At 59.1% G+C, this 57671-nt stretch carries 51 protein-coding genes (1 of these 51 running past the window's edge); 24 read left to right on the top strand and 27 right to left on the bottom strand.

Features of this window, described 5'->3' with window-relative positions; translation table 11 throughout:
• Nucleotides 1–49 precede the first annotated feature (49 nt).
• From RRB22_00005 to RRB22_00015, 3 genes are all read right to left on the bottom strand, one after another.
• Nucleotides 50–1162 (bottom strand): hypothetical protein, encoded by a 1113-nt coding sequence (locus RRB22_00005; protein MDT8382774.1) that lies wholly within the window; start codon nucleotides 1160–1162, stop codon nucleotides 50–52.
• A gap of 467 nt (nucleotides 1163–1629) precedes the next feature.
• Nucleotides 1630–2700, bottom strand: coding sequence for an alkene reductase (locus tag RRB22_00010; protein MDT8382775.1), 1071 nt, complete (start codon nucleotides 2698–2700; stop codon nucleotides 1630–1632).
• Nucleotides 2701–3043: 343 nt separating this feature from the next.
• Entirely contained in the window at nucleotides 3044–3610 is a 567-nt protein-coding gene (locus RRB22_00015) for a carboxymuconolactone decarboxylase family protein (protein ID MDT8382776.1), read from the bottom strand.
• A gap of 121 nt (nucleotides 3611–3731) precedes the next feature.
• Here RRB22_00015 and RRB22_00020 point away from each other — a divergent pair, with 121 nt between their 5' ends.
• The 5 genes from RRB22_00020 to RRB22_00040 all read left to right on the top strand — a co-directional run bounded on the left by RRB22_00020 (nucleotide 3732) and on the right by RRB22_00040 (nucleotide 7575).
• Nucleotides 3732–4352, top strand: a complete 621-nt coding sequence (locus tag RRB22_00020; GenBank protein ID MDT8382777.1) for a TetR family transcriptional regulator C-terminal domain-containing protein — start codon at nucleotides 3732–3734, stop codon at nucleotides 4350–4352.
• A gap of 200 nt (nucleotides 4353–4552) precedes the next feature.
• Nucleotides 4553–5800: an MFS transporter gene (locus RRB22_00025; protein ID MDT8382778.1), complete on the top strand. Its 1248-nt coding sequence runs from the start codon at nucleotides 4553–4555 to the stop codon at nucleotides 5798–5800.
• A 138-nt stretch (nucleotides 5801–5938) separates the two neighbouring features.
• The gene (locus RRB22_00030; protein ID MDT8382779.1) at nucleotides 5939–6241 is read left to right on the top strand and encodes a hypothetical protein; all 303 of its coding nucleotides are present in this window, start codon (nucleotides 5939–5941) and stop codon (nucleotides 6239–6241) included.
• A gap of 62 nt (nucleotides 6242–6303) precedes the next feature.
• A complete protein-coding gene (locus tag RRB22_00035) occupies nucleotides 6304–6759 on the top strand; it encodes a GNAT family N-acetyltransferase (protein MDT8382780.1) in 456 nt (151 codons plus the stop codon).
• A 66-nt stretch (nucleotides 6760–6825) separates the two neighbouring features.
• Nucleotides 6826–7575 (top strand): hypothetical protein, encoded by a 750-nt coding sequence (locus RRB22_00040; GenBank protein MDT8382781.1) that lies wholly within the window; start codon nucleotides 6826–6828, stop codon nucleotides 7573–7575.
• A gap of 280 nt (nucleotides 7576–7855) precedes the next feature.
• Here the strand turns inward: RRB22_00040 and RRB22_00045 are convergent, their stop codons facing one another.
• On the bottom strand, nucleotides 7856–9685 hold the full coding sequence (locus RRB22_00045; GenBank protein ID MDT8382782.1) for an SLC13 family permease: 1830 nt from the start codon (nucleotides 9683–9685) through the stop codon (nucleotides 7856–7858).
• A 141-nt stretch (nucleotides 9686–9826) separates the two neighbouring features.
• Here RRB22_00045 and RRB22_00050 point away from each other — a divergent pair, with 141 nt between their 5' ends.
• From RRB22_00050 to RRB22_00075, 6 genes are all read left to right on the top strand, one after another.
• Nucleotides 9827–10105, top strand: a complete 279-nt coding sequence (locus tag RRB22_00050; protein ID MDT8382783.1) for a hypothetical protein — start codon at nucleotides 9827–9829, stop codon at nucleotides 10103–10105.
• 105 nt (nucleotides 10106–10210) lie between these two features.
• On the top strand, nucleotides 10211–10663 hold the full coding sequence (locus RRB22_00055; GenBank protein ID MDT8382784.1) for a pyridoxamine 5'-phosphate oxidase family protein: 453 nt from the start codon (nucleotides 10211–10213) through the stop codon (nucleotides 10661–10663).
• Between the two features lie 33 nt (nucleotides 10664–10696).
• Nucleotides 10697–11920, top strand: a complete 1224-nt coding sequence (locus RRB22_00060) for an MFS transporter (GenBank protein MDT8382785.1) — start codon at nucleotides 10697–10699, stop codon at nucleotides 11918–11920.
• A 204-nt stretch (nucleotides 11921–12124) separates the two neighbouring features.
• A complete protein-coding gene (locus RRB22_00065; GenBank protein MDT8382786.1) occupies nucleotides 12125–12541 on the top strand; it encodes a VOC family protein in 417 nt (138 codons plus the stop codon).
• Between the two features lie 408 nt (nucleotides 12542–12949).
• A complete protein-coding gene (locus tag RRB22_00070; GenBank protein ID MDT8382787.1) occupies nucleotides 12950–13720 on the top strand; it encodes a hypothetical protein in 771 nt (256 codons plus the stop codon).
• 321 nt (nucleotides 13721–14041) lie between these two features.
• Nucleotides 14042–14524, top strand: a complete 483-nt coding sequence (locus RRB22_00075) for a DsrE family protein (GenBank protein MDT8382788.1) — start codon at nucleotides 14042–14044, stop codon at nucleotides 14522–14524.
• 107 nt (nucleotides 14525–14631) lie between these two features.
• Here RRB22_00075 and RRB22_00080 read toward each other — a convergent pair whose 3' ends face one another.
• From RRB22_00080 to RRB22_00095, 4 genes are all read right to left on the bottom strand, one after another.
• Nucleotides 14632–15183, bottom strand: a complete 552-nt coding sequence (locus RRB22_00080; protein ID MDT8382789.1) for a DUF1566 domain-containing protein — start codon at nucleotides 15181–15183, stop codon at nucleotides 14632–14634.
• Nucleotides 15184–15231: 48 nt separating this feature from the next.
• Entirely contained in the window at nucleotides 15232–15711 is a 480-nt protein-coding gene (locus RRB22_00085) for a cytochrome C (GenBank protein MDT8382790.1), read from the bottom strand.
• Between the two features lie 17 nt (nucleotides 15712–15728).
• Nucleotides 15729–16745 (bottom strand): metallophosphoesterase, encoded by a 1017-nt coding sequence (locus RRB22_00090; GenBank protein MDT8382791.1) that lies wholly within the window; start codon nucleotides 16743–16745, stop codon nucleotides 15729–15731.
• A gap of 281 nt (nucleotides 16746–17026) precedes the next feature.
• A complete protein-coding gene (locus RRB22_00095) occupies nucleotides 17027–17647 on the bottom strand; it encodes a hypothetical protein (protein ID MDT8382792.1) in 621 nt (206 codons plus the stop codon).
• A 142-nt stretch (nucleotides 17648–17789) separates the two neighbouring features.
• Here RRB22_00095 and RRB22_00100 point away from each other — a divergent pair, with 142 nt between their 5' ends.
• From RRB22_00100 to RRB22_00120, 5 genes are all read left to right on the top strand, one after another.
• A complete protein-coding gene (locus RRB22_00100) occupies nucleotides 17790–18635 on the top strand; it encodes a symmetrical bis(5'-nucleosyl)-tetraphosphatase (GenBank protein MDT8382793.1) in 846 nt (281 codons plus the stop codon).
• Nucleotides 18632–19042, top strand: a complete 411-nt coding sequence (locus RRB22_00105) for a hypothetical protein (protein ID MDT8382794.1) — start codon at nucleotides 18632–18634, stop codon at nucleotides 19040–19042. The genes RRB22_00100 and RRB22_00105 overlap by 4 nt, the downstream gene beginning before the upstream one ends.
• A 124-nt stretch (nucleotides 19043–19166) precedes the next feature.
• On the top strand, nucleotides 19167–19631 hold the full coding sequence (locus tag RRB22_00110) for a DUF3859 domain-containing protein (protein MDT8382795.1): 465 nt from the start codon (nucleotides 19167–19169) through the stop codon (nucleotides 19629–19631).
• 114 nt (nucleotides 19632–19745) lie between these two features.
• Complete coding sequence (locus RRB22_00115; GenBank protein MDT8382796.1) at nucleotides 19746–20126, top strand: DUF4389 domain-containing protein; 381 nt, start codon at nucleotides 19746–19748, stop codon at nucleotides 20124–20126.
• Nucleotides 20127–20325: 199 nt separating this feature from the next.
• Nucleotides 20326–22575 carry a YgiQ family radical SAM protein gene (locus RRB22_00120; GenBank protein ID MDT8382797.1) on the top strand — a complete coding sequence of 750 codons (2250 nt, stop codon included), beginning with the start codon at nucleotides 20326–20328 and terminating at the stop codon, nucleotides 22573–22575.
• A 34-nt stretch (nucleotides 22576–22609) separates the two neighbouring features.
• Here the strand turns inward: RRB22_00120 and RRB22_00125 are convergent, their stop codons facing one another.
• A complete protein-coding gene (locus RRB22_00125) occupies nucleotides 22610–22885 on the bottom strand; it encodes a hypothetical protein (protein MDT8382798.1) in 276 nt (91 codons plus the stop codon).
• A 119-nt stretch (nucleotides 22886–23004) separates the two neighbouring features.
• Here RRB22_00125 and RRB22_00130 point away from each other — a divergent pair, with 119 nt between their 5' ends.
• Nucleotides 23005–23283: a hypothetical protein gene (locus tag RRB22_00130; GenBank protein ID MDT8382799.1), complete on the top strand. Its 279-nt coding sequence runs from the start codon at nucleotides 23005–23007 to the stop codon at nucleotides 23281–23283.
• 31 nt (nucleotides 23284–23314) lie between these two features.
• On the opposite strand, the gene yaaA is transcribed toward RRB22_00130, so the two are convergent.
• Complete coding sequence (gene yaaA, locus RRB22_00135) at nucleotides 23315–24088, bottom strand: peroxide stress protein YaaA (GenBank protein ID MDT8382800.1); 774 nt, start codon at nucleotides 24086–24088, stop codon at nucleotides 23315–23317.
• Nucleotides 24089–24425: 337 nt separating this feature from the next.
• Between yaaA and RRB22_00140 the strand changes: the two genes are divergently transcribed.
• Complete coding sequence (locus RRB22_00140; protein MDT8382801.1) at nucleotides 24426–24590, top strand: putative motility protein; 165 nt, start codon at nucleotides 24426–24428, stop codon at nucleotides 24588–24590.
• Nucleotides 24591–24890: 300 nt separating this feature from the next.
• On the opposite strand, the gene hemE is transcribed toward RRB22_00140, so the two are convergent.
• The 13 genes from hemE to RRB22_00205 form a co-directional block, all read right to left on the bottom strand.
• Nucleotides 24891–25958 (bottom strand): uroporphyrinogen decarboxylase, encoded by a 1068-nt coding sequence (gene hemE, locus RRB22_00145; GenBank protein ID MDT8382802.1) that lies wholly within the window; start codon nucleotides 25956–25958, stop codon nucleotides 24891–24893.
• 148 nt (nucleotides 25959–26106) lie between these two features.
• Nucleotides 26107–27513 (bottom strand): FAD-dependent oxidoreductase, encoded by a 1407-nt coding sequence (locus RRB22_00150; GenBank protein MDT8382803.1) that lies wholly within the window; start codon nucleotides 27511–27513, stop codon nucleotides 26107–26109.
• Nucleotides 27514–27560: 47 nt separating this feature from the next.
• Nucleotides 27561–32033: a glutamate synthase large subunit gene (gltB, locus tag RRB22_00155; protein MDT8382804.1), complete on the bottom strand. Its 4473-nt coding sequence runs from the start codon at nucleotides 32031–32033 to the stop codon at nucleotides 27561–27563.
• 258 nt (nucleotides 32034–32291) lie between these two features.
• Complete coding sequence (locus tag RRB22_00160; GenBank protein ID MDT8382805.1) at nucleotides 32292–33953, bottom strand: AAA family ATPase; 1662 nt, start codon at nucleotides 33951–33953, stop codon at nucleotides 32292–32294.
• A gap of 14 nt (nucleotides 33954–33967) precedes the next feature.
• The gene (locus tag RRB22_00165) at nucleotides 33968–34222 is read right to left on the bottom strand and encodes a WGR domain-containing protein (GenBank protein ID MDT8382806.1); all 255 of its coding nucleotides are present in this window, start codon (nucleotides 34220–34222) and stop codon (nucleotides 33968–33970) included.
• Nucleotides 34223–34249: 27 nt separating this feature from the next.
• On the bottom strand, nucleotides 34250–35437 hold the full coding sequence (locus RRB22_00170) for a deoxyguanosinetriphosphate triphosphohydrolase (protein MDT8382807.1): 1188 nt from the start codon (nucleotides 35435–35437) through the stop codon (nucleotides 34250–34252).
• Nucleotides 35434–36534: a 3-dehydroquinate synthase gene (gene aroB / locus RRB22_00175; GenBank protein MDT8382808.1), complete on the bottom strand. Its 1101-nt coding sequence runs from the start codon at nucleotides 36532–36534 to the stop codon at nucleotides 35434–35436. The genes RRB22_00170 and aroB overlap by 4 nt, the downstream gene beginning before the upstream one ends.
• A 62-nt stretch (nucleotides 36535–36596) precedes the next feature.
• The gene (gene aroK, locus RRB22_00180; GenBank protein ID MDT8382809.1) at nucleotides 36597–37115 is read right to left on the bottom strand and encodes a shikimate kinase AroK; all 519 of its coding nucleotides are present in this window, start codon (nucleotides 37113–37115) and stop codon (nucleotides 36597–36599) included.
• Nucleotides 37116–37352: 237 nt separating this feature from the next.
• Nucleotides 37353–39944 carry a type IV pilus secretin PilQ gene (gene pilQ, locus RRB22_00185; GenBank protein MDT8382810.1) on the bottom strand — a complete coding sequence of 864 codons (2592 nt, stop codon included), beginning with the start codon at nucleotides 39942–39944 and terminating at the stop codon, nucleotides 37353–37355.
• A gap of 76 nt (nucleotides 39945–40020) precedes the next feature.
• Nucleotides 40021–40605: a pilus assembly protein PilP gene (locus RRB22_00190; protein MDT8382811.1), complete on the bottom strand. Its 585-nt coding sequence runs from the start codon at nucleotides 40603–40605 to the stop codon at nucleotides 40021–40023.
• The gene (locus RRB22_00195; protein ID MDT8382812.1) at nucleotides 40605–41252 is read right to left on the bottom strand and encodes a type 4a pilus biogenesis protein PilO; all 648 of its coding nucleotides are present in this window, start codon (nucleotides 41250–41252) and stop codon (nucleotides 40605–40607) included. The genes RRB22_00190 and RRB22_00195 overlap by 1 nt, the downstream gene beginning before the upstream one ends.
• Nucleotides 41249–41812, bottom strand: coding sequence for a PilN domain-containing protein (locus RRB22_00200; protein MDT8382813.1), 564 nt, complete (start codon nucleotides 41810–41812; stop codon nucleotides 41249–41251). Before RRB22_00200 ends, RRB22_00195 begins: the two co-directional genes overlap by 4 nt.
• The gene (locus RRB22_00205; protein ID MDT8382814.1) at nucleotides 41812–42876 is read right to left on the bottom strand and encodes a pilus assembly protein PilM; all 1065 of its coding nucleotides are present in this window, start codon (nucleotides 42874–42876) and stop codon (nucleotides 41812–41814) included. The genes RRB22_00200 and RRB22_00205 overlap by 1 nt, the downstream gene beginning before the upstream one ends.
• Before the next feature lie 222 nt (nucleotides 42877–43098).
• On the opposite strand from RRB22_00205, the gene RRB22_00210 reads away from it, so the two are divergent.
• Nucleotides 43099–45543 (top strand): penicillin-binding protein 1A, encoded by a 2445-nt coding sequence (locus RRB22_00210; GenBank protein MDT8382815.1) that lies wholly within the window; start codon nucleotides 43099–43101, stop codon nucleotides 45541–45543.
• A 39-nt stretch (nucleotides 45544–45582) separates the two neighbouring features.
• On the opposite strand, the gene RRB22_00215 is transcribed toward RRB22_00210, so the two are convergent.
• Nucleotides 45583–46746, bottom strand: a complete 1164-nt coding sequence (locus tag RRB22_00215; GenBank protein ID MDT8382816.1) for a PilT/PilU family type 4a pilus ATPase — start codon at nucleotides 46744–46746, stop codon at nucleotides 45583–45585.
• 268 nt (nucleotides 46747–47014) lie between these two features.
• Between RRB22_00215 and glnE the strand changes: the two genes are divergently transcribed.
• The 4 genes from glnE to RRB22_00235 are packed head-to-tail and all read left to right on the top strand — an operon-like array spanning nucleotide 47015 to nucleotide 53263.
• Entirely contained in the window at nucleotides 47015–49945 is a 2931-nt protein-coding gene (gene glnE, locus RRB22_00220) for a bifunctional [glutamate--ammonia ligase]-adenylyl-L-tyrosine phosphorylase/[glutamate--ammonia-ligase] adenylyltransferase (protein MDT8382817.1), read from the top strand.
• A gap of 11 nt (nucleotides 49946–49956) precedes the next feature.
• Nucleotides 49957–50883: a branched-chain amino acid transaminase gene (locus tag RRB22_00225; GenBank protein ID MDT8382818.1), complete on the top strand. Its 927-nt coding sequence runs from the start codon at nucleotides 49957–49959 to the stop codon at nucleotides 50881–50883.
• 57 nt (nucleotides 50884–50940) lie between these two features.
• Complete coding sequence (locus tag RRB22_00230; protein ID MDT8382819.1) at nucleotides 50941–51141, top strand: zinc-finger domain-containing protein; 201 nt, start codon at nucleotides 50941–50943, stop codon at nucleotides 51139–51141.
• 52 nt (nucleotides 51142–51193) lie between these two features.
• Nucleotides 51194–53263 carry an O-antigen ligase family protein gene (locus RRB22_00235; protein MDT8382820.1) on the top strand — a complete coding sequence of 690 codons (2070 nt, stop codon included), beginning with the start codon at nucleotides 51194–51196 and terminating at the stop codon, nucleotides 53261–53263.
• Nucleotides 53264–53402: 139 nt separating this feature from the next.
• Here RRB22_00235 and RRB22_00240 read toward each other — a convergent pair whose 3' ends face one another.
• On the bottom strand, nucleotides 53403–54446 hold the full coding sequence (locus RRB22_00240; GenBank protein MDT8382821.1) for a CDP-glycerol glycerophosphotransferase family protein: 1044 nt from the start codon (nucleotides 54444–54446) through the stop codon (nucleotides 53403–53405).
• Nucleotides 54447–54576: 130 nt separating this feature from the next.
• Between RRB22_00240 and RRB22_00245 the strand changes: the two genes are divergently transcribed.
• A complete protein-coding gene (locus RRB22_00245) occupies nucleotides 54577–55323 on the top strand; it encodes a sugar phosphate nucleotidyltransferase (protein ID MDT8382822.1) in 747 nt (248 codons plus the stop codon).
• Nucleotides 55324–55339: 16 nt separating this feature from the next.
• Here the strand turns inward: RRB22_00245 and RRB22_00250 are convergent, their stop codons facing one another.
• The gene (locus RRB22_00250) at nucleotides 55340–56479 is read right to left on the bottom strand and encodes a glycosyltransferase (GenBank protein ID MDT8382823.1); all 1140 of its coding nucleotides are present in this window, start codon (nucleotides 56477–56479) and stop codon (nucleotides 55340–55342) included.
• 102 nt (nucleotides 56480–56581) lie between these two features.
• A protein-coding gene (locus tag RRB22_00255) for a CDP-glycerol glycerophosphotransferase family protein (protein ID MDT8382824.1) crosses the window boundary here: on the bottom strand, nucleotides 56582–57671 show its 3' portion. Its footprint extends 2 nt past the window's final position; only the last 1090 of its 1092 coding nucleotides appear in the window; only part of the start codon is in view: it crosses the right edge, with 1 base visible at nucleotide 57671; its stop codon occupies nucleotides 56582–56584.

A 57671-nucleotide genomic window follows, 5' to 3' on the forward strand; every position in this document is an offset into this window, starting at 1 on the left:
TGCAAAATACGGCATCAAATGCTTTGTTGGTGGGCTTTAAGTTACGGATTCAGGTGAAAGGGAAACCGGAGTCCAGTTTTACCAGTTGACCACCGGTAACCGCTGTACCATTAAAGGTGCCATCGGCAGCGTGGTAAAGATTGTAGCGCCAGATATGTTCATCCAGGCTGGTGCGTGAGGTACAGGCATAGCTGTCGATGCCGCTGACGCCGTCATCATCTTTGCCGCGTAAAAAATTATCGGCATTAAAGGCAATGGCAAAGTCAGTTTGGCGGGATTCACCTGGATCAATGGTGTTGTTCATGTCCTGATCAAAACCCTCATTGCTTGAGGTGTGGGCAACACCACCGGTGCTGCTCGTGTCATCCAGCACCACATTGGCTTTTTGCGTCATGGTGAAGTCAGTAATCATGGCGTTAACCGCATTACCACCCACATTAATAAACTGGAATTGCGGCTGACCCAGGCTATTGTCCACAGTCTGCAGTGTTCCAGCCATGGTGGTTTCAAAGCTACCCGGCGTACCGCCGAATAGAGCGGCATCCACAATTCCAGCAAAATTCATGACAAAGCTGCCAAATGGCCGGGTAGCGCTAACACCTTCACTGACTGTCACTTCCACCAAAATATTTTGTCCGTCCATCGGATCCGTGGCATTGGCCGTACCCGGCACCCAGATTTTGACAATCTGTGGTGAGCTGTTGTCGGCGCGTGTGGAATTGATTGTCCACTTGTTGAATTTGGCCGTTTGCTCGCTGCTACCGGATCCTGTTGATTGCCCGCCACCGGTACCACCGCTGGATTTATTCCCACCGGTTTCACACTTATCTTCATTAACCAGCGCGATATAGGCACCCTGGTTCACCATCGCGGTGGCACGTGTCTGTTCCATTACGCAGAGGATCATATTCACCGTCTGTAGTGATTCCATGGATGCATCGTAAATATGTACCTGGGCTACATCGGAGGAATAATCGGTGCCGGCATCATTAAACAGTGCTGCAGCTACAGTACCGCTTCCGGAGTCATCCGGACTGGCGACCACGCTGAGGTTGGAGGGCATTTCCAGTCCAGTAACGGTATCGCTGCCACCTCCACCACCGCCACCGCCACAGGCGGCTAATATCGAGGTTAATGCTACAAGGGGAAAAATCTTATTCATTGTTATGATCCTTATTTGTCAGTCAGAGACGGTTTAAAAAAGGCGGCTGTTTCCCGTTGGAAAAAGCTCTGTTTTCCCCTTGCCGCTGGATTCAAGAGAATCACTGCCGGGATGTGTGGAGTTAAGGTTGAGTTTGTAAGGCGATCTGCATGTTTTGTTTTTTCGGCCAGATAATTTATTTCTTTAGAAATTGGCCACGATAAATTTCGAAGTTAATGATTTACAGGCCAGGCCCAATGGAGGCATCGACTGGTTGTGGGATCAACGACAGGATTTGGCGGAGGTGTTGTGACTGGATCCGCGGTTAAGCCACTGATTCAGGTGATAGGCAAAACCCGAGTCAAAACCCGGGTCAGAGCAATTGTTTCTAATATTCCCCGTTGCCGCAGGCCGGCACCGAACAGCGGGATAAACACCGCTAGTCCATACTGCTACTGCCTGTTACTACGCGCAGGGTTATTGCCGGGCTATTGATGCATCGGATAGTCCGTGTAACCGGTGGCGTCACCGCCGTAGAAGGTGGCCTGATCCGGTTCATTGAGCGGCAGGCCTTCCCGGAAACGGCGCACCAGGTCGGGGTTGGCGAGAAACGGTACGCCGAACGACACCAGATCCGCGTCGCCCTGGCGGATGGCCTGCTCGGCCCGCGCCTGGTCATAGCCATTGTTGGCCATGTACGGGCCACTGAAGCGCTCGCGCAGGGCGCGGTAGTCCAGGCTGCCGCGCTTGCTCATCATGTCCCCCTCCAGCACATGCAGGTAGGCCAGGCCGCGGCCACTGAGCTGCTCGATGAAGTAGGCGAAGTGGGATTGCGGGTCGGAGTCGGACATGTCGTTGAAGCTGTTCTCCGGGGTGAGGCGCACCGCTACCCGTTGGGCCGGCCACACCTGACACACCGCATCCAGCACCTCGTTGAGCAGGCGCATGCGGTTCTCCACGCTGCCGCCGTAGCGGTCGTCACGCCGGTTGGTGCCGTCGCGCAGGAACTGATCGATCAGGTAGCCATTGGCGCCGTGCACCTCGATACCGTCGAAACCGGCGCGCCGGGCCATCTCCGCGGCGTGCCGGTATTGGGCGACGATGGTGGGGATCTCCCCGGTGTCCAGGGCGCGGGGTTCCACAAACGGCTGCGGGCCGCTGGCGGTAAACGCCTCGCCCGCGGGGCGCAGGGCGGAGGGCGCCACCGGGGTGGCATGGTCCGGCAGCAGGCTGGGGTGGGAGATGCGTCCGCAGTACCATAACTGGATAAAGATATGCCCGTTTTCCTTGTGCACGGCATTAACCACCTCGCGCCAGCCGGCCACCTGCGCCTCGCTATGGATCCCCGGCGTGGCCGGATAACCGACGCCCCCGGGCGAGACCTGTGAGGCCTCGGTGATCAGCAGCCCGGCCGTGGCCCGCTGTTGATAGTAGGTCGCCGCCAGCGGATTGGGCACGTTGCCCTCAATCGCCCGGTTGCGGGTCATGGGCGCCATCACCATGCGGTTGGGCAGGATCAGGTCGCCTATGGGAATCGGTGTAAACAGGTCGGTGGACATTGTTGCTCCTTATGTTCGGCAAATTCTGCTGTGCATTGATGGACCTGGAGAGGTCCTGGTTGATGGGGGCGTCACTGCCCGTTCCGGCTGGCGCGCCGTGGCCATACAGCCGCGTGTTGTTGCATTGTTGTTGAATTATGGACCCCTTATGGCGTCGGTGACGCGCCCACCACCAACTGCTTGCGGGATTAGATTCCTTCATGAAGCGCCTACGCCTGGATGTCCGTGCACTGCCGCGCGCGTCCTGGGCAAGACACGTACTCTCGAGCGGGGTCAGGTTTTGTTCACAGGCCTTCAGCCGCGCCCCATGAACATTACAAACCTGAAAACGAAAGAGGGCAAATCAGGCCCCCTGGGTGGGCTTGCCCTCCCAGGCAAACGGGCTCATGGCCGCATCGAGCGGGGTCTGTGCGATGTGGTTGAAGTAGTTGCTCAGGGTCTTCATGCCTACGGCCAGAACCACGTCACCCACCTGCTGCATGTCAAAGCCGGCGTCGAGAAATTGCTGGATATCCGCCTCGCTCAGCCAGCCACGCTTGTCCACCATTTTGGCGGTGAAGGTGCGCAGGGCCTCCAGGCGGGGATCGGCGATGGGTCGATCATCCCGCAGCGCCTCCACTGCATCGGCTGGCACCTGGACCAGGTTCGCGACCATGGAGTGCGCGGCGACACAGTAGTCACAGCCGTTGTAGCGGCTCACCGCCAGCAGGGCGACCTGTTGCTCCTGCGGGCTCAGGCTGCTGCCGGCATAGAGGCCGGAGAGGCTGAGATAGCCCGCGGCCAGGGCGGGTGAGTTGGCCATGCCGCTGATCAGGTTGGGGACGAAGCCGAAGGTCTGTTTGGCCTGTGCCATGCTCGGCAGGGCCTTTTCGGGGGCCGTCGTTTCATCGTGAAAGGTGAATGTTGTCATGGGGTTTCCTCCTGGGTGGGGTGGTGTAGTGGGCCAATGCCGAGGCAGTATGGCAATTATTGAACGTTCGTTCAAGTATGGTATTATCGCGCCCATTGTCGACCGACCCCGAGAGACCCCGATGCCACGTCCCATTGAATTTGATCGTGATGACACCCTGCGCCGCGCCATGACCGTGTTCTGGCGCCAGGGCTACCACGCCACCTCGATCAGGGATCTGATCGCCGCTACCCAGCTGCAGCCGGGCAGCCTGTACGGCGCCTTTCGGAACAAGCGCAGCCTGTTTATCGCGGCACTGGATGCCTACTTTGCCGGCATCCGTGAGCGGATACAGGCGTGTCTGCACACGCAGCACTCGCCGCTGGGGCAGTTGCGGGTATTTTTTGACCGGCTGATCGATGAGGCGGTGGCTGATGCGGACAGCAAGGGTTGCCTGCTGGTCAACACCCTGCTGGAGATGCCGGCGGAGGATGCGGAGATCAACCAGCGGGTCTGCGCCATGTTTACCGAGGTGGAGGCGGAGTTTGAGCGCGTGCTGCGCGAGGCCCGGGATCGCGGGGAGCTGGCCGCCGACAGGGACCCCGTGGCCCTGGCCCGCCTGCTGATTGTCGGTATCTACGGTCTGCGGGTCTATCACAAGACCCGCCCCGGCGCGGCCTGTCTGCACGAGATCGTCGACGGCCTGTTCACGGCCCTGGGTGTGACAGGGCCGCTGGACGCGGCACCCGGCGCATCCCGTTAAACACGGCGGCGTGGTGTGGCAGCCGCCGCGCTGCGGCTCTCAGTCACCAAAGGCACATCAAACTCTCGCTCATAGAAGTCTATTCATAGTTATTTGAACCGGTTTTGCTTTCAGGCAGGCCTGCTGACAGCAATTTTCGGTTACCTTGACGATCGTGCGATACTGGCTGGCGCACAATCATACGATCAACACGGATATTTATGTTTGGCATTGCTGGTTCTATTTCTTCGCTACTATTGAGTACAGCCATTCTGCTGCTGGGCATGGGCCTGCAGGGTACCCTGCTGGGTCTGCGTGCCGGTGTGGAAGGCTACTCGATGACCATGACCGGCATCGTCATGTCGTCGTATTTCATCGGCTTTGCAGTGGGCAGCATTTACTGTCCCCGACTCATTCGGCAGTACGGGCATATTCGCGCCTACGCCGCCATGGCAACGCTGTCCTCGGCGGTAGCCGTAGCCTTTATCCTGAACACCGATACCTGGTTCTGGATTCTGCTGAGAATTATCAGCGGCTTCTGCATCGTGGGGATGTACATGGTGATCGAGAGCTGGCTCAACGTGCTGGCGAGCAACGCCCTGCGCGGTCGCTTCTTTGGCATCTACATGGTGATCACCCTGCTGGCCATGGCGTGCGGTCAGCACCTGCTGCGGTTGGGCGAGGTGGCCAGTTTCGAGCTGTTCGCCATCACCACGATTCTGATTTCCCTGGCGGTGCTGCCGGTGGTGCTGACCCGCATCACCGAACCAAAAATAGCGACCCCCAAAAGGCTCAGCCTGAGACGCCTGTATGGCATCTCGCCGCTGGGCGTTGTGGGCACCCTGTCGGCCGGTCTGATCACCGGTTCCATCTGGGGTATGGGCGCGCTGTATGCGGCCCGCATCGGGCTGGATAATATCGGCATCGCCTGGTTGATGAGCGCCATCATCATTGGTGGCGCCACGCTGCAATGGCCGCTGGGCATCTTGTCGGATGTGATGGATCGACGCCGGGTAATCAGCCTGTGCTGCTTTTCCGGCGCCGCGATGGCCGTGTTGAACAGTCTGGTGAGCATCGATACCGGCTGGCTGTTTTACGGTGTATCGTTCGTTTTTGGCGGTTTTGCCTTTACCCTCTATGCCCTGAGCGCGGCCCATGTGAATGACCGCATCGATTCGGATCAAAGCCTGGAGGCGGCCCAGGGCCTGTTGCAGCTGTATGGTATCGGCGCAATTCTCGGGCCGTTGGTCGCCAGTCAGGCGCTGGAACATTTCGGCCCCCGCGGCATGCTGATTCTGTTTGCGCTGATCATGGGCTTTCTCGGCCTGTTTACCCTGCACCGCATGCACAACCGCAGCGCACCCCCGGTCGAGGAACAGAATGAGTTTATCCCCCTGGCCCGCACCTCGCCCATCGCGCTGGAGCTGAGCCCGCTGGCTGAGCCGGCGGACAGCCCCGAAAAGCCCTGAAACCGACAGACGCCTAAAGACCGTATATCTGTGCACACACCCATGAATTTTGGGGCTGCGGGGAGTATAGTTTGCCCGCATCACATCCTTCTGAGGAATATTCAGCAGTTATGAAAAGTTTTATCTCATTTGCGAAAAATGAAGAACTTAGAACTTGAAGAGATGCTTAAAATCACTAGCGATGTAACAAAGTCAAATTTTGGAACAGAAAACCTAATAAAACTTTATAAACAGGACACTATTCCTGTTTTAAATTTATGTGATTCAATTTCTGAGGGTGGCGATGTAATCCATGTCAATGAAAAGCAATCACCAACAGGTCCAGGATGGGTGTTTCGCAAAGTTTATTACTATGGTGAGGGTAAATCAATAATGCTTAAATTTGTAGTTTTAAAAGAGAACGGCCGCATTGCAGTAACCACTTTTGGCCTCGCTAAATAATGCCTAAAGAATAGATAGCGTGACAAGGGGTATCGTTAATCAAACTGTTATGAGTCAAAAGAATGGAAATAGTTGAGAATAAAAGTAACTATTTAAATGACTTCATCCGTTTGAATGAAGCGTGGATCTCTAAATATTTTCAAATTGAGGAAATAGATCGGGAGCTTGCCGCAAATCCACAGAAAATAATTGAAGGTGGTGGTTATATATTCAGCCTTATCGAAAACAATAAGGTTATCGGTGTTTGTGCGCTATTCAATGAAGGCAACGGTATATATGAGCTTGCACGAATGACTATTCAAAAAGAACACCGTGGCAATGGTTATGGAGGTAAACTATTAGAAGCATGCATTAACAAACTGCGACAAATTGGTGCAAGAGAAGTATATCTTGTCTCGAATACAATGTTAAAGTCAGCCATTTCACTATATGAAAAATATGGATTCAAAACCACGAATATTGGGCAACATCCAGTTTACGCTAGGGCAAACATTACTATGGCGAAACAAATCTCATAAAAAATAAATAACAAGACAAGGGGTCTCGTTAATCAAATAGTTAGCCTTGTAGTAGATTTTTCCACAATGAAGATTTCAACAAAAATTACAAACCAAGGAATAACAATCAGTTTCGGTGAACAGCCACACGAGCGCCTGACACCGTTACCTTCGGCAAATCAAGAAAATCCGAAACGCTATTATGTATATGGCCATTACGACAAGCGAGGCATTCCTTTCTATATCGGAAAGGGAATCAAGCGCCGTGCTTGGGACGAAGATCGACATTTTCTTTGGCGCCGATACGTAGAAAAGCATCTCAACGGCGAGTACAAAGTTGTTATTCTGGTAGATGATCTTAAATCTGCACAGGCCGAGGAATTAGAAAGCGAGTGGATAGCACAAGAGTCAGAAACGTTAGTAAATTGGATAAATTTCGGTCGAAAAACAGACTTTTCCGCCCTGGATACCTTCCACAAGTTGCGTAATGTTAATCGGGAGCTATTGGGAGCGGCCCGCGAACAAGAGCAGTCAAAACCAGATGAAGCAATAAAATTATATATTAAGGCATTGGTAAATATCGAAGCCTACGCGACTATACAACCGGAAATGGGTTTGGTTGGTCAACTCATCGACGAAGAACGGCAAGAAAACGGTATTGGTGGAGAATTATCAATCCTAGATAGGCTTACACTGTGCCTAATCTGCGCAGACCGACAAACAGAGGCATCAGAAATAACAGGACAATATTTTGCAAAGTACCAAGCTGACGAAGAACTTAGTGCTGCGATACGAATAAAGAATCGAGTAGAAAAGGCGATAAAAAAGAATAGCTAACCAGCGCGTAAACATGGACACATTTTTCGGTCGCTGCGAGTCCTGTAAATGCGCCAGTTACGCTTTTCGTTAATGGCTGCTTTTCCATCATCATGAGCAAGATAGACGACCGGGTTGCGCCAATTAGTGGCAGTTTATCCCCACATGGCTGAATCGCAGCAACCCCTACAAATCCAATGTTACCAGAATATCTGTAAATAGCTCCTCTGGCCTGAAGCGAATATATTATCATTACGGCAACCATGGTTGTCCGGTTCCAAGGATTGATAGTTTCGTAGACCTAAAGCCCGTACATCACCGGCAGCACCCACGACAGGGTCAGCCAGACGATGAGGGTCAGCGGGACGCCGACCCGCACAAAATCCATGAAGGTATAACCGCCGGCGTTCATCACCAGCAGGTTGGTCTTGTAGGCCATGGGTGTGGCAAAGCTCATGTTGGCGCCAAACAGCACCGCTAGCACGAAGGGCTCGGGCGGCAGGTTGAGTTGCTGGGCGATGCTGATCGCGATCGGGGTGCCGATCACCGCTGAGGCATTGTTGGAGACGATGTTGGTCAGCACGGCGATCACCAGCATTAGCCCGCTGAGGATAACGGTCGGCGAGGCGCCCTCGCTGAGACTCACAAATAACTGCGCCAGATAACCCGCGCCACCGGTCTTGAGCAGGGCCGAGCCCAGCGCCAGGCTCGCCACCACAATCAGGATCACCGGCGTGCTCAGGGCCTGGGCTGCATCACGCCAGCTCAGGCAGCGGCTGACGATCATCAGCAGCACGCCGGCCACCGCGCTGATGGCGATAGGCAGAATGCCCAGCGCGGCCACCGCCACAATCGATACCATGATCAGCAGCGCCAGCGGCGCGCGTTTGCTGACGGGCAGATCGCTGGTGGCGTCCAGCACCAGAAATTCACCGCTGCGTTTGACCTCGGCGATCTGCTCACGATTGCCCTGCACCAGTAGCACATCGCCGATGCCCAGGCGCACGTCGCCCACATCCTCGCGCAGGGTGCGTGACTCCCGACCAGCGCGATGCAGGGCCAGGGTTACTAACTGGTAATAGTCAGCAAAGCGCTGGCGCGAGAGGGTGCTGCCATCCAGCGGCGAGCCGGGGGTGACTACAATCTCGGCCAGCTGCTGATCTTCATCCTGCAGCGGATGCTCCTCGTCCACCGGCGTGTCGCCGGTATACAGACGGGCGCCCAGCACGGTTTCGTATTCCTTGAGATGTTCCGGCGTATCGCGCACGCTGAGGCGATCGCCCGCGCGCAGCACCACGTCCGGCAGCGGGGTGATCGCCGTACCGCTGTCGCGGATGACCTGTCGAATATGCAGCGTGCTCCCGGCCTTCTCCAACGCCTCCGCCAGGGTCTTGCCCTCGGCGGCGCTGTCTTCCTCCACGTGCAGGGTGGCGCTAAAAATGCGTGGCGAGGTGTCCGCCATGTGCCCCTGACGTTGCGGCAGCATGCGTGGCGCCACCAGCCACAGAAACAGGATCGCAACACTGCCGGCCAGCGCCGCGGGTACCAGGAAGTCAAACATCGCAAAGCGGCGCAGGCCCATATCCGCCGCCACCGACACCACCAGCAGATTGGTCGAGGTGCCGATAGTGGTGCTCATGCCACCCAGCAGGGTGGCAAAGCCCATGGGCATGAGGATGTCCGAGGCCGGCCGGTTGGTGCGCAGCGAGATGCTCACCAGGATCGGCAGCAGCAGCACCACGATCGGCACATTGTTGACGAAGGCGCTGAGCACCGCGCCGGCCACCAGGGTGAGCAGCAGCGAAAACAACGGGCTGACCGACCACATGCGTGCCAGTGCGCGGCCCACCGGCTCCAGAGAACCGGTGCGCACCAGACCCTGCCCGGCGATCATCAGGGCGCACACCGCCACCAGCGCCTCGTGGCCAAAGCCGTGGAAGAAATCCGTGGCCTCAACACTGATCTCGCCCCGCTGATAGGGGAACAGCCCGAAGCCCGCCGCCAGCAGCACCAGCACGATCAGGCTGGAGGTCTCCAGCGGAATGCGTTCCCGGGTAAACAGGAACAGGGCGACCACGATCAGGCCGAGTACGGCCAGGGCATGGGCATCAGGTAAAGGCGGCAGGTTCATCACAGTGGTCTCGATAGTAAAGGGTTTACAAGGCTAGCATAGACTGCCCCCCTACCTGACTTGCTCACAGCGATTGAGCTGCGGGCAGGTTTGTGGCGACACAGAGTTACATATTCAATAACTAAAAGAGAGGATAAGAAGATGAAACGTATATTTGCCCATGCCCTGATTATCGCCGTTGGCCTGGCCCTGTCAGCGCCGGTCTATAGCGCCGCCTATATCAAACTTGGCGATATCAAGGGTGAGTCAAAATCATCCAGCCAGCTTGAGCCTGCCCGTGAAATCAAAAGTGATGAAACCCCGAAACCGGCCGCCTTGTTGCTTCCGGCAGTGCAGAAGGCACGGGAGGCGGGCGCGTCTGGCATAGGTAAAAAGGGCAAGGTGGAAACTCAATGGAAAGTGGAAGAGGGTTCCAAGTAGCATAAGGTCGTTGAGCTCACCCGGCCTGGTCAGTGTTCAGGTCGGGATTAGTGGTTTGTGATCTGGCCGCGGAGTCTATACTTCCTGTACCGCTGGAGGTGGCTCATGGATGATGCGCTCAACAACAAGATACTGGCACTGCTGGATGAACACCGGATCATGACGCTTGCCACCTTACGCCCGGATGGCTGGCCGCAGGCAACGACTGTCGGCTACGTCAATGAGGGCCTCACCCTCTATTTTCTCTGTGGCCTGGATAGCCAGAAGGCGGCGAATCTCGCCGTCGATGACCGGGTCTCACTCACCATCGATCACGACACGCCGGATCTGATGGCGATCACCGGCCTGTCCATGGCGGCACGCGCGCACGCCGTGGATGACCGTGACGAGGCGGAAAGGGTCCTGCAGCTGATGCCGCAAAAATATCCCGAGCAGATTGAACTGCCCGTGCAGATGCCGACCCCCGACGATGTGCGCATCTTCCGCGTCACCCCTACGGTCATCTCCGTGCTCGACTACTCCCAGGGTTTTGGTCACGCCGACCTCGTTACGGTTTGAAGACTGTAACAAGGTTGGTGACTAGCCATCAGCGTGTCTATTCATCGCCGTCCGCGCAGCCCGGCCGTCTGGCGTGCATTGCCCGCGGGCATCTGGGCGCTGGGGTTCGGTTCACTGTTCATGGATATCTCCTCCGAGATGATCCACAGCCTGCTGCCGGTCTTCATGGTCACGGTGCTGGGTGCATCCATGGTGACCGTCGGCGTTATAGAAGGTATCGCGCAGGCGACGGCGGCCATCCTGAAAATATTCTCGGGCGCGCTGAGCGATTATCTCGGCAGGCGTAAAGTCCTGATGATCATCGGCTATGGGATTGCGGCCCTCACCAAACCGATGTTCCCGCTGGCCGCGTCCATCGGCTGGGTGTTCACCGCGCGTTTCGTCGATCGCATCGGCAAGGGGATTCGCGGTGCGCCGCGCGACGCGCTGGTGGCCGACATCACCCCGGCGCCCTTGCGCGGTGCGGCCTACGGATTGCGCCAGGCGCTCGATTCCGTCGGCGCCTTGCTCGGCCCGCTGCTGGCGGTAGTCTTTATGCTCTGGTTTGCCGATGACATCAGGGCCGTGATGTGGGTCGCCGTGGTGCCCGCCTTCATCGCCGTGGCATTGCTGATGATCTATGTGCGCGAACCTGAGCGCGCGCAGGCAGCCACCCATGTCGAGGCGCCACTCACCCTCGCCGACGTCAAACGCCTGCCGTTGCGGTATTGGATGGTGGTGCTGTTGGGAGCGGTGTTCACGCTGGCCCGTTTCAGTGATGCGTTTTTGATCTTGCGGGCCGAGGACATCGGCCTCGCGCTCGGCTATGTGCCGGTGGTCATGGTGGTGATGAACCTGTTCTATGCCACGGCGGCCTATCCGGCCGGGGCCGCCGCTGACCGCTTTCGCCAGCGCAGCCTGCTGTTGATCGGGTTTGCGTTGCTGATTGCGGCGGACGTGGTGCTCGCCGTAGCCGGGGGCGTCATGGCCGTGTTGGTCGGGGCGGCGTTGTGGGGTCTGCACATGGCCTTCACCCAGGGCCTGTTGTCCAAGCTCGTCGCCGACACCGTGCCAGCGCAGTTGCGCGGCACCGGGTTTGGGATATTCAATCTCGTCAGCGGAGGCTCACTGCTGTTCGCCAGCGTGATCGCCGGCACGCTGTGGAGCACGGTCGGACCTTCGGCGACGTTTCTGGCGGGTGCCGGTTTCGCCGCCGTCGCCGCGATCGGGCTTATAACGGTGAGTCGACGGGCCGAGTCATCGCATGTTGCGAAGTGATGTGTCGCCGCTGAATGACGTAAGCCATGTAGAGGCACGCTTTATGTGTCCGTGCAAAATGATAGGAACGTAACGAATGGTGGGTGTTGAAGTATGTATTGGTACTGCGTGGGTAACCCGGATGACGGGTTACACACCCTACATGTCTGTCTACAATCAGTATTTTGAGCAGACTGTTATTGCACCAAGGAGGAGTGAATCGTCATGAAACCTCGTATCAGCATGATCACCCTGGGGGTGCGTGATCTCCCGGCGTCGGTGAAGTTCTATCAACAGGGGCTGGGTTTTCCGCGGATGGAATCTCCGCCCGAGGTCGCATTTTTTACGCTGAACGGCACCTGGCTGGGGCTGTATGGGCGTGAGGCGCTGGCGGAGGATGCGACGGTGTCGGCGGAAGGTCAGGGCTTCGAGGCGTTCACCCTGGCGCACAATGTCGCCTCGGAGGCAGAGGTGGACGAGGTCATGCGCCAGGCGGTTGCCGCCGGGGCGGTTATGGTGAAGCCACCACAAAAGGTGTTTTGGGGCGGGTATAGCGGTTATTTCAAGGACCCCGATGGGCACCTTTGGGAGGTGGCACACAACCCCCTGTTCTGGGTTGGGCCAACTGACAGTGAGGCATGATATCTCGCGTGTTCTGAGGTGGACGCTTTCCCCCTGGAATTGCTGCCACTGGGATGGGCCCGTCAACGGTATATAGAGGATTTGTTGGGGGCTGTTAAAAGGTGCCGCGCCTTTGGTCTCGCGCTGCTGTTCTGTAACAGGCGTCTGGATTCTCGCCTATGCCGCCAGCGACCTGTCGATATCTTTTACAGATCAATACAAAGGCGGTCATTGTTAGACAGATTCTAACAGCAATTGTTTGCTTGCTGGTTGATTTTGGGAAACGGAGTTAATATTGCGCAGTCCATACGGTGGTGCATTTTCAATGCCCTATTTTAATTATGGTCGTTTTAATTCCGGTGCGCCAGAAATTCCAAGGGATGTCCCGAAGGCGCATTTTTAAATATCTTGTTAATAGGGGTTTTGACAATGAAGTTAGAAACTATAAAAAATATAACCATTACCGCAACCGTCCTGGTGGCAGGTCTGGGCCTTTCTTCCCTGAGCATTGCCGATGAGAAGGAAAACAATCCAGCCATCGACAGCATGCATACCATCATCATTGATAAATCGGTGGTTGCGGGTTCTATCGCAAAAGACGAAAACGGAAACATGGCTTTCGATCCGACCGGTAAGCTGATGTTCAATTACACCGGTAAGGTCTATTCCGTTAAGACGGACGGCAAGACCGCAGAGTTGAAATCGCTCAACAAGGAAGTTGGTACCATCGAAGGACAAGCGGCGTTCCCGATGGATTTTGGAATGCTGGCCATTGGTGTCAAGGCCTTCATGTATGGCGCTGGTCCGATGCCGGCGATTCCTCCGGTAATCGAATGGACGTGCAATACCTGCAGGATGGTTGTTGGAAAAAGTGTTTATCAATCCATTGTGGATGTCAGCGACAATTTTGACAGTGCCGCTGTCGAGGCAATGAAAATGAAAGGCCGCGCCTTCACTGGTCTGGGTCCTGTTGAACTGGGTCAGCTGTCGGCAGAAAGCATGACGGTGCGCATGGCGGGTTGTTCCGCGGTCGTCGGTGTTGAAGGCCCAAATGCCGGAAAGGTCGGCACCCTGTGTCTGAACGGTAGCTTCACCTTTGACCTGGCGGGCATAAACCTGAGCAACCCGATGCAGTCAACCATCACCGGCACCGGCACATCGAACTGCATTACGGTACTGCATACGCCGATGGCGATGTAAACAGACCACAGTTGATGCAGAGACCAGACGGCGAGCACTGCGGTGCTTGCCGTTTTTTATGGGTGTCCAAGAATCTCGCTGTAGAGTTTTGCCTGGCTAGGCGCTCAGCCTAACGGGCAGTTCTAATCTGCGAAAGTTATTTCCAAACAGGTGCCGATGGGAGTTAACCCTGCGTCCAGAAAGACGTATGCTTATCACTAATCGCCATTGTCTGGCGCAGTGATCGATGGCGTCCATCAACGGATGTCGACGATCTCGTTGTAGACCGCCTGATGCAGGTGAATCAAACAGTGTGTTACACAAAATATTAGCGGAGTCGAAATGAAAATAATGCTACAGGCCGTGTTTGCCATTTTTATGCTGGTTGCTCCGCAGGCCTTTGTTGCTGCGAGTGACAGTACGCCCTGGGGGAGTGCGAAGATACTGGATATCGACTATGCGCCGCAAAAGGTCCTGTTTGATCTGACCTCGGGTGACGGGGAGACGATTGCCCTGGTGCTCGATCGACTGGGATATCTGTATAAACTGTATGGCGCCGACACCTTTGACAGTTCGATTGTGGTGGTGATCCACGGTGACGCGATTCCCTTTTTTGCCTTTGATCAGTTTGGGCAGCAGCAGGATCTTATGCGCCGCGCCCAGAGCCTGACGGTGGGGACGTCGATCGAGTTTCGGATGTGTCGTGCGGCGGCAAGATTATTGAAATACGAGCCACAGGACATTCACGGCTTTGTCAGTATGGTGCCCATGGCCGATGCGGAAATCGTCCGCCTGCAACAGGATGGCTACGCCTATATGCAGTAGCAGGCCGGTGCGGCGCTGGCGTGGTGATTCTTGCTGTGCGGCGCTTGTCCCGGAAACCGATTTCATGTTTGAGTTAGCGTATGAGAACGCCATCGGTTGTGCGGATTTTACGGACGGCCCCGTACCAGACGCAGCAGCGCGGGCTCACTTTTGAGCAGGGTCGTCGCCCCCTGTGCCCCAAAGTCCATGGCGTAGGCCTGATCCGGGATGCCGGGTTTTGCGTTGACTACCCAGAAGTAGGTGGCCGGAGTGGTGGGGAACAGTTGCAGATTGATGCGCGGGTCCTTGCAGTGTCGTTCCACGATTCCCGCCAGCTCCGGTAGGCGGGGCACGCGCCAGTCGGCATGCCCCGCATAGCCGCCCTGCTGGTTGAGTTGCTGGGCGGCATGTTGGGCGGATAGCCAGGTATAGGGCTCGGCCTGCCCCAGGCAGGTGTCGCCGTTCCAGTGCTGGCCCTGGGCGCAGCGCATCCAGGTGAGGCCGCTGTCGATGTCGGTGAGAGTGCCGTCCTGATTGTCATCAAAACGCTGGCTGTTGATGGAGCGCGTCTGGTCGGCGCATTCATAGGCGGGGAGTGTGTCGCTGAGCATCAACAGCAGTGCACAACAGGTCGTCAGAAAATAGTGACGGATGGGCATAGGGTGGATGCCGTGAAACATCACCGCAGGGCCGTCCCTGCGGTGATGGTGTGGCCGACAGTCTCCCGCCTAGTGTCGGGGATAGCCGGGACCGCTCTTAACCGGCATGGCGCCGTGTTGTTCATCCTTGGCCAGATCGATGGTGACTCCCCGATGCATGTAGGTGGCGTAGGCCTCCATGGCGATCATCTCTTCACTGTCGTAGTCGAGCACCTTGCCTTGCATGGGTACGGCGATACACCAGTTGATCATCTCGCGCAGCGTGCCCACCTTGCCCAGATTGGTCTGGAACTTGGGCCAGGTATGCACATTGCTGGCGGAGGCGTCAGGGTGGCAGTTGGCGCAGGCCAGGCCATTGGTGCCCAGTTTGCCGTTATGCCAGAGGGCATCACCCTTGGCGACGCTGCTCATCAAGGCGGCCCGTTCCTGGGCGATTTGCTCCTCACTGCGCGGCGGTTTGGCCTGTGAGGTGCCGCTGAAGATCAATGCGCCGACTACCACAAGGCTTGAGGCGACAGCGGTTACGGTCATGTTGTGTGTCTTTTTCATGTCTGTTCCTCCCGTGGTTAGATCTTCAGGCCATTTTTGATATTGGCTGGCAGCAGGTCTGAAAACGCACGCCAGTTCATCATGCCGCCAAAGTCGGTATCCAGGGAGACCTTGGCGGTGCCCAGGCCGTCCTCAAAATCACCGGGGTCGGCACGCCGTTGCTTGATGTGCGGATATTCCAGCTCCACCGGCGGATAGGGCCAGGGCCAGGAGGTGGACAACAGGCCGCAGGAACGGATGTTGCCGATCTCGTTGTAGACCACCTGATGCACGTGGCCGTGGATGGCGATCACCTTGTCGAACTTGCGCAGGGTCTCGCGGATCTGTGGGGCATCGTAGGTCTGGAAGTTCCAGCGCGGGTAGTAATCCCATAACGGGGAGTGGGTCATGATCACCACCGGGGTGTCGGGGGAGACGTTCTTCACGTCCTTGGCCAGCCACTCCAGTTGTTTGTCGCCCACACCCCAGGCGCCGCAGTTGTGGCATTCCAGCTCTTCCATCATGCCCATGCGTTCCTTGGGCGTGAGTCCCTTGAGGGACCAGAAATCCGGCACCAGGATGGAGTTCATGCCGATGAAGTGCACGCCGTTGTGGTCAAAGGACCAGTGCTCATCGCCAAACAGGCCGCGCCAGGCCTTGCCCATGTCCAGGTAATAATCGTGTTCACCGGGAATGATCTTGTAGGGCATCTTCAGCTTGTCGAGGATCTTTTTACCTTTCACCAGTTCGTCTTTCTCGCCCGACTGGCCGAGGTCGCCGCCATAGAGGACGAAGTCAGGACTCGGGTTGATGCTGTTCACATCGTCCACCGCCTTTTCCAGGATGCCGTCGAACTTGTGATCCTTGATGTTGTAGAGATGGGCGTCGGTGAGGACGGCAAAGGTGAACGGTTTGATCTTCTTGGTAGCGGCCTCGGCGACGCCACCCAGCCCTAGCATGCTGGTAACACTGGGGGCGAACATGCCGGTGAACAGCGTGGCGGCCCCGGCCTTGGTGGTGATGCCCAGAAACTGTCGACGTGAGATTTTTATCATGCGGACTTCCTCCCTTAAATGATCTTCCGTAATAAGGATGTGTGAATTTCCCGGGCCGGTGTCTGGCTGAGGAAATCAAACCTGGTCTAAGCAAATTAAACTTAGTCTAAATTGGGCGAGGATCAAGGGGGTGATTAAAAATTTTTTTGCGGGATCAGAAAATTCTGAAACGGACGTAACGCCCGGTCCAGGGCGTGGTGGTGTGGAAGGGAAATACGTAAGGGAAACGAGGAAGGGCGCGCGAAAGGGAACGCGAAAGGAAGTCGCGGTTAAACGGGGCCTTAGGCGGTCTGCCGGCGCAGGCCGATCAGCAGCAGGGCGGCGCCCAGCAAAAAGAGTATCCACTGGTAGGCGGGAAACAGGTCGAAACCGTCAAAGCCCAGCCCGTAGAGGGCAACAAAACCGACCCAGGTTGCGCCCGAGCAGTGCTCGATGGCGGTCATGTAGGTGACGGAGATAATCAGCAGGCCGGCGCCCAGCAGGCTGCTGCGCCAGCCGCGGCGGCTGAGGCCGTAGTTGCGGCTGGCGTCGTGGCGCGGCGGACGGGTGAGCATGCGCCCGAGCAGGGCCGCCACCACGAGATAGACCAGCAGGGTGATGGCATCATATTCCAGGGTCCACAGGGTGAGGGCGCTGCGCGGGTCCTTATGGGCCAGGGTGATGAACGATTGGGTGAGCAGGAATTCCAGTGCGGCCAGCGGCTGTTCGGGCCAGATGAGCTGGAACATGGAGACCGAGGCGCCCACCGGATACAGCACATGATTCACCCAGCCCTTGTTGAGCAGGGTGATGCTGAGCAGGCCGATGGCAAAAAAGCCGATGAAAATCAGCCCGCTATAGACGAGCCAGGCACGAGTCGAACGGGTGGTGTTGTTGGGCGCGATGACGACGGTCTTATCCATGCGGGCGATTGTAACTGATGTCTGCCTGAGCCGTGTTACTCTGCGCAGAGTTTTTTGGTGCGGAATTTTTGGCGCACTTTTTTGACATGCATGCCGCTGTCGCAAACGCGTGCGGCGCGGCAACCGGGAGTCGAGAAACAGAATGGCGGTATACGCAATAGGCGATATTCAGGGCTGCTATGCCGAGCTGATGGCGCTGCTGGAGACGATCCACTTTGATGCCGCCAGCGACCAGCTGTGGTTCACGGGTGATCTGGTGAATCGCGGACCCGAGTCACTGCGGGTGCTGCGCTATGTGCGGGACCTGAGCGAGCGCACGCCCGCTGCCGCGATCACCGTGCTGGGAAATCACGACCTGCATCTGCTGGCCGTGGCCGAGGGCAAGGGCCGGCTGCACCGCAGCGATACCCTGGAGGCGATACTGGCCGCGCCGGACCGGCAGGGCCTGCTGGACTGGTTGCGTCACCAGCCGCTGCTGCATCACGACGCGAGCCTGGGTTTCAGCCTGATCCATGCCGGACTGCCGCCACAGTGGAGCCTGGGCGCAGCGCAACAGCACGCCGGCGAGGTGGAGGCGGTGCTGCGGGGTGAAAACTATCGCGCGTTTTTTGCGCACATGTACGGCAACCTGCCGGATCACTGGCACGAGGACCTCAGTGGCTGGGAACGGCTGCGATTCATCACCAACTGCTTTACCCGCATGCGCTACTGCGATGCACAGGGGCGAGTGGATCTGCACGCCAAGGGGGCGCCGGGTTCACAGCCGGCCGGCCTCGTGCCGTGGTTCGAGGTGGAGGGCCGACAAACCCAGGCCGAGCGCATTGTGTTCGGGCACTGGTCGACCCTGGGCCTGTATCAGGGCAACCGGGTCACGGCGCTGGACACGGGCTGCCTGTGGGGCGGCCGGCTGACGGCCCTGCGACTGGATGACGAAGGCAGTCTGCATTGCGTAGAATGTTCGGCGGGCCTGCGCCCGGGGGCGGCATGAGAGGCGGACTGGCCCTGGCCTGTGTGCTGCTGTGCTGGCTGCCGGCGGGGGCATGGTCAGCCAGCACGGCGGGGAGTTATGGTGTGTGGAGCGGCATGCTGACCGAGGTAATCGTCGCCGGCCAGCGCTACAGTCGCTACGAGGTGGCCGTCACCCTGACCCCCGATCGTTCTCGCATCGATTACGAGAGCCTGGGCTGTGGCGGTGAGCTGCACCTGATCCGGAAAAGCGGGCGTTTGTTGCAGTTTCGGGATGAGTTGGAATATGGGCAGGATGTATGCGCCAGCGGAGGTCGTACCGAGCTGCACATCATGGATTCCGGGCGGGCGGTCTTTCGGTGGTTCGATGCGGATGGTGTGCTCAAGGTGGAGGGCTACCTAAGACGCCAGCGGCAGATGATGATTTAGACTGCCTTTGCAGATTGCATGTATATGCTAAAACAGCTTCGTGGCAGAAAATAATCTAACAGATAGTGGTGGTAGAATGAAAAATATTCCGGCGAGACGAAATGTACTCTTATTTATAATCCTGATGATGTCCGCGCCTGCGTTGCTGGCCGCGCCCAAGGCCGAGATTCTGGAATACGGCTATTATGAGTTTACCGGCAACTCCGAACGGCTGGCCAATTCGACAACGACTTCCGGTTATGTGACCCGGGGCGAGGCGAAGCTGGTGGAAAGCACCGAGCGGATTCCCCTGCAACGAGGCCGCCTGTTTGGCTTCCGGTTCCGGATCTCGGGCATGGACAAGGCCGTCGGGGCGATCCCGCTTGAGCTGGTGGTGACCCATCCGGAAATGGAAAAACCGGATGGCAGTCGCTCCTCCGGTTATCGCTATGTCGTGGATCTGGCCCTGAGTGATGGCATGGTGGAGGATAAGACCGGCTATCGCATCAATGAGACATATGAAATGGTGGAGGGAGACTGGCATTTTGAATATCGCTTCATGAACAAAATGCTGATCGAACGCCGCTTTACCACCTATCTGCCGGAATAGGCAGTGCGCCCGGTTTAACTTTTGAAGATAGCGCCTAAACTGCACGGTAGATGAAACGCAGATGCTGAAACTGACGCGCTGAACTGATGTATTGAACCGACATAAGGAACAACAATGGACGAAGATTTCAAACAGAACCTGACGGCGGCGGAGACCTGGATACGGGGGCTATTTATTCTGCTGTTTGCCTTCCTGCTGATGGTGGCGCGCATCGTCACCGCGGCGGTGGTGGTGATCCAGTTTCTGTTTACGGTGTTTACCGGCCGCACCAACGAAAATCTGCGTTATTTTGGCGCCGGTCTGGCGCAGTATATTTTCCAGATCCTGCAGTACGTGACCTACAACTCCGATGAGAAAGCCTTCCCGTTCAGCCCCTGGCCGGAGGTGGCGCCGATGGTCGCCGAGTCCGGGTCGGCCGATGACGACGCTAGCGCGACAGAGTCGGTTGAGCCTGGCGAGCCCTCGCAACCGGACGAGCACGAGCCACAGCGCTGACCGCTTAACCCTGGTCTTCACAAGGGGATGGCGCAGCACCGCGCTCTCCTTTTTGGTGGTTTATCCGTATAATAAGCGCCCAATCACACTTGGCGTGTAATCCTTACTATGTAGACAGTATGCGATAGCGGGCGCTTAAATGCCGCTACCCTGTTTGCAGCTTACGCCTTCCATCGCTTCGGCCGGTAATCCAGTCCACATGCAGTCAGCTCCCGACATTTTTTCCTATCGCAAGTTCTGGGCCCAGCGCTTCGGCGTAGCCCCGCAGTTGCCCATGTCGCGCGAAGAAATGGATGCGCTGGGCTGGGACAGCTGTGATGTGATCCTGGTGACCGGTGACGCCTATGTGGATCACCCCAGTTTTGGCATGGCGGTTATCGGTCGGGTGCTGGAGGCGCAGGGTTTTCGGGTGGGCATTATCGCGCAACCGGACTGGAGCAGCGCGCAGGATTTTCAGCGACTGGGCAGGCCCAATCTGTTTTTTGGCGTGACCGGCGGCAACATGGATTCCATGGTGAATCGCTATACCTCGGATCGCAAGCAGCGTTCCAATGATGCATACACGGCCAACGGCGAAGGCGGCAAGCGCCCTGATCGCTGTGTGGTGGTTTACAGTCAGCGCGCACGCGAGGCATACAAGGGCGTGCCGATCATCATTGGTGGCATCGAGGCCAGCCTGCGACGCATTGCCCATTTTGACTACTGGTCAGAGAAGGTGCGGCGTTCGGTGATCCTGGATGCCAAGGCGGATCTGCTGGTGTATGGCAACGCCGAACGGCAGATTGTCGAAATTGCCCACCGCCTTGCGCAACGCGAGCCGATCGAAGACATCACCGACGTGCGCGGCACGGTGTTCGCCTGCCGCGATCGCAATGGTCGTCCTGAGCGTCTGCCCCAGGACTGGATGGTGCTCAACTCCACCGAGCTGGACAAGCCCGGCGTGATCGAGGCGCCGCTTGATCCCTATGCGATGGAGGGCGGTGGTGGCGAACAGCAGGCACCCTGCGCAACGGCGGCTGCTGGTGACGCGGCGGATGCAGGCACTGGGGCGCCGGGCAATAGCGTGATGGTGGAATTGGTCGCCCGTCACAAGCCGCGCGCCAGCAGCGACAATACCCTGGTCTGTCTGCCCGCCTATCATCAGGTGCGGGATGATCGGGTGCTGTACGCCCATGCCTCGCGCGTGTTCCACAAAGAGACCAATCCCGGGAATGCGCGGGCGGTGTATCAGTCGCACGGTGAACGCGGCGTGTGGATGAATCCGCCGCCGATCCCGTTGCAGACCGGGGAGCTGGATAAGGTCTTCGAGCTGCCCTATACACGTCGGCCGCACACGGCCTATGGCCAGGCCAATATCCCGGCCTATGAGATGATCCGTTTTTCGGTGAACATCATGCGCGGCTGTTTTGGTGGCTGCACCTTTTGTTCGATCACCGAGCATGAAGGACGCATTATTCAGAGCCGTTCGGAAGATTCCATCATTCGCGAGATTGAAACCATTCGCGACACGGTGCCGGGATTTACCGGGCATATTTCCGATTTGGGTGGACCGACCGCCAACATGTATCGGCTTAGCTGCAAGGATCCAAAGATAGAGGAAAACTGCCGACGGCCTTCCTGCGTGCATCCCGGTATCTGCAAGAATCTCGGCACCAATCATCAGCCGCTGATCAGGCTGTATCGTCGCGCCCGCCAGCTGCGCGGCATCAAAAAAATTCTCATCGCCTCCGGGCTGCGTTACGACCTCGCGGTGGAATCGCCGGAGTATGTAAAAGAGCTGGTGACCCATCATGTGGGTGGCTATTTAAAGATAGCGCCAGAGCATACCGAGAGCGGCCCGTTGTCAAAAATGATGAAGCCGGGTATGGGTACCTATGACCGCTTTAAACAGATGTTCGACAAGTTTTCAAAGGCCGCCGGAAAAGAACAGTATCTGATCCCCTATTTTATCGCCGCCCATCCGGGCACCACCGATGAAGATATGATGAATCTGGCCATCTGGCTGAAGGCCAACGGCTTCCGGGCGGATCAGGTACAAAACTTCCTGCCCTCGCCGATGGCGACCGCGACCGCGATGTACCATTCGGGCAAGGACCCCCTGCACAAGGTGGGCGCCAACACGCAGGAGATGCCGGTGCCCAAGGGCGCCAATGCGCGCCGACTGCACAAGGCCTTTCTGCGTTATCACGATGCCAACAACTGGCCCCTGCTTCGCAAGGCCCTGCAACAGATGGGCCGCGCCGACCTGATTGGCAACGGCAAGCGACACCTGATCCCCAGCTGGCAGCCGGCGGCGGGAGATGCCGTGGAGGGCGCGGCGGCCGGGAAGACGTTTCGCACCCAGCACACCGGGCTGCCGAAGAATCCCGACACTGCTGGCCGCAAGCCCTCAGCGGCGAAGGCGGCGCGGTCGAAAGTCCCGAGAAAGGGCCCTCCAACAAAGCGCTAATGGCGGTTATGCGCTGCGGCATGCCTGCTGGGGGTCATGAGACCTTGATGCGTACCACCTTCATCACCTCAAATTCCATGCCGGCCACGGTTTCGGTGCTGGCGTAATAGGTCAGGTTGATGCGCTGGCCCCTGAGATTCTTATATGTCTTGCTCCTTTTGTAGCGAAAGGGTGTCTCGCAACCTTCGATCATCAGGGTGTTGATAACCCAGTCGCCCTCAGCACGTTGCACGTGTGAGCTCACCTTCATCATCTCTGAATGAGTAAGCTGCCGATGCTTTTTCAGCAGTTTTTCGGGCGATGATTTCATGGGTATAACGACTTTTGCTTTGTGCGCATGAAGGATGAATTATAGCGAAAGTTTGGCGTTACACCGGCGTGCTGTAGACTATTGCTCACCCCCATTACGTGCCCGGTTGAAGATCCGCGATGAAAAATATTCTACGAAAACTGTTTGCCCCCATCCTGAATGTCTTTGAGGCGGGTGATGAGCCCTATGCCTATAAACCCCTCAACCGGAAAATCCTCATTGTGATCGGCGTGCTGTTCCTCGGTCTGGTGTCGGCGGTGGCCTACCTGTCTTTCGACAGGGACGAGCCGGGATACCTGATTCCGGTCATCGTCTTCGGCGGTGTGTCTCTGGTAGCGCTGGTGGTTGGCCTGTTGGGCAGCGACCGGGCGGTGTCGAGGATCTGGGGCAGCCGCTAGCACCCCGTGTGACGCGCCCGGCGGGCCGCGCCTATTTTTGTTTGCGCGTAAACACCCAGGTGTTGCCCCGGGAGAGCCCCTTGTTGTATCGGTAGCCTTCTTCATCGAAGGACTTGATGTCCTCCGCGTCCGTCAGTTGTTGCTGGATGATGTAGCGGCTGAGCAGGCCGCGGGCCTTCTTGGCGTAGATGCCAATCATCTTGTACTCGCCATCCTTGAATTCCTTAAACGCCGGGGTGATGATCCGCGCATTCAGCTGTTTGGGTTTGACGGCCTTGAAATATTCGTTCGAGGCGAGGTTGATCAGGGTGTCGGATTTGAGCTTCTTCAGCTGCGCGTTGAGGCCCTCGGTGATGGTCGAGCCCCAGAAGTCGTACAGATTCCTGCCCTGATCCGTATCCAGTCGGGTACCCATCTCCAGCCGATAGGGCTGCATCAGGTCCAGTGGCCGCAGCAGGCCGTACAGGCCGGAAAGGATACGCAGATGCTGTTGTGCAAAGGTGAAATCCCGCGCAGTGAAACTCTCCGCATCCAGTCCGGTATAGACATCACCCTTGAAGGCCAGCAGCGCTTGCCGGGCATTCTTTTCGGTAAAGCGTTTGTCCCACGATTCGTAGCGATCAAAATTGAGTTCGGCGATTTTGCTGCTGACCTTCATCAGCTCACTGATGTCGAGGGACGACAGTTGCCGCAGGCGCTGGATCAGTTGCTGGGAGCGGTCCAGATAGTCCGGCACGGTAAATTTGGTGGTGACCCGTGGCGTTTCGTAGTCCAGGGTCTTGGCGGGCGAGATCACGATCAGCATGGCAATGGGGTCTTCGGTGGCCTGAAAGGGGCATTGTAGCAAACCGCTAATGGGTGCAGTCAAAACAATCCATGCTGGTCGTGGTGACGGCATTCGGCCCACCTCCCGTTGCATCCCCTTGGAATAACTGAGCTAATCATGATGATCTTCGGCCTGTCTGTGGAGGCGTTATGCGATTGCAATATAAAGTCAGGCAAAAAAAGTGGTAATGAAAATGGCTGGGCGGACGTAAAACTAATCAGGTTGCCCGGCGGTGAATTCCGGTAGTTTTCGCTCAGCAAGGCGCCCTGCGGCGTGATTGGCCGCGTATTATTTTGAACAGTTAGAGGTGAATACTATGGAAATATCGGGTGCATCATCCGCGGCGCACGTCAACACGACGGTCGCCATCGAGGTTCAGAAGAAGTCCCAGGCGCTGCAGGAACAGACGGCGGCAACCCTGATCGAGTCCCTGCCGGATCCGACATCCTCCAGGGGACAGAATATTGATGTCACCGCCTGAGCGGAAGGCAGGCGCGGGAACGTTCGCCAGCAATCAAGCATAACGCACAGATCCACAAAAAAGGCGTGCCGGAATCCATCTGGCACGCCTTTTTTGTGTGGGGGCGATACGAAAATCGCGCAGGGCGGATTAGTGGCTAGGAGGCTGTCGGGTTTAGGTTGATTGAAGCGAGGGAGTGGGAGAGTGAGCCAAAATTTTTCCAATTTTGAGGCGCATAGTGGTTCTATGTAACGAAAAATCGGGGAAATTTTGGCCGCTCTCCCACTTCCGCAGCCAATTCATCCTAAATCCGACAGCCTCCTAGGCGTGGTACTGCCCGCTCAGCTCATGCACCGCGTGAATGAACGCGCTGACATTGTCCGGGTCGATGGTCGGGTGAATGCCGTGGCCCAGATTGAACACGTGGCCTTCGCCCCTGCCGTAGCTGGCCAGTACGTTGGCCACCTCTTCACGAATGCGGTCTGGTGTGGAATAGAGGATGCAGGGGTCCATATTGCCTTGCAGGGCGATCTTGTCACCGGTGATGCGGCGGGCATCGCTGAGGTCGATGGTCCAGTCGACGCCGAGGCAGTCGGCGCCAGTGGCGGCCATCTTGTCCAGCCACTGTCCACCACCCTTGGTGTAGAGGATCACGGGGACTTTGCGGCCGTCGTGTTCACGGGTCAGCCCGTCGACGATCTGCTGCATGTAGCGCAGTGAAAACTGCTGGAAGTCGCGCGGCGTCAGCACGCCACCCCAGGTGTCGAAAATCATCACGGCCTGCGCGCCGGCGGCGATCTGGCCATTGAGGTAGGAGGTGACCGACTGCGCCAGCTTGTCGAGCAGCTGGTGCATGAGGGCGGGCTCGCTGAACATCATGCCCTTGACCTTGCCGAATTCCTTGGTGCCACCACCTTCCACCATATAGGTGGCGAGCGTCCAGGGGCTGCCGGAAAAACCGATGAGTGGCACGCGGCCGTCCAGCTCCGTGCGAATCGTGCGCACGGCATTCATCACGTATTGCAGCTCGCCCTCGGGATCGGGGATGGGCAGGTTCCGCACATCGGCGGCGGTGCGTACCGGACGGTCAAACTGCGGGCCGTGGCCGGTGTTGAAGCTCAGACCCAGGCCCATGGCGTCGGGGATGGTGAGGATGTCGGAGAACAGGATGGCGGCATCCAGCGGGAAACGGTCCAGCGGCTGAATGGTCACCTCGCAGGCCAGTTCGGCATTGCGGCACAGGTCCATAAAGCTGCCGGCCTTTTCACGCGTGGCGCGATACTCGGGGAGATAGCGGCCAGCCTGGCGCATCATCCACACGGGGGTGGCATCCACGGGCTCGCGCAGCAAGGCGCGCAGGAAACGATCGTTTTTTAATTCAGCTGACATCTATACTTCCCCCTGAAAATGAATTGCGGGCCGGAGATCGGTTTTCTGTCCCCGCAAGCAAGCGTAATTTCTGACTAATTTTTGTTATGCAGATCCCAGACCCGACGGGTCGGACTGGATATCGTTAGAAAATCATCTGCCCGGAAAATCATAGGGCCAGATAATCAAGAATGCCTTCGGCGGCCTCGCGACCTTCGAAGACGGCGGTGACCACCAGGTCGGAACCGCGCACCATATCGCCGCCGGCAAAGATCTTCGGGTTGCTGGTCTGGAATTTGTAGTGATTGTGGGCCGGCGCGATAACCCGTCCCCGCTCGTCAATATTGATGCCGAATTCACCAAACCAGTCGGCCGGGCTGGGGCGGAAGCCAAACGCGATCACGATGGCGTCGGCGGGCAGGATCTCTTCCGAGCCGGCGACAATCTCCGGGCTGCGTCGGCCCTTTGCGTCGGGCTCACCCAGCGTGGTGGTGACCAGCTTGATACCTTCGACCTTGCCGTTGCCGACAATCTCCACTGGCTGGCGATTCCATAAAAACTCCACGCCCTCTTCCCGGGCGTTGGTGACCTCGCGCCTTGAGCCGGGCATGTTGGCTTCGTCGCGACGATAGGCGCAGAAAACACTTTGCGCATTTTGGCGAATCGCGGTGCGATTGCAATCCATGGCGGTGTCGCCGCCTCCGAGCACCACCACGCGCTTGCCGGCCATGTCGATGAAGTCATCAGGGGATTTCTCGAAGCCCTGGCAACGGTTGACGTTGGCGATGAGAAAATCCAGCGCCGGATAGACGCCCGGCAGGTCTTCGCCGGGGATGCCGGCCTGCATGTAGCGGTAGGTACCCATGCCCAGAAATACGGCATCGAATTCGTCGAGGATGCTCTGGAAGGAGATGTCTTTGCCGACTTCGGTATTGCAGCGGAATTCAACACCCATCTCTTCGAGAATCGCGCGGCGGGTGCGGACCACATTCTTTTCCAGTTTGAACTCGGGGATGCCGAAGGTCAGCAGGCCGCCGATTTCCGGGTGCCGGTCAAATACCACCGGCTTCACGCCATTGCGGACGAGGATGTCGGCACAGCCGAGCCCGGCCGGTCCGGCGCCGATCACGGCCACCCGCTTATGGGTGTCCTTCACGTGCGACATATCCGGACGCCAGCCTTGTGCAAAGGCGGTGTCACTGATGTATTTTTCGATCGCGCCGATGGTCACCGCGCCGAAGCCGTCATTCAGTGTGCAGGCACCTTCGCAGAGGCGGTCTTGCGGGCAGATGCGGCCGCAGATTTCGGGTAGCGAATTGGTGCGGTGCGACATCTCTGCCGCCTCATTGATATTGCCTTCGGCGATCAGCTTTAACCAGTTGGGAATGTAGTTGTGCACCGGGCACTTCCATTCGCAATAAGGATTGCCGCAGGCCAGGCAGCGGTCGGCCTGTTCGGCGGCGGCGCTCGCATCGTAGGCGCCGTAAATTTCACCAAACTCCTGGCGCCGTTCGGCCGCGGGTTTCTTGGCCGGATCGCGGCGGGGTATTTCGACGAACTGAAAATTATTGGCCATAGGTTTATTAACTGGGTCAGGTGATGCTGAGGTGAATGAAGTAGGGTTTATGCGGCGACACTGCGCAGGTCGGCGATCAGGGTGGCCAGGGCGGCGGCCTTGGGTTTGACCAGCCAGAATTTGCCCACCATGTCGGCGAAGTTGTCGAGGATGTGCTGTCCCCACTCGCTGCCGGTTTCATCAGCAAATTCCTGAATAGTGTCGCGCAGGTGGTGGGCGTGGGAATCCATGTCTTCCACATTGATGCGATGGATCTCGATCAGTTCGTGGTTGTACAGATCCACGAAGCTGTTGTCCTGATCCAGCACGTAGGCAAAGCCGCCGGTCATGCCGGCGCCAAAGTTGACGCCGGTAGGTCCCAGCACGGTGACGAAACCGCCGGTCATGTATTCGCAGCCGTGATCGCCGATGCCTTCCACCACGGTGTGCGCGCCGGAGTTGCGCACGCCGAAACGCTCACCGGCCAGACCCGCCGCAAACAGCTTGCCGCCGGTCGCGCCGTACAGACAGGTATTGCCGATGATGGTGCTCTGATTCGATTTGAAGCTGCTGCCCCTGGGCGGATAGATGACCAGTTTGCCGCCGGCCATGCCCTTGCCCACATAGTCGTTGGCGTCGCCCTCCAGGTGCATGTGCAGGCCGCCTGCATTCCAGACCCCAAAGCTCTGGCCGGCCGAGCCGGTGAGCTTGAGGCGCAGTGGGTGTTCCTCCATAGCCAGATCGCCATGGCGCACGGCGATCTCGCCGGACAGGCGCGCACCGATGGAGCGGTCGGTATTTTTCACGGCGTAGCTGAATGTGCCGCCACTGCCGGCCTCGATGGCGGGCAGGGCGTCGGCGACCATCTGCTCGGCGAGTTCACCCTTGTCGAAGGGGAGGTTTCGCGGCGAGGTGCAGTACTGGGGTTTGCTGGCGTCAACCCCGCCATCAGAGAGGATGGGCGACAGATCCAGTCGTCGTTGCTTGCTGGTGGTGCCTTCGATGGCCGTCAGTAGATCGGTGCGACCGATGAGGTCCTGCAATTTCCGCACCCCGAGGCTGGCCATGATTTCGCGCACCTCTTCGGTGATGAAGCGGAAGTAGTTGGTGACCATATCCACTTCGCCGATGAAGTGCTTCATGCGCAGCACCTTGTCCTGGGTGGCGACACCGGTGGCGCAATTATTGAGATGACAGATGCGCAGGAACTTGCAGCCCATCGCCACCATGGGGCCGGTGCCGAAGCCAAAGCTTTCGGCGCCGAGGATGGCCGCCTTTACGACATCCAGGCCGGTTTTGAGGCCGCCGTCGGTTTGCAGGCGAATCTTGCCGCGCAGATCATTGGCGCGCAGGATCTGATGGGTTTCGGTTAGCCCCAGTTCCCACGGGCTACCGGCGTATTTCACCGATGCCAGCGGGCTGGCGGCGGTGCCGCCATCATAACCAGAAATAGTGATCAGGTCGGCATAGGCCTTTGCGACACCGGCCGCGATGGTGCCGACGCCGGCTTCGGCCACCAGCTTCACCGATACCAGCCCCTCAGGGTTGACCTGTTTGAGGTCGAAGATGAGCTGTGCCAGATCCTCGATGGAATAGATGTCGTGGTGAGGCGGCGGTGAAATCAGTGACACGCCGGGCTTGCAGTAGCGCAGTTCGGCGATCAGGTCGTTGACCTTCTGGCCGGGCAGCTGGCCGCCTTCGCCGGGCTTGGCGCCTTGCGCAATCTTGATCTGCATGACCTCGGCAGAGCGCAGGTAGGCCGGCGTGACACCAAAGCGGCCGGAGGCGACCTGTTTGATCTTGGAGCGTTTCTCGGTGCCGTAGCGTTTGGGATCTTCGCCGCCTTCACCCGAGTTGGAGCGCGCGCCGAGACGGTTCATGGCCGTGGCCAGGGTCTCGTGCGCCTCTGGAGACAGCGCGCCCAGCGACATGGCGGCGGAGTCGAAGCGTTTGACGATCGCCTCCATTGGCTCCACCTCCTCGATGGCGATAGCCTCGATGTCGCTGCGTAGTTTGAGCAGGTCGCGCAGTGCCAGCGTGGGCCGCTCGTTCACCAGCGCGGCGTATTCGCGATAGGCGCTGCGGTCGCCGGTTTTGACCGCCCGTTGCAGTGTCTGCACCACGTCGGGGTTGTAGGCGTGTTCTTCGCCGCCGTGGACAAATTTCAGCAGGCCGCCCTGTTCGATGTTCTTGCGCGGGTTCCAGGCCAGCTTGGCCAGGTTGCGCTGATCGGCATCGATGTCGTCGAAGTGGGTGCCCTGCAGGCGGTTGGTGGTGCCGGCGAAACACAGATCCACTACCTCCTGATGCAGGCCGACGGATTCAAACAGCTGGGCGCCACGGTAGCTGGAGATGGTGGATATGCCCATCTTCGAGGTAACTTTAAATAGTCCCTTGTTGATGCCCTTGCGATATTGATGCATCAGCTCGGCGCAATTGGGTTCGGTGATCTCGCCGGTGCGCTGCATATCCTGAATACAGGCGTAGGCCAGGTAGGGATATACCGCAGTGGCGCCGTAACCGATCAGCACGGCCATGTGGTGTGCATCCCGGGCGGTGCCGGTTTCGACAATAATGTTGGCGTCGCAACGCAGGCCTTCATGGATCAGGCGATGGTGTACCGCGCCGGTGGCGAGCAGTGCATGCACCGGGATGCGGTCGGGCGCGATGTTGCGGTCCGTCAGCACCAGTAGCACGATGCCGGACTTGACGGCGGCCACGGCCTGATCGGTGATGTGGCTGATGGCATCCTGCAGTTTGCCGTTCTCGTCGTAATGCAGCTCAATCCGGGTGCTGGCGTAGTCGCCATCGAGGCCGATAAGCTGATCGAACTTGGTGGTGGACAGCACCGGTGAGTTCATCAGGATGCGATTGGCATGCGCGGGTGATTCCTCGAACATGTTCATTTCACGGCCGAAACAGGTCTCCAGCGACATGACGATTTGTTCGCGAATGGGATCGATCGGCGGATTGGTGACCTGTGCAAACTGTTGACGGAAATAGTCATACAGCGAGCGTGCCTTGCGTGACAGTACCGGCATGGGGGTGTCGTCACCCATGGAGCCGATGGCCTCCTGGCCGTCTTCGGCCAGCACCCGCAGCACCTGGTCGCGCTCCTCGAAGCTAACCTGAAATAGTTTCTGATAGGTGTCTAGGGTATCGCTGTCCATGGGCAGACCACAGACTTCACCGTTGAGCGTGGTGGTGATGCGTCGGGCACCAGCGGCCAGCCACTGTTTGTAGGGCTGGCGTCCCTTGAGCATGGCGTTGACGTCTTCCGGCAACAGCAGTTTGCCGGTTTCGGTGTCGGCCGCCAGCATCTCGCCGGGCTTGAGGCGGCCCTTGGCCACCACGTCTTCGGGCCGGTAATCGTACACGCCGATTTCTGAGGCCAGGGTGATGTGACGGTCCCGGGTGATCACCCAGCGCGCCGGGCGCAGGCCGTTGCGGTCGGTGGAACAGGCGGCATAACGGCCATCGGTCATCACGATACCGGCCGGCCCATCCCAGGGTTCCATGTGCATGGAGTTGTATTCGTAGTAGGCGCGCAGGTCAGGGTCCATGTTGGTGACGTTCTGCCAGGCGGGCGGCACCAGCAGGCGCATGGCGCGGAAGATATCCATGCCGCCGGCCAGCAGGGCCTCCAGCATGTTGTCCATGCTGTTGGAGTCGGAGCCCGTCATCGACACCAGCGGGCGGACATCGGCCATGGGGATGGTGGGGCTCTCGAATTTGTGGCCGCGGGCCACGGACCAGTTGCGGTTACCCTCGACGGTGTTGATCTCGCCGTTATGCGCCAGGTAGCGGAAGGGCTGGGCCAGGCGCCACTGTGGCCAGGTGTTGGTGGAAAAGCGCTGATGGAAAACGGCGATGGCGGTTTCCATGCGCTTGTCGTTCAGGTCGGGATAGAACTGCGGCAGGTGCGCGGGCATCACCAGGCCTTTGTAGGAGATCACCCGTGATGATAGGGTGGGGATATAAAACACGGGGTCGCCGCCCTCAATGGCCTTTTCGCAACGCCGGCGCGCGATATAGAGGTGCTGCTCGAAGCGCAGGCTGTCCATGCCGGCCGGGGCGTTGATGAAGATCTGCTCGATGACCGGCAGTGAGGCCAGCGCCTCGTCACCACAGGCATTGCTGTCTGTCGGCACGGTGCGCCAGCCCAGTACCTCCAGGCCCTCGGCGCGGAGTTCGGTTTCGAGTTGCTGGCGGGCGGTGCTGGCGAGGCCGGCATCGGTATTGAGGAACACCATGCCGACCGCGTAATTGTCCGCCAGCTCGAAGCCCAGCTCCTGTGCACATAGGCGCAGGAAACCGTCTGGCCGCTTCAGCAACAGGCCGCAGCCGTCACCGGTCTTGCCGTCCGCCGCCACCGCGCCGCGATGGGTCAGGCGGGCCAGCGCGCCGATGGCGGTTTCCACCAGCCAGTGGCTGGCCTTGTCGTCCATCTGGGCGATGAGGCCAAAACCACAGTTGTCCTTTTCAAAGCGGGGGCGATACAGGCCCTCGGCATTCGGCGGCTGGTTCGGTGTTTTTTTCACGGGTACGTTTTCCACGTTAGTCTCGTGCCTGTCGGCATTGGTGATAAGGCAGCATTCGGTTAATAATCATTGGCTTGCCGACCTTTTTGGGGGGCGGGCAGGGCGCGGGGCGCGCCTGCGATAAAAGCCTTTCCCGGCGCAAATGGCCCAGCATTATAGCGGGGCGCCAGACTCGGTTCAATGCGGCGAAAAGTCAGTGTTATCGAGGCGTGCGGCCAGATCGGGTGTTAGCACGGTGTGGAGGGGGGTGGAGCGGGATTACGGCGTCAGCCCGGTTCCGTTCAGCTCCTGTTGCAGCGGCCTCAGGCTGCGCACCCAGGGGTTCTGTAGACGCAGGCCTTTGGGCAGGCGGGCGCGGGCATCGATGGCCTGCTGTTTGTCGGTGAAAATGCCGTGGATCAGGCCGAACCAGGGCCGGTTGTTGCGGGTGGATTGATACACCGCCAGGGGCTCCCCGGGTGAGTGCCGTTGAATAAAGGCGCGCAGGGTCTTGATGTCGTTGCCGGCCACCAGTTGCAGGGTGTAGTGCCCGGGATCCTGCGCCTGTATCCAGTCGCTGCGCTGGCCGGGCAGGTCGGCGGGGATAAGGTTTGGTCGCGCGGTGGATGGGCCGACGGTTGCCGCGCCGGGGGCCGGAGGGGGCTCGGCGAGGGTGCTGGCGGCCATGCTGTCCAGCACCGGGGCTGCGCCCGGCACGGTGGGGGGCGGCGGTGCCGGGCTGGTGGTGACGCTGAGGGGGGGCGAGGGTGGCTCGGTCTCGGCTGCGTCGCCTTCCGGCGCAGGCGTGGCATCGGGTTCTTTTGCGCCGTAGATCTTTTCGACAATGGCGGTCGGCTGATCGGCATCCGGTTCCGCGGGTGCAGCAGGCGGGGCTGGTGCGAGGACCGGGTCGGTATCGATGTCCGCAGCGGTATCGGCAGTGATCGTGGTCGTCTGGTTGCGGGGCAGTGAGGCGGCGTCCGGCAGGCTGAGCGGTTGTTGGCGGGAGGCGGTTTGGGCGTCGTTGCTGTGTTCCAGCCAGGCATTGAATTCACCCTGAAAGATCAGTAACGCGCTAATTACGGTTATGCCGATGAGGGTGGCCAGCGTCCGCGGCAGGTTGAGGCTTGCGAGACGGTGGCCGGCCGTGGCGGCGCTGGTGGTGGGAGCGGTCTCGACCAGTAGGTTGTGAGCCAGGCGGTTGATCTCTCCCGGCCAGCCGCGTGATTGGCGGTGAATTTTTCGTAGCGCCACATCGGTGAAGGGCTTGCTGTCGGCGAAGTGGGCCGCGGACAGGCGGTGCAGGATGTAGTGGGTGGTCTGTTCGCTATCGAAGGCGGGGAGTTCGATCTTGTGATGCACGATAGCGCTATGGGGTTCCAGTAGCGGATCGGTCAGGTTCTCATCGAGTTTGTCGGTGCCAAACAGCACAATCCTCAGCAGCGGTTTATTGTCCCTGCTGGTGAGGCCGGCGAGCGCCAACACACATTTGAGCGCGGTGACGGGCAGTCGCTCGGCGTCATCGATGAGCATGACGGCCTGGCGGGCGCTGTGTTGCAGTGAGTCGAAGTGATGTTCGAGATGTTCAAGCAGTTCGGCATGGGTGGCGCCATGAAACTGCAGTCCCATCTGATGAAACAGCTGTTGCACGAGTTTGCGTTCATCAAGGCCGTTTTTTGCCTCAATGCGCGCGACCTTCCAGGTGTCCAGCGCGTGTAGCTGGAACTGCTGCAGGAGTGTGGTCTTGCCGCTGCCCTCGGGGCCGCTGACCAGCATGAGTTCGTTGCCGTACTGGGTAAGGTGAAGCAGGATGTCGAGTTTCTGCTGGCGCGTGGGTTCGGCGTAAAAGAGGTCGTCTTCAATGCCATCGCCAAAGGGTTCGCGGCTCATGCCGTAGGCGATAACATAGGAATGCGGTGATGTGCTGAGGTGTTCGTTCATGCTGCTCATGCTGGTTAAGAGGGCCTCTGTTCGCCGGTGGCAAAAACAATACGGTAGCCGCGTTTGATTTGCGCGTCACGTGCCTTGATGAGCGCGTCCATTGCCTGCTCGTGGTCATTAAAATGTAGCCGGGTGACCTTGCCGGAGACGCCCTGTTGTCCGGACTCCTTTACCAGGGTCCAGCCATTGATAAGATCCTCCTGCAAAAACAGGTGATAGTAGCGTGGGTAGGTGTCCGCCGTGGGGGGTGTCTGTAGGTAGAGGCGCATGGGCCGGATTGTGCGTGGTGCCCGGTTTCAGGTCAATTCAGTGGCATTAAAAATGCGTTCGTATTCGCGAATGGCGTAGCGATCGGTCATCCCGGCAATGTAGTCCGCAATGCCGCGCGCACGGCCGGCATGCTGGTCCCGGTTTTCGAGGGTCTTCACGCGTTGTTGCTGTTCGGGCGGCAACAGCAAGGGGTCGTTGATGAAGGCATCGAATAACGAGCGGATGATGCTGGCGGCCTTGGCGGTCATCCGGTGAACGCGATAGTGGCGATACAGGTTGTGATGCAGGAATTGCTTGAGCTCAAGATTCATCGCTGTCATTTCATCGCTGAAGCCGACCAGTGGCTGTGAATGCCGGGTGATGTCTTCGCGCGTTTGCGGCTGGTGGTCGTGCAGGCGTTGGGCGCTGCTGGTGAGGAAATCCGATACCTGTCGGTTGATCATGCGGCGAATGATTTCATGCACGGCGCGTTTGTCGACGATGCCGGGATATTTCTGCTTCACCGCCGCATGCTGCTCGGCAAACAGTTGGACCTCACAGAGGCCGTCAATGGTAATCAGTCCGGCGCGGAGGCCGTCATCGACGTCATGATTGTTGTAGGCGATCTGGTCGGCAATGTTGGTGATCTGGGCCTCAAGCCCGGGCTGATGTCGGTCCAGGAAGCGCTGGCCCAGTTCGCCAAGCCGCCGGGCGTTGCTGGCCGAACAGTGTTTCAAGATACCTTCACGGGTCTCAAAGGTGAGGTTGAGGCCATTGAAATCGGCGTATTTTTCTTCAAGCTCATCGATGATGCGTAGCGACTGCAGATTGTGTTCAAAGCCGCCGTAGTCGCGCATGCAGTCATTAAGCACATCCTGTCCGGCATGGCCAAACGGGGTGTGGCCGAGATCATGGGCCAGGGCGATGGTTTCGGTGAGGACCTCGTTGAGCTTCAGCACGCGGGCGATGGAGCGGCTGATCTGCGCAACCTCGATGGAGTGGGTGAGCCGGGTGCGGAACATGTCGCCTTCGTGATTAACGAACACCTGGGTCTTGTATTCGAGGCGGCGGAAGGCGCCGGAGTGCACGATGCGATCCCGGTCGCGCTGAAATTCGCTGCGCGTATTGGGTGGCGGTTCAGGGAATTGCCGACCGCGTGAATGACATTCGCGGGTGGCGTAGGGGGCGAGCCCGTCCGCGGATAGCGGAGTGGGGGGTATGGTATCAGCGCTCACGAGTCATCACGGTTGGCTGCCTGGTGAAAGGCATCAAGGGTCTCGCGCAGGGCTTGGGGGTCGTAGTCGGCGCTGACATAGCCGGCACCGATGGCGGATAAAAGCACCAGGCGGATGACGCCGGACTGCACCTTTTTGTCCACAGCCATCAGCTGCATGAAACGCTCGGCATCCATTTGCGCGGGGATCCTGGTCGGCAGTCTGGCGGCCGCGATCAATGCCTGTGTGCGTTGCAACTCCTCAGCCGACAACCCGCCCAGGCGGTGCGAGAGGTCGGCGGCCATCAGCATGCCGGTGCCGACGGCCTCGCCATGCAGCCAGGCACCATAGCCCATGCCGGCCTCGATGGCATGACCGAAGGTGTGTCCCAGGTTGAGCAGGGCGCGCGGCCCGGCCTCCTTTTCATCCGCGGCGACCACCGTCGCCTTGTTCTGGCAGGAGCGTTCGATGGCATAGGCCAGTGTTTCGGGGTCGCGGGCCAACAGGGCGGCAATGTTCGACTCCAGCCACGTAAACAGCTCGGCGTCGGAGATCAGCCCGTATTTAATCACCTCGGCAAGCCCGGCGGAGAGTTGCCGGTCGTCAAGCGTGGTGAGGGTGTTGATGTCGATGATGACGCATTCTGGCTGGTGGAAGGCGCCGATCATGTTTTTGCCCAGCGGGTGATTGACGCCGGTTTTTCCACCCACCGAGGAATCCACCTGCGCCAGCAGGGTGGTGGGTATCTGGATAAAGTTGACCCCACGCTGATAGCAGGCCGCGGCGAAGCCGGTGATGTCGCCCACCACGCCGCCACCCAGGGCGATAAGGGTGCACTGGCGATCGAAGCGATGGCTGAGCAGGGCGTCGAAGATGAGGTTGGTGGTCTCCAGGGTTTTGTATTGTTCTCCATCGGGGAGGATGACGGATTCGCAGTGGTAATCCTTGAGCGCGCCGAGGGTCTGTTGGAGATACAGCGGGGCAACGGTTTCGTTGCTGACGATTAACACCTGTTTACCGCGTATGTGCGGCGTCAACAGATAATCCTGGCCAAGCAGGTTCTGGCCAATGTGAATGGGATAATTGCGCAGCTTGAGATTGACGGTCAGGGTTTTCATATTTTTATCGGTTGTCTGTGTGTGCGTTCCGGTCGTCGCCAAGGGGGCTTGGTGCCCGCCGTTTATAATCCACGCTCGGCGACCAGGGCCAGTATTTTGTTGACCACGCTGCGCGCCGGGCCGGCATCGGTTTCGATAATCACATCGGCAACCTCCCGGTAGAGAGGGTCGCGGATGCGGAGGATTTCTTCCAGCGCTTTGCGGGGGTCTGCGGTCTTCAGCAGCGGGCGATTTTTGTCTTTCGTGGTGCGATTGAAGAGGTGGTCAAGGGGGGCGCTGAGATAGATGACAAAACCCTGGCGGGTGATCTGATCACGATTTTCAGGATCGAGAATGGCGCCGCCGCCGGTTGCCAGAACAATGTCCTGTTTGCTGGTCAGTTCGGCAATGACCGATTTCTCCCGCCGCCGAAACCCATCTTCTCCTTCCATCTCAAAGATCAGCGGTATGTTCACACCGGTGCGCTCCTCGATGACACGATCGCTGTCGTAAAAGGCTCTCCCCAGCTGGCGGGCGAGTTGTTTGCCAATGGTGGTCTTGCCTGCGCCCATCGGGCCAACAAAGATGATGTTTTGTGCCATTCTGCCTCGGAAGATCGGTTTGCAGGGATTATATCGGGTTTGGTGCGGGGATGACTAATGCTGTGTCGATCGGCGCAGGTTGTGTCATCAGCGGGTGTGAGTAAGGTGGGAAAATCCGGTCAATGGATGTTGGTGAGGAACTAGATGAAAGATAGCAAGAGGAATAATAGGAGGAATAAATAGAAACGGCACCTGAGGCGCCGTTTCTATTTATGGACGTGTTGGCAGTTGCTGTGGTTACTTGTTGCCGAGTTCCTGTTTGAGGATTTTGGGTGTCACAAAAATCAGCAGCTCGCTCTTCTTGCTGAGTTCCCGGGTCGTCCGGAACAGGACGCCAATGAAGGGCAGATCGCCAAGGAAGGGGACGCGGTCACTCTCGTTGCGTGTTTCCTGCTCATAGACGCCACCCAGTACCACGGTTTCACCATTATTCATCAATACCTGGGTCTCGATCTCCTTGGTGTCAATGCTGGGGATAACGGATCCGTTTTCGCCTGAGAATCGCTCACCGATACTGTCCTTGTTGATCTTGAGATCAAGTATGATGCGGTCGTCGGGGGTGATCTGTGGTGTCACGCGCAAGGCCAGTACCGCCTCCTTGAAGGAGATGGTTGTTGCGCCACTGGAAGAGGCCTCCAGGTATGGGATCTCTGTGCCCTGTTGAATGAGGGCCTCTTTCTGGTTGGCGGTGATGACGCGGGGGTTTGAAACCACTTCACCGCGGGCCTCAAGTTGCAGGGCAGATAGCTCCAGATCGAGCAAGGTATTGGCGCCCAGAATGGAAAGGGCTATACGACCTGCATTGGGGGCTGCAACCGGCATGTTCACGTTCATACGTTGAGGTATGCCGCCCGCACCTGTGGGGATGCTGATAGGGTAGGGGCTAGCGCCACTGGTGTCGGCCAGGTTATCCAACGCTGAACCGGCCATGGCATCGGTGGCGTTGATGGTGCCGGAGCCAAAGATCAGGTCGCTGTTTCTGTCATTGATGGAGGTAACACCGAAGCGAACACCAAGGTCCTTGGCGAAATCGTCATCGGCGATCACGATGCGTGACTCGATCATGACCTGGCGGACAGGGATGTCCAGGGTCTTGATCAGCTCGCGGGCGGCATCCAGCCGGTCCGCCGTATCGGATACCAGCAGGATATTGGTGCGTTCGTCGACGGTGGAATGACCGCGTTCGGAAATGATGCCGCCCTTTGATGAGAGTATTGTTGCGATTTCCGAGGCCTTGGCAAAGTTGATCTGTATCAGCTGGGTCTTGATGGGGGCCAGTTCTTCGATCTGTTTGTTCGCCTCAAGCTCCAGTTTTTCCTGCGCGGCGATCTCTTCTGCCGGCGCAACCATGATGACATTGCCGGCCTTGCGCATCGCCAGGCCCTTGGTTTTCAGAATCAGATCAAGCGCCTGATCCCAGGGGACATTTTTCAGGCGGAGTGTCAGGTTGCCCTGTACCGAGTCGCTGGTCACCATGTTCAGGCTGGTGAAGTCCGCGATGAGCTGCAGGACGGCGCGCACCTCGATATCCTGAAAGTTCAGTGACAGGCGCTCTCCGGTATAACCAAACTGGTCTTTCTTGGCGGCTGCGGTCTTTTCCTTTGGAATCTCTTTCACCTCGATGGTGTAGCTGTTACCGGCATGGTAGGCCAGGTATTCGTAGTCGCCGCTGGGGGTGATGGCCAGGCGGGTGCGGTCGCCGGATTGCGTGGTGTCGATAAATTGTACCGGCGTGGCAAAATCGGTGACATCCAGGCGCTGTTGCAGGGTGCTGGGCAGTTCGGTGTCGCCGAATTCGACAAAAATCTGATGACCCGATTCGCCGGTGCTGATCGGCGTGTCGCCATCGGACAGACCAATGATGATCTTGCCCTCGCCGTCTTTGCCGCGGCGGAAGTCAATGCTGTTGATGCGATGTAGGGCGGAGGAGCCAGCCACCGCTGCTGCTGCGCCCGCGGTTGCGCTGGCGGCCGGTGTTGCCTGCGCCGTGCGACTGCCGGCAAGGGTGATAATGACATTGTTGCCTGAGACTTCACTCTCGAAGGGGATCAGCTGCACCAGGTTCAAGATGATACGGGTACGGTCCCCGGCCTCTACGGCGGTCACGCTCTTGGCGAAGCCGATGCCGATATTTTTGCTCTTCCAGTCCAGGATGCTGCCGGTGTTGGGGAAGTCCAGCACGATGCGTGCGGGATTGTCGATGGTGAAATTGCCGGGGTTGGTGGCAGGGCCAGAGAAGTTGAGACGGACCTGTACGCTGTCGCCGGGCAGGGAGGTGAAGGTGATGTCCTTCAGTTTCTTGGTGCTGCCATTGCTCTCGGCCTTCTTGATGGGCGTCGCGGTGTCGGTGAATTCGGCAGCGGGCGCCGCGACGGTTTCAGCCGGGGGGGCTGGGACGGCTGCGGTCTCGGCGGCCGGTGCTGAGGCCTCATCGCCAATCTTCAGAAAGATGTTTTTGCCTTCGGTGCGAAGTTCATAGCTAACCAGTTTGTCGAGGTTGACGCTGACACGGGTGCGACCCTTTTCCTGTACGGCCTTGACGGTCTGGGCGACGCCGACATCGACGGGCAGCGGCAGGCTCCAGGGCAGGTTGTTATTCACGCCAGCCAGATCGAGCGAGATGCGTGCGGGGCTTTTTGAGGTGAAGTCAGTAGGCTGTGGGGCGTCGCCGGACAGGGCCATGCGAATCTCCACCGTATTGTCCGGAAGCTTTTTAAAGTCGATGAAATCCAGGGAAAGCTCCGGCGCATCGGCTGCAAATGCGGATGTGAGCGCAAGCATGCCGTAAAACAGGATAAGGCTCAGGCAGCGTAATTTTGGTTTCATCATTTTATTCTCACGTGCGCGCATAGTATTTGATCCAAATAATCGAGTGAAAAAGCCCATTACAAAGTCCTCGCTGGCATCATTCGCTTGCAACCAGGGTTGATGTGCGTTCAATCCATCCCCCCAGGCCGTCTGGAACGATTTCCCTTAATTCAATCTCTGTTTCGGTAATTTTTGTGATGCGGCCATTATTTTTGCCGAGGTGCTTGCCGATGGTGGTGCGGTATAGGGTGCCATCGCTTGAGCGAATAAGCGCCCATAATTGACCATTTTTTTCCAGGCTACCCATCATTTTCAGGCTGCCCAGTGCGTACTGTTCCAGTACGTCCCTGGCCCTGCTCATATCGGGTCGCAAGCCATTGTTTGATTCCATGGCCTGGATTTCGACCGTGGGCTCGAAGGGATTCCTGGTGGTGCTGTCGTTGTAGGTAAAAACCTCAAACTCCTGTGGTTTGGGGAGTGGTGGTATGCGGCTCTTCTGCCGCGACTTCACATCGGCAATATATTCCTGCAGCTCCACCGTGGCCTCATCGCTGCAGGCAGACAGCCCGACAATAATACAGGCCGCGAGGATGCAGCGCGCGATGGTGCTGCGCCTGATCTGCAGGCGGATCCTGGACTTGCCCTCAAGGCCATCGTTTCGGAGGCTATTGGCCGTAACCATTATTTCTTACCCCGTGGTTTGCGTTGCTTTTTGCTGTTGCTGCTTTCTTCGTCTTTGTCGAGGTAGCGATAGGTTCTTGCCGTGGCCTCCATGGTCATGCGGCTGTCATCTCCCGGTTTGGCTTTTGAGGAGAGGGTCAGGTCATGCAGTGTAACGATTCGTGACAGGGCTGCGGTGGCGCTGGCAAAGTTGCCGAACTGATGATAATTGCCTTTGACTCGGATTTGAATGGGTAACTCGGCATAGAATTCTTTTGGGGTTTCAGCCTCGGGTTTGAAGAGTTCAAATTCCAGCCCGCTGATGATGCCGATGCGTGAGATATCGACAAGTAGTCCGGCCACCTCGGTTTCACCCGGCAGCTGTTGCAGCAGCGCGCCAAAGGAACGCTGCATTTCCAGCATCTGCTCTTTGTAGGCCGCCAGGTTAACGGCCTTGGCCTGCTTGGTTTCAAATTCCTGCTTGAGGGTCGTTTCCTTCTGTTGCGCGGCCTCAAGCTCAAGCAGTTGGTCGCTGGTGTCCAAATAATAGCCGGCGAATAACAGCGTGGTGCAGAGCAGCAGGATAACAATAGCCTTGGCGGCGATGGGCCAGCTGCCAATATTATTGGGATCGAGGTTGTTAAGGTCTTTCAGGTCAGACAGGTTCATTTGTCGGCCTTCTCGGTTTTTGGAACGGCTTGTGAGACTTTCATCTGGAACCAGCTGGCGCCCGGGTATTCCTTGACGTCGGACTTGATGACCTCAAGTCTGGGGTTGGTTAACCAGGGCGATTTGTCCAGATTGCGCATCAGCTCCGAGACATAGTCGTTGGAGTCGGCAACGCCGGTCAGATCGATCTCTCGACCTTTGCGGGAGAGGGTGATCAGAAATACCTTTTCCGGCATGCTGGTGGCGATCTCATCAAATATATGCACGATCTCAGGGCGACTGCTCTGCAGTTCCTGAATGACCTTCATGCGCGCCAGCAGGGCGGCCTTCTCTTTTTCGAGGCTCTCGATTTCTTTGATGTCCTTGTCGACCTGCGCAATCTGATCCGTCATGAACTGATTGCGGTTGTTTTGTTCCTCAATAACGCCCGCCATACGGATATGAACCAGCACGATAATGCCGAGCATCATGATGGCTGCGCCAGCCGCGATGTTGATGAAGGTGCGCTGTTTCTCGCGCCGTTCGTCTTCACGCCAGGGGAGTAGATTAATGTGTGGCATTAGTCGAAGCTCCTTAGCGCAAGTCCGCAGGCAATCATCAGCGCCGGTGCGTCATTGCTCAATGCCTGTGCCTTGACCTTGGAGACCAGTGACATATTAGTGAAGGGATTGGCAATCGAAGTGCTGGTGCCGACCCGCTCTTCGATGAGTTCATCGACACCGGGAATGGACGCGCTACCGCCGGCCAGCACGATATGGTTGACTGAATTATGCTGGCTGGACGAAAAAAAGAACTGTAGTGAACGGCTGACCTGCTGGGTCATGGCATCCTTGAAGGGATCCAGCACCTCGGGCACATAATTGTCAGGCAGGCCACCCTGGCGCTTGGCCATGCCGGCTTCCTCGTAGGACAGGCCGTAGCGGCGCTGGATTTCTTCCGTGAGCTGCTTGCCGCCGAAAACCTGGTCGCGGGTATAAATGATCTTTTCGTTGTGTAATACGCTGAGGGTCGTCATGGTGGCGCCCACATCAATGATGGCGATGGTTTTGTCTGCCGTGCCCCCGGGGATCTGTGAGGTAATGAGGCTAAAGGCATTTTCCAGGGTGTAGGCCTCGATATCCACAATCCTGGCGGTGAGCCCGCCCAGTTCGACGGCGGCGACACGGGAGTCGACATTCTCGCTACGCGAGGCCGCCAGCAACACATCGACTGTATCGGGATTGTCATCCGAGGGCCCGAGGATTTCGAAATCCAGATTCACCTCTTCCAGGGAATAGGGAATGTATTGGTCCGCTTCCAGTTCAATCTGGCTTTCCATCTCATCTTCGGAAAGCGAGGCCGGCATGGTGATCACCTTGGTGATGACCGAAGAGCCGGCGACGGCGACGGCGGCGAACTTGCTGCGTGAGCCGGCACGTTTTACCACGCGTCGGATGGCCTCACCGACGGCTTCGACGTCAGTAATATTTTTTTCAACGACCGAATTGGGTGGCAGTGGTTCCGCTGCATAGGCCTCGACACGGTAGCCGTCACCATGGCGACTTAACTCCAGCAGTTTTACCGAAGTTGAGCTAATGTCCAGTCCAATGAGTGGAGGTTTTTTATGAGCAAAGAGATCTGCTATTCGCACGTTTTATTTCCCATTATCATACTCGCAAGCAGATTATCGGTAGTGAATTTGGAAACTTTACTATAGATTACGGATTGTCGAAGAATATTTAGTATTAGGTTGATCTAATTAGAAGTTTTATACTTACCCCTTGTCAATATCCATGAACACTATCACAAATTTTTGTATCTGATGTCTTCTTTTAAACTCCCTGTACGCTGGTTGCTGATTTCTGCAGTGACTGGTGTTTTTTTGATCGCCCTTGGTCTGTCGGCGATTGCCCTTTTTATTGTGCCCGACTTGCCGTCCATTGAGAGTCTCAAGGACGTGCAATTCCAGGTGCCGTTGCGGGTATACACGCGCGATCAAAAACTGATCGCCGAGTTTGGCGAGAAGAAACGCGCCCCACTGGACTATGCAGAGATTCCGCCGCTGATGGTGCAGGCGGTACTGGCGGCGGAGGATAACCGTTTCTTCGAGCATCCGGGCGTGGACTATCAGGGGCTGCTGCGGGCGACCTTTTATCTGTTGCGTACGGGTGAAAAGGGACAGGGCGGCAGCACGATCACCATGCAGGTGGCGCGCAATTTCTTTTTGAGCAGCGAAAAAACCTATTTGCGCAAATTGAACGAGATTCTGCTGGCGCTAAAAATCGAAAATGAGCTGAGCAAGCAGGACATCCTGGCCCTGTATCTCAACAAGATATATCTCGGCAATCGCGCCTACGGTGTTGGTGCGGCCGCGCAGGTCTATTACGGTCGGCCGGTTGATCAGTTGAGCATCGCGCAGCTGGCGATGGTGGCCGGCCTGCCCAAGGCGCCTTCGCGCTATAACCCGATTATCAATCCGGCCCGTGCCCTGTTGCGCCGCAATTATGTGCTGGGTCGGATGTATGAGCTGGGGTTCATCGATGAGGCGGCCCACAGCCAGGCGCGCGATACGCTGGATGACGCCAGCCTGCACGGATTGTCGAAAGAGGTAGTGGCGCCCTACGTGGCGGAAATGGTGCGGGCGGAAATGATTGAACGCTACGGCGACATGACCTATTCCGCCGGCTATAAGGTGTACACCAGCATTGATTCCGGTATGCAGATGGCCGCCAATACGGCGCAGCGAAATGCCCTGCTGGCCTATGATCTTCGTCACGGTTATCGCGGCGCCCTGGCGCGGCATGTATTAAAGGAAGAAGCTGGTGAGGATCAGTGGATGCCTTTGTTGCAGCCGTTCTCTGAAATCAACGGCCTGTTGCCCGCCCTGGTGCTGGCGACGGCAGAACAGTCCGCCGTCGTCTATGAGCCCCATCGCGGCGTGCTGCGCATCGACTGGCCGGGCCTGTCCTGGGCCGCACCGAGCGAGGCCAACGGCCGAGTAGGCGCAGCCCCGCAGCAGGCGGCCGATATCCTGTCCCGTGGCGATGTGGTTTATATCCGTGAAAGCGACGATGCGACAGCCGGCGAAGACCTCTGGCAGCTGGCGCAGCTACCGGAGGTCGAGGGGGCGCTGGTCTCGATGGATCCCGGTGACGGGGGTATTCGGGCGCTGGTCGGCGGGTTTAATTTTCAGCAGAGTAAATTTAATCGGGTCACCCAGGCCGAGCGTCAGCCCGGCTCAAACTTTAAACCCTTCACCTATTCGGCGGCGCTGGAAAAGGGCTTTACCGCGGCCAGCCTCATTAATGATGCCCCGGTGGTGTTTGAAGATGAGGGGCTGGAGGCCGCCTGGCGCCCGGAAAACTACAGTGGCAAGGTGTTTGGTCCGACGCGTCTGCGTCAGGCCCTGGTAGAGTCGCGCAACCTGGTGTCGATTCGTCTGTTGCGGGCGATCGGTATCGGTTATGCCATCAATTATGTGACGCGTTTTGGGTTTGATGAAAAGCGCCTGCCGCGCGACCTGTCGCTGGCCCTGGGCAGTGGCGCGGTCACGCCGCTGGAGCTGGTGTCGGGGTTTTCGGTGTTCGCCAATGGGGGCTATCGGCCGGTGCCGTATTTCATCGACCGCATCGAAGACGCAGAAGGCAGCGTGCTGTATCGGGCCGCGCCCTTCACGGTCTGCGAGGCCTGTGAAGAGAAACTACAGGCACAGGCCGATGTCATCGCGGAACCGGGTGCGGAGCCCTTTGTTGGCCCGCCGACCGCGGCCGAGGTGATGCCGGTGAATATCGCGCCGCGCGTACTGACCCCGCAGAACGCCTATCTGATCCGGAGCATGATGCGGGATGTCATCCTGTACGGTACGGGCCGCCGTGCGCGGTCGCTGGGGCGGCCCGATCTCGCCGGTAAGACCGGCACCACCAACGATCAGCATGATGCCTGGTTCTCCGGTTACACCTCCAATCTGGTGACGACCGCCTGGGTGGGGTTTGATAAACCGCAGCCGCTGGGCGCCAGGGAGACCGGTGGTTATGCGGCCTTGCCGATGTGGATTGAATTCATGCACACCGCCCTCAAGGGCTTGCCCGTGCATGTCCCCGAGCAGCCGCCGGGTCTGGTGACCGTGCGCATCGATCCCGAGACCGGCCTGTTGGCGAAGGCGGGTCATCCGAATGCCATCTTTGAGACCTTCCGTCAGGAGCACGTACCGCAGCGTCAGGCAGAGGAGTCCACCGTGTTGAATCACCCCGGTGGCGGTGACGGCGGGCGCGAGACGGCGTCCGATACCGGGGTGGCGGACGAGCTGTTTTAGCGAGCGGTTAACCCCGTCGTTGCCGGCAGGCTAGTCGGTCTATTTGGGTTCCATCATCAGATTGAGCGTCCCCGGACGGCCCGCCATGGCGTTGACGTCATCCGGGTCTTCCTCAATCTTCATATTTTCATCCACCTCGACCGCGCCCTCCGAAAGGCTGATCTTCAGGCGCAGATTGTTTTGCGAGTCGGCATTGCGCAGCGCCTCTTCGATGCTGATGACGCCATCCTTGTACAGCTTGAAGATGGCCTGATCGAAGGTCTGCATGCCCAGGTTGGTGGACTTTTCCATGATGTCCCGAATGCCGTGGATGTCGCCCTTGAGGATCAGGTCCTGGATCAGCGGCGTACCCAGCAGCACCTCCACCGCCACCGCGCGTTTGCCGTCCAGGGTGGGGATCAGCCGTTGGGAGATAAAGGCACGTACGTTCAGCGATAGATCCATCAGCAGCTGATTGCGGCGATCCTCCGGGAAGAAGTTGATGATACGGTCCAGGGCCTGGTTGGAATTATTGGCATGCAGGGTGGAGATCGCCAGATGCCCGGTTTCGGCAAACGCGATACAGTGCTCCATGGTCTCGCGGTCACGCACCTCGCCGATCAGGATTACGTCAGGCGCCTGGCGCAGTGTGTTTTTCAGGGCATCTTCGTAGTTGTCGGTATCCAGTCCCACTTCACGCTGGTTGACGATGGACTTCTTGTGGTTATGGATGAACTCGATGGGGTCTTCGATGGTGATGATGTGGCCGGAAGAGTGTGTGTTGCGGGCATCAATCAGGGCTGCCAGTGAGGTGGATTTACCGGAGCCCGTGCCGCCGACAAACAGCACCAGCCCGCGTTTTTGCATGATGATCTTTTGCAGGATGGGCGGCAGACCCAGTTCCTGGGCGCTGGGGATCTCGGTCTTGATATGGCGAATCACCATCGCCGCCTGATTGCGTTGCTTGAACACGTTGACACGAAAACGACCGATGCCCGGCAGGGAGTGGGCCAGATTCATTTCCGGTTTGAGCTCGAACTGGGCAATCTGCTCCTCACTCATCAGCTCATAGGCCAGTGCCTTGGTGCGCCCGGCCGGCAGGGTGGTCTTTTCCAGTGGTTTGAGAATGCCGTGGATCTTGGCACTGACCGGGGCGCCGACTGTGAAATAAATGTCAGAGGCTTCATACTTGACCATGAGTTTGAGGTAATCAGAGATTTCCATTGCTATCCTGCTCCGTGGGGCGTTATCAGGTTCTTGATTCGTTAAAATGGCGCGGCACGACTGCACGGACGCAGGCGATAGCGCAACGCCGGAGCCGTTGCCGAGATCAGTCTCAAGTCCGACAGACTCCTAGTGTATCGGTCCACCAGCGGGCAATCTTTAACCGCCCGCCCGCGGGTTAGTGGCCCTGAAAGGCCCCGTTGCGGCTCAACTTTAAGAAGGAATACGCGCAATCAATTCAACCGCCTTTGAGTCTGCCCTGGAGGCCGTGCCTGAAGATTTACGGGCGGCGGTGCGTCGCTATTGGTCGGATTTCGGGACCGTGCTGGCCGCCGGCGAGACGTCGGCGGGCGAATTCGATCCGCCGTTTCTGGATCAGCTCTGCCGGGTGTGGGCCGGCAGCGAATTTGTGGCGCAGCGTTGCGTCTCCCGCCCCGGCCTGTTGCTGGACCTGGTGCACAGCGGCGACCTGCAGCGGTGTTACGGGACGCCCGTCGACGAGCTGACCGCCCATGTCGGGCAGGCCATGCAGGCGGTGACGGATGCGCAGACCCTGGGCGTGCAGTTGCGGCGCCTGCGCCAGCGGGAGATGGTGCGTATCGCCTGGCGCGACCTGGCCAGGCTGGCCGATGTCAATGAGACCATGGCCGACCTTTCGGCGCTGGCCGATGCCTGCATTCAGGGGGCGTTGGACTGGTTGCAGGCGGCCTTGATCACCCAGCAGGGCGAGCCCCGCGATGCAAGCGGTGAGCCGATGGGCATGCTGGTACTGGGCATGGGCAAACTGGGTGCCGGCGAGCTGAATTTTTCCTCCGACGTGGATCTGATCTTCGCCTATCCGGAGGATGGGGAAACCGACCGCGGCAAGCCCAATGAGGTATTTTTCAAACAGCTGGGGCAGCAACTGATCCGCGCCCTGGACGAGACCACCGGCGAGGGTTTCGTGTTTCGCGTCGATATGCGACTGCGGCCCTTTGGCCAGAGTGGCGCGCTGGCGAGCAGCTTTGCGGCGCTGGAGAATTATTATCAGGCCCATGGCCGTGACTGGGAGCGCTATGCCCTGATCAAGGTGCGCGTGGTCGCCGGCGATCCGCAGGCGGGGGCGCGGCTGTTCGAGATCCTGCGCCCCTTCGTGTTCCGCCGTTATCTCGATTACGGCGCCTTCGAGGCGCTACGCGAGATGAAAAAGATGGTGGAGTCGGAGGTCCGGCGTCGCGGCATGGCCAACAATGTCAAGCTGGGCTCCGGCGGGATTCGCGAGGTGGAGTTTATCGGTCAGGCCTTCCAGCTGGTGCGCGGCGGCCGCGAGCCCGATCTGCAGCGGCGCGAGATCCAGGCCGTACTGCGCTGGCTGGGCGAGCAGGATTACCTGCCCGCCTATGTGGTGGAGCAGCTGTTGACGGCCTACGCCTTTTTGCGCAACACCGAACATCGGATTCAGGAATACCAGGATCAGCAGACCCACCAGCTGCCCGAGGATGAGCGGGGCCGGCAGCGCCTGGCCTTCGGTATGGGCTTTGCGCACTGGGATGAATTCCTGCCCGTGCTGCGCGGTCATATGACCCGGGTGCACAGCCACTTCGAACAGGTATTTGCCTCGCCGCAGACGGGACATGCCCAGGTCGATGAATCGGGCCTGAGCCGCCTGTGGCTGACCCCGCCGGAGCCGGAGGAGGCCCTGGGCATCCTGCGGGCGGCGGGTTATCGGGAGGTCGAGGTGCTTTATGCCCGTCTGCAGGCGTTCCGGACCGGCCGGGGTTACGCGGTGTTATCACCTACCGGGCGCACCCGCATGGACCGGCTGATCCCCCTGTTGTTGGGGGCGGTCAGCACCCTGGAAGAGGGCAAGGTGGTGCAGGGCGAGGCGCTCAGTGACACGACCCTGTTGCGGGTGCTGTCGCTGATGGAGACCATCGCCAGTCGCACCGCCTATATCGCCCTGCTCAACGAGCACCCCATGGTCCTGTCCCAGCTGGTGCGCCTGTGTGCCGCCAGCGCCTGGATTGCCCAGCTGCTGGCGCGCCACCCCATCCTGCTGGACGAGCTGTTTGACCCGCGTAGTCTCTACTCGCCGCCCGCCCGGGCGGAGCTGGAGGCCGACCTGCAGCGCCAGTTACAGCGCTTCCCGGCGGACGATCTGGAGCAGGCCATGGACGCCCTGCGACAGTTCAAGCAGGCCAGCGTCCTGCGGGTGGCGGCGGCCGACGTGGTCGAGGCCGTGCCGCTCATGGAGGTGAGCAATCACCTCACCGACATCGCCGAGGTCATCGTGCAGGCCGCGCTGGAACTGGCCTGGCAGCACCTGCTGGAGCGCCATGGCCGACCCGCCTGCGTGGCCGGATCGCAGACCGAAAAGGGCTTTGCCGTCGTGGCCTATGGCAAGCTCGGAGGACTGGAACTGGGTTACGGCTCGGACCTTGATCTGGTGTTTCTGCACGCCGCCCATGACCAGGCGGATGCTCTCACCGACGGCCCCCGGCCCATCGCCGACAGTGTATTTTATGCGCGCCTGGGGCAGCGCATCATCCACATTCTGACCGCGGTGACGCCGGCCGGCGTGTTGTATGAGGCGGATCTGCGACTGCGGCCCAGCGGCGCCTCCGGGCTGCTGGTCACCAGCCTGCCGAGTTATGCGAGCTATCAGCACCAGCAGGCCTGGACCTGGGAACATCAGGCCCTGGTGCGCGCCCGGGTGGTGGCAGGTGATGACGGCCTGCGTGCCGAATTTGAGGCGCTGCGCCGCGAGGTGCTGATGCGGGTGCGTGAGACGGAGACCCTGCGCCACGATATCGTGTCGATGCGCGAGCGCATGCGGGAGACGCTCGTGCAGCAGAAAGACGGACAATTTGACCTCAAACAGGGTCGCGGCGGTATCGCCGATATCGAATTTATGGTTCAATTCGGGGTTTTGAATTGGGCGCATAAAACCCCGGCGCTGACCACCTATACGGACAACATTCGCCTGCTGGAAGGCTTCGCCCAACAGCTGACGGAGGCCGATTTTCTGACCGCGGAAGAAGCGGCCGCCCTGGCGGAGGCCTACCGGCGTTACCGGGCGGAGGTGCACCGGCGGGCCCTGCAGGATCAGAAGGCAGTGGTGGCGGATGACCAGTTTCTCGCCGAGCGCCGGCAGGTCACCGGACTCTGGCGCAAGGTGTTTGGGTCGGTCGCATTGGATGAAAAGCATGAACATGAATAGGAGAAAGCAGTATGTCGATGGATGATCGCGATGGCGTCATCTGGGTGGATGGCAACCTGGTACCCTGGCGCGAGGCCAAGGTGCATGTGCTCACCCATACCCTGCATTACGGCATGGGCGTATTTGAAGGCGTGCGTGCCTATCATACGGACAGCAAGGGCCCGGCCATTTTTCGGATGCAGGCGCATACCGATCGCCTGTTCCGTTCCGCCAAGATTCTCGGCATGGACATGCCCTTCGATAAGGCGACCATCAATGAGGCGCAACGTGCCGCGGTGCGCGATAACGGGCTCAGCAGTGCCTATCTGCGGCCCATGTGCTTTTACGGCTCCGAGGGCATGGGCCTGCGCGCCGACAATCTCAAGACCCACGTCATGGTGGCGGCCTGGGAATGGGGTTCTTATCTGGGTGCCGAAGGCATGGAGAAGGGGATCCGCATCAAGACCTCGTCCTTCACCCGGCACCACGTCAACGTCACCATGTGCAAAGCCAAGTCTAACGGTAATTACATCAACTCGATGATGGCCCTGCAGGAGGCCCTCACCGACGGCTATGACGAGGCCCTGTTGCTGGACGTGGACGGCTTTGTGGCCGAGGGCAGCGGCGAGAATATCTTTATTGTGCGCAATGGCGTGATCTACACGCCGGAGCTGACCTCTGCCCTGGAAGGCATCACCCGGGAGACGATCCTGGTGCTGGCGGCCAAGCTGGGTTATGAGGTGCGCGAAAAACGCATCACCCGGGATGAGGTGTATGTCGCGGACGAGGCCTTTTTCACCGGCACCGCCGCGGAGGTGACACCCATCCGTGAGCTGGACAATCGCGCCATTGGCAACGGCGGACGCGGCCCCATCACTGAAAAATTACAGACCCTGTATTTTGACGTGGTGCATGGCCGTCACGCCGATTATCAGGACTGGCTGACCCCGGTGGCGTAGCGGGCCGATGACCCATAACAAGATGGCAATAACACGGCTTTTGAGGGAGAGGGGAGTATGAGTCAGACACAGGGCGTCACCGAGATTCCGGCCAATGCGGAAAACCACTATGAGGTCAGCCGTGCGCAGCTGCCACTACACTGCCCCATGGATGGCATGAGCCTGTGGAATTCGCACCCCAGGGTCTATCTGGCCATCGAAAAGACCGGCAAAGCCAAGTGCCCGTACTGCGGCGCCGAGTACACCCTGAAAGACTAACTATTGTTAGAAGGGGGATTGATGATCCCTCCATCTCATTCAACAACCTCATATGACCGATAACGCCGCCCCCCAGACCGCGCCCCACAGGCTCACCCACGCCTGTGGCGCGGCGCTGGTGTTTCTGTTTCCTGTACTGATCCTGGTGTTGCGTCCGGCCGACGGCCTGGGGCTGGGCCTGCTGGCGCTGGCCGGTTTCTGGGTGGCCTACCAACAGCGCGGCGGCGGCCAGGCCAGTCGCGAAGAGAAGCTGCTGTATTTTGCGGTGGGCCTGTTTTTTCTCACCGCCCTGCTGGTCACCCTGCTCGGGGGCATCGATCACAGCGGCGTCAAAAAACTCGGCAAGTTTGCCCGCCTGCTGCTGGTGATCCCGGCCTATGTGTTTTTGCGCCGCGCCGGGGTGAGCCTGGCGGCCCTCTGGTACGGGCTGGTGGTGGGCGCGCTACTGGCCGCGGCGGTGGCGCTGTTTGAGGTCTGGGGCAAGCCGCCCGGTTTTCGCGCCAAGGGGATTACCCATCCGATCATCTTTGGGGATATCGCCCTCATTACCGGGGTGATGGCCCTGGCCGGCCTGGGCTGGTTCCGCCAGCGCGCCCGCTGGCAGGTGGTACTGCCGTTATTGGCGGCGGCCTGCGGTCTGCTGGCCAGCCTGTTATCCCATGCCCGCGGCGGCTGGGTGGCGATCCCCTTTCTGGGCCTGGTGTTCCTCTGGTATGCCCGGGCGCGGATTCCGGTCTGGCAACGGTGGTCGGCGGTAGCCTTGTTGGTGATTGTGGTGGCGGGCGCCTATTTTGTGCCCGCCACCGGCGTACAGAAGACCGTGGATCGCACCACCGCCAACCTCAGCAGCTATTTCCAGAGCGAGATCACCAGTCCTGCGCGCGGCACCTCGGTGGGGACACGTCTGGAGATGTGGCAGGCGGCCTGGCAGATCTATCTGGATAATCCGCTAGTGGGCGTGGGTTGGGGACACTATCAGGAAAATGCGCAGGCCCTGGTAGATGCCGGCGTACGAAATAGCTCGGCCGCAGCCTGGGGACATCCACATAACCAGTTTTTCGCGACGATGGCCAATGGCGGCACGCTGGCGCTGGTGGCGATCTGGCTGCTGTTTCTGATCCCCGCCAAACTGCTGGTCGATGGGCTGCGGCGTCAACCCGATCTCGATCAGCAGCGCCTGGCCCTGGCGGGCCTGCTGCTCATCGTGGCCTACATGTGTTTTGGTTTCTCCGAGGCGATCCTGGAACGTGATCGCCCCATCAGCTTTTTCGCCTTTTATCTGGCGGCCATCTTTGCCGCCATCCAGACCCGACGCCAGCAGGCCCGGCGCGCACCGGTGCAGCGTCAGCAGAGCCTGTCGGTTACCATCATCGCCCAGGATGAGGCGGACCGCATCGAACCCTGCCTGCAGTCGGTGGCCGGCTGGGCGGACGAGATTATCGTGCTGGACAGCGGTTCGTCGGACAACACCGTCGAGATTGCGCGGCGCTACACCGATAAGCTATATGAAACCGACTGGCCCGGTTATGGCCCGCAAAAACAGCGCGCTCTGGAAAAGGCTAACGGCAACTGGGTACTCTCCATTGACGCCGATGAGCGTGTTTCACCTGAATTGCGACATGATATCGACGCCGCCCTCAACCACAACCCGGACTGCGTGGGCTATCGCACGCCCTGGGCGGTGATGGTCTATGGCCACCGCATGGACTTTGGTCGCAGCGCCCGCGCGCCCCTGCGCCTGTTCCGCCGCGAGGGCGCGCGGTTCACCGATGCCCAGGTGCATGAGCACGTGGTGTTACCCAAGGGCCGGGTGGGGGCGCTGGAAGGACGCCTCTATCACTACACCCATCGCAACTACGGCCACGCCCTGCAAAAGAGTGCCAAGTACGCCTGGCTGGGTGGACAGAAGCGATTTGCCGCCGGCAAATGGGGTGGCGGACTGCTCATCGCCGCCCTGCGCTCGCTGTGGAATTTTATCCTGATCTACTTTTTACGCCTCGGCCTGCTGGACGGCCCTGTGGGTTTCCTGGTGGCCGTCACCTATGCGCAGGGGGCGTTTAATAAATATGCCGCCCTGTGGACCCTGCGGCGGGAAGCGCGGCTGGCGAAAAAGGCCGGATAGTCATGCGGCGTAATGCCCTTCGGTTATTGCGCCTTAACTGGGCTGTAGGAGCCGAGCCCCCTCGGCGATTCAACCTCAACAATTTCACCAACCCGACCCATCGGCCAGAGGGCTGGCCTCCTACTCAGCATCCATCACCTCACCACCACCAATAGCCCAGTTTGCGGCGCGTGCCGAGGCGGCGTCCCAGGTTCAGCGGTTTGCGTCGGAGCCTGCGGTAGTCGTTGGCCAGAAATGCCTCCGTGGCATCCAGTACCCGTTCGCTGGATTTACCGTCGCGATAGGGGTGTAGCCAGTCGGCATACTTCCTGATCTCGCTCATCAAATCGGCGGGGTGGGTGAGCGCCTGCTCGATAGCCGCCTCCAGCTGGTCGGCCTGCTGAATGTCTACCAGGTGCGGCCCCGGGTTGCGGTGCCGGCAGGTGACGACGGGGCGGTCCTGCAACATGAATTCAAACACCACGGAGGAGGTGTCGGACACCATCACGTCGGCGGCCTTCAGCAGGGGGATGATGTTGTCGGTGTCGATGAAGGTGAGATTCGGGCCCTCCAGTGCCCGGTAGGATTCGACGATCGCCGGGTCCATTTTCGGGTGCAGGTTCACCAGCCAGTGCCAGTGGCCGGCCTCGGCCAGCCGGGCAATGGTGTCGTGCAGCCGGGGCGCGGCACTGAGGCGGTGGCTGAAGGTGGAGGTGTAGAGCACGATGGGTTTATGGATGCCCAGTTGTTCGCGCAGGCCGGGCTGGTGGTCCTGCCAAAACAGCGGATCCACCTTGGGCCAGCCGGTCTCGATGGCGCGAAAGTGGCCGTGCTGCTCGGCGAGTTGCTGAAACCGGGCGGTGGTGCTGGGGCCCTGGGTGCAGTAGAGATCGAACCAGCCGCGGATGCGAAAATGCCCGACCTGTTCGTCGCGCTTTTCGGCATTGAAGCCGTGAAACAGCTGCACCTTCGCGCCGGGAAAAAAATCGGGCACCCAGTTGCTGGCGACGAACACCGCATGTGGCTGGTAGTCCATCACCTCGGCGACGGTCTTGAGCTGTCGCTCGTCGGCGCGCAGATGTTGGTCGCTGACGCCATGAACAAACCACGCCACCTCGTCGCCGCGGGCGCGAATCGCCTCCTGTACGGGGCGCACAATGGAATAGCCATAGAGTTTGCTGACGAAGAGTAGGTAGCGTTTCATAAGCCAGATCAGGGTTGGGGGTGCTATTATACACACGCCTTGGTGTGCGCAGCGTGTCGTAAGGCCGCTGGCAGCCCGGTACACAGGCTCCGGTTTTTAATCACAATCAGCAGAGCGACTGACGTCAACCATGAATCTTATTATTCTTGCCGCGGGGCAGGGCAAGCGCCTGTACCCACTCACCAAAGATACCCCCAAGTCGCTGCTGGATCTGGGTGATGGCACGACGCTGCTGGATCGACAGCTGGAAAACGCCATCGCCAGTCATACCCTGCACAAGGTGTACGTGATCACCGGCTACCTCAGTGAACAACTGGAGGCGAAGCTTGATGCCTATCGGGAGCAGGCGGAGATCGAGGTGGTGTATAACCCCTATTACGACGTATCGAATAATCTGCTGTCGTTATGGTGTGCCCACTATCTCATGTTGGACGAGGACTTCCTTGTCTCCAATGGTGACAACATCTACAAGGCCCACGTCTACGATCAGGTGCTGGCGGGCGATCACCAGGCCATCCAGCTCACCATCGATCACAAGGACCATTACGACGAGGATGACATGAAGGTGCGCATGGACGATCAGCGCCAGCTGTTACAGGTATCAAAAAAGATCGATCCCGCCGAGGCACAGGCGGAATCCGTGGGCCTGGTGATGGTGCGCGGTGCCGAGATGCGCAGGCGCTTTCATGACAAATTGATGCAGATGGTGAAGCAGCCCGAAAGCCGGGATGCTTTCTGGTTGGAGCTGTTTAATGCGCTGGTGGCTGACGGGCAGACGGTGAGCACCTGCGAAATCAGTCACGACGACTGGGGCGAGGTGGATTTTCATCCCGACATCGAGGCCATGCGCAAGGCGGTATTCAACCGCATTTTCTGACCCGGTCACCCGCCTCTCAGGGCATCTGTGAGTGGGCCGCGGCGGGTGGCGGCGTAAAACCAAAGGCCTGCAGATAGGCCTGACAGCTGGCGGCCTCGGTGTAGCGCGCGGCCGCGGCCTGTAACCGCTCTGCGGTCGGCGGTACCTTTAGGGTCTGTTGTATGGCCAGGGCCAGGCCAAAAAAATCCCCCACCGGCACCAGCCGACCATGTTTGCCATCCTCCAGGATCTCCCGTGCGCCGCTGGGGCAGTCTGTCGATACCACGGCGGTGCCCAGCGCCAGGGCCTCGATGAGCGCATTGGGCAGGCCTTCCCAGGCGGAAGACAACACGTAGATCGCCGCCTGCCTCAGGTAAGGGTAGGGATTCTCGACATGACCCGGCAGGGCCGCCACCTCGTCCAGCGCTAGCGCGTGAATCAGGCCCTCCAGCTGGGGGCGCAGTTTGCCTTCACCCAGGATCAGCAATCGGCAGGGCATGAGTTTGTGCACGATGGCGAAGGCGCGAATCAGGGTGGGCAGATCCTTTTGCGGATTGAGCCGGCCCACGCCGAGGATCACGGGTGGCTGGCCGGCAGCGAACCACGGGTGGCTCAGGGGCTGTTGGGCGAGCTGTAACAGGTTCTGGGTGACCACCGGATTGGGGCAGACCCTTACCTTGTGGTGATCCAGGCCAGTGAGCCGGGAGAAGTCCTCGGCGACCCCCTCGGAGACGGCGATCACCCCGTCACAGCGACTATAGTGACGACGCAGGCGGTACAGGCTGCGTTGACGGGTGATCACGTGTAATTTGGCCAGCTCGCTGGAAGAGTGGTTGTGCAGGCGGGCATAGATGCGGGTCGTGGTGCCGGCGATACGCCGCGCCCGTAAGGCGAGCAGGGTGTTGCGTGCGGTCGGGGCCACAAAGGCCTCGGGCCGGGCCTGTCTCAGGTAACGCACCAGGCTGGGCAGGCCGGTCAGCGAGTTGGTGCTGTTGAGCTTGATCACCCGCACCGCGGGATCGAGCTGGTGGAGGTAGTTGCTGCCGGTGCGCAGCAGCAACACGTCCACCGCCAGCCCCTGCCTGACCAGGCCGTTGCTGAGATTGGTGATGTTGCGCCCGCGTCCGCCCATGGCCAAGTCGGTGGCAATAAAGGCAATGCGTTGTGTGGTATGCACCGGCTATCCCGCTCCCTGGAATAACTGTTGTTCGGATTAACTTTCAGCCTTCCGGGCGTTGTCCGGATACTCCTTATGCAGGCTCCGCCTGATTATTAAAGATCAAGATCGTCGATTTTCCAGTAGATAATCGACGATCCGCTGCGCGACCTTGCCGTCGCGCTGTCCCATGATCTGATCGGCGTAGGCCAGGCGTCGGGCGCGCAACTGCTCCGGGTGCTGCATCTGCGAGTCGACGATGGCCTTGAGGTCTTTGAAGCGTTTGGCGTGCAGGGCGATGTCCTGATACTGCTCGGTGCTGGCATCAAGCCGTTTTCGCAACCGAAAGCGGAACGGCCCACGGTAGCTCCAGCGCAGGCGCACGAAGTCACACACGATCACCGGCTTGTCCAGCGCCGCAAATTCAAAGATGGCGGACGAGGTATCGGTCGCCATCACATCGGCGGTGGCCATGAAGGGGATCAGCGAGTAATCGGTGGGGCGGGCCAGCCAGACGTTGTCATGGCGGGCCCATTGCTGCAGGCGTTTGAGTTGATGGCGATAACGCCTTTTGTTGAGGGTGAAATCGTGCGGCTTAATGAGGATGTTGTATTGCGCAAACTGTGCCGGCCAGTTGCGTCCCATGTTTTCGATGGAACTGGGGTAAAAGGTGGGGGCGTAGAGCAGGGTCTGTTTGGCCGGATCCAGCCCCAGCGCCGCCAGATCCAGTCGCGGCTGCTGCTCGACCGGGCCGAACAGCGGGTCCAGTTTGGCGAAGCCCACCGTCACCAGCTCAACCTCCGGGTAGCGTTCACGAAAAATGGGCAGCCGGGCCGGGCCGGAGACAAAACGCACGTCCACCTCGCCCAGCCCCGGTGACAGCGAGGCGCCCTTGATGCCGGTGCCGGAGCCGTGAAACAGCAGCGCGCAGCGGGTGACCGATTTATCCAGGCTCTTGAGGCCGAGAAAGTCGTTACCGAAGATCACCCAGTCCGGCCGGTCCTGACGATAGCGTTGCAGCGCCGCCGCCTCGTCCTTCACCCAGATCACGGGTAGCTGGTGCTGGCGGATGACGCTGTGCAGCAGTTCGGCCTCGGGCCGCTCATAAAAGACAAAGGTACAGTGTGCGCCGCGGCGCGTGAGTTCCTCATAAACCGGCTGGTATTGCGGTAGATAATAAAGGTGTGGGATGTCGAAATAGACGGACTGCGGC

It is taken from the genome of Gammaproteobacteria bacterium, assembly GCA_032250735.1.
Taxonomy (GTDB): domain Bacteria; phylum Pseudomonadota; class Gammaproteobacteria; order SZUA-152; family SZUA-152; genus SZUA-152.

What these genes read in the sequence shown, in the direction of transcription:
- RRB22_00005 (MDT8382774.1), bottom strand. Translation starts at nt 1,162, where the DNA reads ATGAATAAGATTTTTCCCCTTGTAGCATTAACCTCGATATTAGCCGCC.
- RRB22_00010 (MDT8382775.1), bottom strand. Translation starts at nt 2,700, where the DNA reads ATGTCCACCGACCTGTTTACACCGATTCCCATAGGCGACCTGATCCTG.
- RRB22_00015 (MDT8382776.1), bottom strand. Translation starts at nt 3,610, where the DNA reads ATGACAACATTCACCTTTCACGATGAAACGACGGCCCCCGAAAAGGCC.
- RRB22_00020 (MDT8382777.1), top strand. Translation starts at nt 3,732, where the DNA reads ATGCCACGTCCCATTGAATTTGATCGTGATGACACCCTGCGCCGCGCC.
- RRB22_00025 (MDT8382778.1), top strand. Translation starts at nt 4,553, where the DNA reads ATGTTTGGCATTGCTGGTTCTATTTCTTCGCTACTATTGAGTACAGCC.
- RRB22_00030 (MDT8382779.1), top strand. Translation starts at nt 5,939, where the DNA reads ATGAAGAACTTAGAACTTGAAGAGATGCTTAAAATCACTAGCGATGTA.
- RRB22_00035 (MDT8382780.1), top strand. Translation starts at nt 6,304, where the DNA reads ATGGAAATAGTTGAGAATAAAAGTAACTATTTAAATGACTTCATCCGT.
- RRB22_00040 (MDT8382781.1), top strand. Translation starts at nt 6,826, where the DNA reads ATGAAGATTTCAACAAAAATTACAAACCAAGGAATAACAATCAGTTTC.
- RRB22_00045 (MDT8382782.1), bottom strand. Translation starts at nt 9,685, where the DNA reads ATGAACCTGCCGCCTTTACCTGATGCCCATGCCCTGGCCGTACTCGGC.
- RRB22_00050 (MDT8382783.1), top strand. Translation starts at nt 9,827, where the DNA reads ATGAAACGTATATTTGCCCATGCCCTGATTATCGCCGTTGGCCTGGCC.
- RRB22_00055 (MDT8382784.1), top strand. Translation starts at nt 10,211, where the DNA reads ATGGATGATGCGCTCAACAACAAGATACTGGCACTGCTGGATGAACAC.
- RRB22_00065 (MDT8382786.1), top strand. Translation starts at nt 12,125, where the DNA reads ATGAAACCTCGTATCAGCATGATCACCCTGGGGGTGCGTGATCTCCCG.
- RRB22_00070 (MDT8382787.1), top strand. Translation starts at nt 12,950, where the DNA reads ATGAAGTTAGAAACTATAAAAAATATAACCATTACCGCAACCGTCCTG.
- RRB22_00075 (MDT8382788.1), top strand. Translation starts at nt 14,042, where the DNA reads ATGAAAATAATGCTACAGGCCGTGTTTGCCATTTTTATGCTGGTTGCT.
- RRB22_00080 (MDT8382789.1), bottom strand. Translation starts at nt 15,183, where the DNA reads ATGTTTCACGGCATCCACCCTATGCCCATCCGTCACTATTTTCTGACG.
- RRB22_00085 (MDT8382790.1), bottom strand. Translation starts at nt 15,711, where the DNA reads ATGAAAAAGACACACAACATGACCGTAACCGCTGTCGCCTCAAGCCTT.
- RRB22_00090 (MDT8382791.1), bottom strand. Translation starts at nt 16,745, where the DNA reads ATGATAAAAATCTCACGTCGACAGTTTCTGGGCATCACCACCAAGGCC.
- RRB22_00095 (MDT8382792.1), bottom strand. Translation starts at nt 17,647, where the DNA reads ATGGATAAGACCGTCGTCATCGCGCCCAACAACACCACCCGTTCGACT.
- RRB22_00100 (MDT8382793.1), top strand. Translation starts at nt 17,790, where the DNA reads ATGGCGGTATACGCAATAGGCGATATTCAGGGCTGCTATGCCGAGCTG.
- RRB22_00105 (MDT8382794.1), top strand. Translation starts at nt 18,632, where the DNA reads ATGAGAGGCGGACTGGCCCTGGCCTGTGTGCTGCTGTGCTGGCTGCCG.
- RRB22_00110 (MDT8382795.1), top strand. Translation starts at nt 19,167, where the DNA reads ATGATGTCCGCGCCTGCGTTGCTGGCCGCGCCCAAGGCCGAGATTCTG.
- RRB22_00115 (MDT8382796.1), top strand. Translation starts at nt 19,746, where the DNA reads ATGGACGAAGATTTCAAACAGAACCTGACGGCGGCGGAGACCTGGATA.
- RRB22_00120 (MDT8382797.1), top strand. Translation starts at nt 20,326, where the DNA reads ATGCAGTCAGCTCCCGACATTTTTTCCTATCGCAAGTTCTGGGCCCAG.
- RRB22_00125 (MDT8382798.1), bottom strand. Translation starts at nt 22,885, where the DNA reads ATGAAATCATCGCCCGAAAAACTGCTGAAAAAGCATCGGCAGCTTACT.
- RRB22_00130 (MDT8382799.1), top strand. Translation starts at nt 23,005, where the DNA reads ATGAAAAATATTCTACGAAAACTGTTTGCCCCCATCCTGAATGTCTTT.
- yaaA (MDT8382800.1), bottom strand. Translation starts at nt 24,088, where the DNA reads ATGCTGATCGTGATCTCGCCCGCCAAGACCCTGGACTACGAAACGCCA.
- RRB22_00140 (MDT8382801.1), top strand. Translation starts at nt 24,426, where the DNA reads ATGGAAATATCGGGTGCATCATCCGCGGCGCACGTCAACACGACGGTC.
- hemE (MDT8382802.1), bottom strand. Translation starts at nt 25,958, where the DNA reads ATGTCAGCTGAATTAAAAAACGATCGTTTCCTGCGCGCCTTGCTGCGC.
- RRB22_00150 (MDT8382803.1), bottom strand. Translation starts at nt 27,513, where the DNA reads ATGGCCAATAATTTTCAGTTCGTCGAAATACCCCGCCGCGATCCGGCC.
- RRB22_00160 (MDT8382805.1), bottom strand. Translation starts at nt 33,953, where the DNA reads ATGAACGAACACCTCAGCACATCACCGCATTCCTATGTTATCGCCTAC.
- RRB22_00165 (MDT8382806.1), bottom strand. Translation starts at nt 34,222, where the DNA reads ATGCGCCTCTACCTACAGACACCCCCCACGGCGGACACCTACCCACGC.
- aroB (MDT8382808.1), bottom strand. Translation starts at nt 36,534, where the DNA reads ATGAAAACCCTGACCGTCAATCTCAAGCTGCGCAATTATCCCATTCAC.
- aroK (MDT8382809.1), bottom strand. Translation starts at nt 37,115, where the DNA reads ATGGCACAAAACATCATCTTTGTTGGCCCGATGGGCGCAGGCAAGACC.
- pilQ (MDT8382810.1), bottom strand. Translation starts at nt 39,944, where the DNA reads ATGATGAAACCAAAATTACGCTGCCTGAGCCTTATCCTGTTTTACGGC.
- RRB22_00190 (MDT8382811.1), bottom strand. Translation starts at nt 40,605, where the DNA reads ATGGTTACGGCCAATAGCCTCCGAAACGATGGCCTTGAGGGCAAGTCC.
- RRB22_00195 (MDT8382812.1), bottom strand. Translation starts at nt 41,252, where the DNA reads ATGAACCTGTCTGACCTGAAAGACCTTAACAACCTCGATCCCAATAAT.
- RRB22_00200 (MDT8382813.1), bottom strand. Translation starts at nt 41,812, where the DNA reads ATGCCACACATTAATCTACTCCCCTGGCGTGAAGACGAACGGCGCGAG.
- RRB22_00215 (MDT8382816.1), bottom strand. Translation starts at nt 46,746, where the DNA reads ATGGAAATCTCTGATTACCTCAAACTCATGGTCAAGTATGAAGCCTCT.
- RRB22_00225 (MDT8382818.1), top strand. Translation starts at nt 49,957, where the DNA reads ATGTCGATGGATGATCGCGATGGCGTCATCTGGGTGGATGGCAACCTG.
- RRB22_00230 (MDT8382819.1), top strand. Translation starts at nt 50,941, where the DNA reads ATGAGTCAGACACAGGGCGTCACCGAGATTCCGGCCAATGCGGAAAAC.
- RRB22_00235 (MDT8382820.1), top strand. Translation starts at nt 51,194, where the DNA reads ATGACCGATAACGCCGCCCCCCAGACCGCGCCCCACAGGCTCACCCAC.
- RRB22_00240 (MDT8382821.1), bottom strand. Translation starts at nt 54,446, where the DNA reads ATGAAACGCTACCTACTCTTCGTCAGCAAACTCTATGGCTATTCCATT.
- RRB22_00245 (MDT8382822.1), top strand. Translation starts at nt 54,577, where the DNA reads ATGAATCTTATTATTCTTGCCGCGGGGCAGGGCAAGCGCCTGTACCCA.